Source organism: Bacillus sp. FSL W8-0920 (assembly GCF_038593215.1).
Taxonomy (GTDB): Bacteria; Bacillota; Bacilli; order Bacillales; family Bacillaceae; genus Bacillus; species Bacillus pumilus.
Genome location: NZ_CP151974.1, coordinates 3164146 through 3219551, shown reverse-complemented (window position 1 = coordinate 3219551; position 55406 = coordinate 3164146). Strand labels below are relative to the sequence as shown.

At 44.6% G+C, this 55406-nt stretch carries 72 protein-coding genes, 1 tRNA gene and 1 pseudogene (1 of these 74 running past the window's edge); 67 read left to right on the top strand and 7 right to left on the bottom strand.

The window, feature by feature from the left end; translation table 11 throughout:
- Positions 1-131 precede the first annotated feature (131 nt).
- The 7 genes from hprK to NSS78_RS16605 all read left to right on the top strand — a co-directional run bounded on the left by hprK (position 132) and on the right by NSS78_RS16605 (position 5256).
- Positions 132-1064 (top strand): HPr(Ser) kinase/phosphatase, encoded by a 933-nt coding sequence (hprK, locus tag NSS78_RS16635; protein ID WP_003212943.1) that lies wholly within the window; start codon positions 132-134, stop codon positions 1062-1064.
- A gap of 11 nt (positions 1065-1075) precedes the next feature.
- Positions 1076-1900, top strand: coding sequence for a prolipoprotein diacylglyceryl transferase (gene lgt, locus NSS78_RS16630; protein ID WP_050944287.1), 825 nt, complete (start codon positions 1076-1078; stop codon positions 1898-1900).
- A gap of 19 nt (positions 1901-1919) precedes the next feature.
- A complete protein-coding gene (locus NSS78_RS16625; protein WP_212045573.1) occupies positions 1920-2864 on the top strand; it encodes a nucleoside recognition domain-containing protein in 945 nt (314 codons plus the stop codon).
- Positions 2861-3511 carry a pyrophosphatase PpaX gene (gene ppaX, locus NSS78_RS16620; protein ID WP_212045572.1) on the top strand — a complete coding sequence of 217 codons (651 nt, stop codon included), beginning with the start codon at positions 2861-2863 and terminating at the stop codon, positions 3509-3511. The genes NSS78_RS16625 and ppaX overlap by 4 nt, the downstream gene beginning before the upstream one ends.
- A gap of 1 nt (position 3512) precedes the next feature.
- Positions 3513-4031, top strand: coding sequence for an acyltransferase (locus NSS78_RS16615; RefSeq protein WP_327839629.1), 519 nt, complete (start codon positions 3513-3515; stop codon positions 4029-4031).
- A 69-nt stretch (positions 4032-4100) separates the two neighbouring features.
- Positions 4101-4529, top strand: a complete 429-nt coding sequence (locus NSS78_RS16610; protein WP_003213266.1) for an Rrf2 family transcriptional regulator — start codon at positions 4101-4103, stop codon at positions 4527-4529.
- 85 nt (positions 4530-4614) lie between these two features.
- Positions 4615-5256, top strand: coding sequence for an NAD(P)-dependent oxidoreductase (locus tag NSS78_RS16605; RefSeq protein WP_212045570.1), 642 nt, complete (start codon positions 4615-4617; stop codon positions 5254-5256).
- Positions 5257-5472: 216 nt separating this feature from the next.
- Here the strand turns inward: NSS78_RS16605 and NSS78_RS16600 are convergent, their stop codons facing one another.
- Positions 5473-6267, bottom strand: a complete 795-nt coding sequence (locus tag NSS78_RS16600) for a C39 family peptidase (RefSeq protein WP_050944278.1) — start codon at positions 6265-6267, stop codon at positions 5473-5475.
- Between the two features lie 233 nt (positions 6268-6500).
- Between NSS78_RS16600 and NSS78_RS16595 the strand changes: the two genes are divergently transcribed.
- From NSS78_RS16595 to NSS78_RS16515, 17 genes are all read left to right on the top strand, one after another.
- Complete coding sequence (locus NSS78_RS16595) at positions 6501-7676, top strand: ATP phosphoribosyltransferase regulatory subunit (RefSeq protein ID WP_106029371.1); 1176 nt, start codon at positions 6501-6503, stop codon at positions 7674-7676.
- Complete coding sequence (hisG, locus tag NSS78_RS16590; RefSeq protein ID WP_003213329.1) at positions 7669-8310, top strand: ATP phosphoribosyltransferase; 642 nt, start codon at positions 7669-7671, stop codon at positions 8308-8310. The genes NSS78_RS16595 and hisG overlap by 8 nt, the downstream gene beginning before the upstream one ends.
- Positions 8307-9596, top strand: a complete 1290-nt coding sequence (hisD, locus tag NSS78_RS16585) for a histidinol dehydrogenase (RefSeq protein ID WP_309215989.1) — start codon at positions 8307-8309, stop codon at positions 9594-9596. Before hisG ends, hisD begins: the two co-directional genes overlap by 4 nt.
- Positions 9593-10177, top strand: a complete 585-nt coding sequence (hisB, locus tag NSS78_RS16580) for an imidazoleglycerol-phosphate dehydratase HisB (protein WP_113387401.1) — start codon at positions 9593-9595, stop codon at positions 10175-10177. Before hisD ends, hisB begins: the two co-directional genes overlap by 4 nt.
- Positions 10177-10815, top strand: coding sequence for an imidazole glycerol phosphate synthase subunit HisH (hisH, locus tag NSS78_RS16575; RefSeq protein ID WP_212045568.1), 639 nt, complete (start codon positions 10177-10179; stop codon positions 10813-10815). Before hisB ends, hisH begins: the two co-directional genes overlap by 1 nt.
- A complete protein-coding gene (hisA, locus tag NSS78_RS16570) occupies positions 10812-11549 on the top strand; it encodes a 1-(5-phosphoribosyl)-5-[(5-phosphoribosylamino)methylideneamino]imidazole-4-carboxamide isomerase (protein ID WP_050944269.1) in 738 nt (245 codons plus the stop codon). Before hisH ends, hisA begins: the two co-directional genes overlap by 4 nt.
- On the top strand, positions 11546-12304 hold the full coding sequence (gene hisF / locus NSS78_RS16565; protein ID WP_212045567.1) for an imidazole glycerol phosphate synthase subunit HisF: 759 nt from the start codon (positions 11546-11548) through the stop codon (positions 12302-12304). The genes hisA and hisF overlap by 4 nt, the downstream gene beginning before the upstream one ends.
- On the top strand, positions 12301-12930 hold the full coding sequence (gene hisIE / locus NSS78_RS16560) for a bifunctional phosphoribosyl-AMP cyclohydrolase/phosphoribosyl-ATP diphosphatase HisIE (RefSeq protein ID WP_212045566.1): 630 nt from the start codon (positions 12301-12303) through the stop codon (positions 12928-12930). The genes hisF and hisIE overlap by 4 nt, the downstream gene beginning before the upstream one ends.
- Positions 12931-13061: 131 nt before the next feature.
- On the top strand, positions 13062-14519 hold the full coding sequence (locus NSS78_RS16555) for a tetratricopeptide repeat protein (protein WP_050944263.1): 1458 nt from the start codon (positions 13062-13064) through the stop codon (positions 14517-14519).
- Between the two features lie 363 nt (positions 14520-14882).
- The gene (locus NSS78_RS16550) at positions 14883-16268 is read left to right on the top strand and encodes a C40 family peptidase (RefSeq protein ID WP_137054366.1); all 1386 of its coding nucleotides are present in this window, start codon (positions 14883-14885) and stop codon (positions 16266-16268) included.
- Between the two features lie 233 nt (positions 16269-16501).
- Entirely contained in the window at positions 16502-17452 is a 951-nt protein-coding gene (trxB, locus tag NSS78_RS16545) for a thioredoxin-disulfide reductase (RefSeq protein WP_034620189.1), read from the top strand.
- Between the two features lie 357 nt (positions 17453-17809).
- Positions 17810-18274: an 8-oxo-dGTP diphosphatase gene (locus NSS78_RS16540; protein WP_003213484.1), complete on the top strand. Its 465-nt coding sequence runs from the start codon at positions 17810-17812 to the stop codon at positions 18272-18274.
- 39 nt (positions 18275-18313) lie between these two features.
- A complete protein-coding gene (gene rapZ, locus NSS78_RS16535) occupies positions 18314-19201 on the top strand; it encodes an RNase adapter RapZ (protein ID WP_034620188.1) in 888 nt (295 codons plus the stop codon).
- Positions 19202-20161 carry a YvcK family protein gene (locus tag NSS78_RS16530; protein WP_012011357.1) on the top strand — a complete coding sequence of 320 codons (960 nt, stop codon included), beginning with the start codon at positions 19202-19204 and terminating at the stop codon, positions 20159-20161.
- 17 nt (positions 20162-20178) lie between these two features.
- Complete coding sequence (gene whiA, locus NSS78_RS16525; protein ID WP_003213321.1) at positions 20179-21129, top strand: DNA-binding protein WhiA; 951 nt, start codon at positions 20179-20181, stop codon at positions 21127-21129.
- A 26-nt stretch (positions 21130-21155) separates the two neighbouring features.
- A complete protein-coding gene (locus NSS78_RS16520; RefSeq protein WP_003212821.1) occupies positions 21156-21413 on the top strand; it encodes an HPr family phosphocarrier protein in 258 nt (85 codons plus the stop codon).
- 39 nt (positions 21414-21452) lie between these two features.
- Positions 21453-22196 carry an arylamine N-acetyltransferase gene (locus NSS78_RS16515; RefSeq protein WP_050944257.1) on the top strand — a complete coding sequence of 248 codons (744 nt, stop codon included), beginning with the start codon at positions 21453-21455 and terminating at the stop codon, positions 22194-22196.
- Positions 22197-22246: 50 nt separating this feature from the next.
- Here NSS78_RS16515 and NSS78_RS16510 read toward each other — a convergent pair.
- A pseudogene (locus tag NSS78_RS16510) lies at positions 22247-22585 on the bottom strand (ribonuclease); the annotation flags it as partial.
- A gap of 334 nt (positions 22586-22919) precedes the next feature.
- Positions 22920-23897 carry a D-glycerate dehydrogenase gene (locus NSS78_RS16505; RefSeq protein ID WP_342468230.1) on the bottom strand — a complete coding sequence of 326 codons (978 nt, stop codon included), beginning with the start codon at positions 23895-23897 and terminating at the stop codon, positions 22920-22922.
- A gap of 553 nt (positions 23898-24450) precedes the next feature.
- On the opposite strand from NSS78_RS16505, the gene NSS78_RS16500 reads away from it, so the two are divergent.
- Together NSS78_RS16500 and NSS78_RS16495 are read left to right on the top strand one after the other, a co-directional pair.
- Positions 24451-25032, top strand: a complete 582-nt coding sequence (locus NSS78_RS16500) for a carbonic anhydrase (protein ID WP_003213318.1) — start codon at positions 24451-24453, stop codon at positions 25030-25032.
- A 37-nt stretch (positions 25033-25069) separates the two neighbouring features.
- Positions 25070-26692, top strand: a complete 1623-nt coding sequence (locus NSS78_RS16495; RefSeq protein ID WP_327839644.1) for a SulP family inorganic anion transporter — start codon at positions 25070-25072, stop codon at positions 26690-26692.
- A gap of 28 nt (positions 26693-26720) precedes the next feature.
- Here the strand turns inward: NSS78_RS16495 and NSS78_RS16490 are convergent, their stop codons facing one another.
- Positions 26721-27050, bottom strand: coding sequence for a MazG-like family protein (locus NSS78_RS16490; protein WP_003213115.1), 330 nt, complete (start codon positions 27048-27050; stop codon positions 26721-26723).
- A 136-nt stretch (positions 27051-27186) separates the two neighbouring features.
- On the opposite strand from NSS78_RS16490, the gene NSS78_RS16485 reads away from it, so the two are divergent.
- Positions 27187-27765 (top strand): TIGR00730 family Rossman fold protein, encoded by a 579-nt coding sequence (locus tag NSS78_RS16485; protein ID WP_327839646.1) that lies wholly within the window; start codon positions 27187-27189, stop codon positions 27763-27765.
- A gap of 64 nt (positions 27766-27829) precedes the next feature.
- Here NSS78_RS16485 and clpP read toward each other — a convergent pair whose 3' ends face one another.
- Positions 27830-28426, bottom strand: a complete 597-nt coding sequence (clpP, locus tag NSS78_RS16480) for an ATP-dependent Clp endopeptidase proteolytic subunit ClpP (protein ID WP_024719872.1) — start codon at positions 28424-28426, stop codon at positions 27830-27832.
- A gap of 227 nt (positions 28427-28653) precedes the next feature.
- Between clpP and NSS78_RS16475 the strand changes: the two genes are divergently transcribed.
- The 18 genes from NSS78_RS16475 to NSS78_RS16390 all read left to right on the top strand — a co-directional run bounded on the left by NSS78_RS16475 (position 28654) and on the right by NSS78_RS16390 (position 38591).
- Entirely contained in the window at positions 28654-28959 is a 306-nt protein-coding gene (locus NSS78_RS16475) for a TM2 domain-containing protein (protein WP_050944247.1), read from the top strand.
- Between the two features lie 118 nt (positions 28960-29077).
- Positions 29078-29153 (top strand) — tRNA-Arg (locus NSS78_RS16470).
- Positions 29154-29336: 183 nt separating this feature from the next.
- Positions 29337-30323 carry a tyrosine-type recombinase/integrase gene (locus NSS78_RS16465; protein ID WP_342468229.1) on the top strand — a complete coding sequence of 329 codons (987 nt, stop codon included), beginning with the start codon at positions 29337-29339 and terminating at the stop codon, positions 30321-30323.
- A 143-nt stretch (positions 30324-30466) separates the two neighbouring features.
- The gene (locus NSS78_RS16460; RefSeq protein WP_341033523.1) at positions 30467-30814 is read left to right on the top strand and encodes a helix-turn-helix domain-containing protein; all 348 of its coding nucleotides are present in this window, start codon (positions 30467-30469) and stop codon (positions 30812-30814) included.
- Positions 30815-31177: 363 nt separating this feature from the next.
- Entirely contained in the window at positions 31178-31402 is a 225-nt protein-coding gene (locus NSS78_RS16455) for a hypothetical protein (RefSeq protein ID WP_342468228.1), read from the top strand.
- The gene (locus NSS78_RS16450; RefSeq protein ID WP_342468227.1) at positions 31392-31727 is read left to right on the top strand and encodes a hypothetical protein; all 336 of its coding nucleotides are present in this window, start codon (positions 31392-31394) and stop codon (positions 31725-31727) included. Before NSS78_RS16455 ends, NSS78_RS16450 begins: the two co-directional genes overlap by 11 nt.
- 23 nt (positions 31728-31750) lie before the next feature.
- Complete coding sequence (locus NSS78_RS16445; protein WP_342468226.1) at positions 31751-31978, top strand: hypothetical protein; 228 nt, start codon at positions 31751-31753, stop codon at positions 31976-31978.
- Positions 31975-32316 (top strand): hypothetical protein, encoded by a 342-nt coding sequence (locus NSS78_RS16440; protein WP_003213512.1) that lies wholly within the window; start codon positions 31975-31977, stop codon positions 32314-32316. The genes NSS78_RS16445 and NSS78_RS16440 overlap by 4 nt, the downstream gene beginning before the upstream one ends.
- Positions 32316-32513: a hypothetical protein gene (locus NSS78_RS16435; protein ID WP_050782668.1), complete on the top strand. Its 198-nt coding sequence runs from the start codon at positions 32316-32318 to the stop codon at positions 32511-32513. The genes NSS78_RS16440 and NSS78_RS16435 overlap by 1 nt, the downstream gene beginning before the upstream one ends.
- Positions 32514-32525: 12 nt before the next feature.
- Positions 32526-32888, top strand: a complete 363-nt coding sequence (locus NSS78_RS16430) for a hypothetical protein (RefSeq protein WP_342468225.1) — start codon at positions 32526-32528, stop codon at positions 32886-32888.
- A 1-nt stretch (position 32889) separates the two neighbouring features.
- Positions 32890-33276: a hypothetical protein gene (locus tag NSS78_RS16425; RefSeq protein WP_342468224.1), complete on the top strand. Its 387-nt coding sequence runs from the start codon at positions 32890-32892 to the stop codon at positions 33274-33276.
- The gene (locus tag NSS78_RS16420; RefSeq protein WP_342468223.1) at positions 33263-34072 is read left to right on the top strand and encodes a hypothetical protein; all 810 of its coding nucleotides are present in this window, start codon (positions 33263-33265) and stop codon (positions 34070-34072) included. Before NSS78_RS16425 ends, NSS78_RS16420 begins: the two co-directional genes overlap by 14 nt.
- 227 nt (positions 34073-34299) lie before the next feature.
- The gene (locus NSS78_RS16415) at positions 34300-34482 is read left to right on the top strand and encodes a hypothetical protein (RefSeq protein WP_342468222.1); all 183 of its coding nucleotides are present in this window, start codon (positions 34300-34302) and stop codon (positions 34480-34482) included.
- Positions 34472-35233, top strand: a complete 762-nt coding sequence (locus NSS78_RS16410) for an ATP-binding protein (RefSeq protein ID WP_342468221.1) — start codon at positions 34472-34474, stop codon at positions 35231-35233. Before NSS78_RS16415 ends, NSS78_RS16410 begins: the two co-directional genes overlap by 11 nt.
- Positions 35234-35878, top strand: coding sequence for a hypothetical protein (locus NSS78_RS16405; RefSeq protein WP_342468220.1), 645 nt, complete (start codon positions 35234-35236; stop codon positions 35876-35878).
- The gene (locus tag NSS78_RS16400; protein ID WP_342468219.1) at positions 35875-36069 is read left to right on the top strand and encodes a hypothetical protein; all 195 of its coding nucleotides are present in this window, start codon (positions 35875-35877) and stop codon (positions 36067-36069) included. The genes NSS78_RS16405 and NSS78_RS16400 overlap by 4 nt, the downstream gene beginning before the upstream one ends.
- A 17-nt stretch (positions 36070-36086) precedes the next feature.
- On the top strand, positions 36087-37478 hold the full coding sequence (locus tag NSS78_RS16395; protein WP_342468218.1) for a DnaB-like helicase C-terminal domain-containing protein: 1392 nt from the start codon (positions 36087-36089) through the stop codon (positions 37476-37478).
- A gap of 111 nt (positions 37479-37589) precedes the next feature.
- A complete protein-coding gene (locus NSS78_RS16390; protein ID WP_342468217.1) occupies positions 37590-38591 on the top strand; it encodes a toprim domain-containing protein in 1002 nt (333 codons plus the stop codon).
- Here NSS78_RS16390 and NSS78_RS16385 read toward each other — a convergent pair.
- A complete protein-coding gene (locus NSS78_RS16385; protein ID WP_081375104.1) occupies positions 38588-38830 on the bottom strand; it encodes a helix-turn-helix transcriptional regulator in 243 nt (80 codons plus the stop codon). The two genes, NSS78_RS16390 and NSS78_RS16385, sit on opposite strands and share 4 nt — an antisense overlap.
- A gap of 415 nt (positions 38831-39245) precedes the next feature.
- On the opposite strand from NSS78_RS16385, the gene NSS78_RS16380 reads away from it, so the two are divergent.
- The 10 genes from NSS78_RS16380 (at position 39246) to NSS78_RS16335 (ending at position 47259) form a co-directional block, all read left to right on the top strand.
- Positions 39246-40433 carry an AimR family lysis-lysogeny pheromone receptor gene (locus tag NSS78_RS16380; RefSeq protein ID WP_342468216.1) on the top strand — a complete coding sequence of 396 codons (1188 nt, stop codon included), beginning with the start codon at positions 39246-39248 and terminating at the stop codon, positions 40431-40433.
- Between the two features lie 280 nt (positions 40434-40713).
- Positions 40714-41244 (top strand): hypothetical protein, encoded by a 531-nt coding sequence (locus NSS78_RS16375; protein WP_342468215.1) that lies wholly within the window; start codon positions 40714-40716, stop codon positions 41242-41244.
- A gap of 134 nt (positions 41245-41378) precedes the next feature.
- A complete protein-coding gene (locus NSS78_RS16370; RefSeq protein ID WP_186316925.1) occupies positions 41379-41522 on the top strand; it encodes a hypothetical protein in 144 nt (47 codons plus the stop codon).
- Positions 41519-42058: a hypothetical protein gene (locus NSS78_RS16365; protein WP_342468214.1), complete on the top strand. Its 540-nt coding sequence runs from the start codon at positions 41519-41521 to the stop codon at positions 42056-42058. Before NSS78_RS16370 ends, NSS78_RS16365 begins: the two co-directional genes overlap by 4 nt.
- Before the next feature lie 249 nt (positions 42059-42307).
- Positions 42308-43087: a hypothetical protein gene (locus NSS78_RS16360; RefSeq protein ID WP_342468213.1), complete on the top strand. Its 780-nt coding sequence runs from the start codon at positions 42308-42310 to the stop codon at positions 43085-43087.
- A gap of 13 nt (positions 43088-43100) precedes the next feature.
- A complete protein-coding gene (locus NSS78_RS16355; RefSeq protein WP_342468212.1) occupies positions 43101-43361 on the top strand; it encodes a hypothetical protein in 261 nt (86 codons plus the stop codon).
- Positions 43362-43796, top strand: coding sequence for a hypothetical protein (locus tag NSS78_RS16350; RefSeq protein ID WP_342468211.1), 435 nt, complete (start codon positions 43362-43364; stop codon positions 43794-43796). It begins immediately after the preceding gene.
- A gap of 207 nt (positions 43797-44003) precedes the next feature.
- Positions 44004-44747: a hypothetical protein gene (locus NSS78_RS16345; protein ID WP_342468210.1), complete on the top strand. Its 744-nt coding sequence runs from the start codon at positions 44004-44006 to the stop codon at positions 44745-44747.
- A gap of 153 nt (positions 44748-44900) precedes the next feature.
- Complete coding sequence (locus tag NSS78_RS16340) at positions 44901-45062, top strand: hypothetical protein (protein WP_342468209.1); 162 nt, start codon at positions 44901-44903, stop codon at positions 45060-45062.
- Positions 45063-45102: 40 nt separating this feature from the next.
- Positions 45103-47259 (top strand): DNA polymerase, encoded by a 2157-nt coding sequence (locus tag NSS78_RS16335; RefSeq protein ID WP_342468208.1) that lies wholly within the window; start codon positions 45103-45105, stop codon positions 47257-47259.
- A gap of 12 nt (positions 47260-47271) precedes the next feature.
- Here NSS78_RS16335 and NSS78_RS16330 read toward each other — a convergent pair whose 3' ends face one another.
- Positions 47272-47508 carry a hypothetical protein gene (locus NSS78_RS16330; RefSeq protein ID WP_253622164.1) on the bottom strand — a complete coding sequence of 79 codons (237 nt, stop codon included), beginning with the start codon at positions 47506-47508 and terminating at the stop codon, positions 47272-47274.
- A gap of 69 nt (positions 47509-47577) precedes the next feature.
- Here NSS78_RS16330 and NSS78_RS16325 point away from each other — a divergent pair, with 69 nt between their 5' ends.
- The 12 genes from NSS78_RS16325 to nrdF all read left to right on the top strand — a co-directional run.
- Entirely contained in the window at positions 47578-48615 is a 1038-nt protein-coding gene (locus NSS78_RS16325) for a hypothetical protein (RefSeq protein WP_342468207.1), read from the top strand.
- Complete coding sequence (locus NSS78_RS16320; protein ID WP_253622166.1) at positions 48612-48893, top strand: hypothetical protein; 282 nt, start codon at positions 48612-48614, stop codon at positions 48891-48893. Before NSS78_RS16325 ends, NSS78_RS16320 begins: the two co-directional genes overlap by 4 nt.
- A 253-nt stretch (positions 48894-49146) precedes the next feature.
- Positions 49147-49467, top strand: coding sequence for a hypothetical protein (locus NSS78_RS16315; protein WP_342468206.1), 321 nt, complete (start codon positions 49147-49149; stop codon positions 49465-49467).
- Positions 49464-50024 (top strand): hypothetical protein, encoded by a 561-nt coding sequence (locus NSS78_RS16310; RefSeq protein WP_342468381.1) that lies wholly within the window; start codon positions 49464-49466, stop codon positions 50022-50024. The genes NSS78_RS16315 and NSS78_RS16310 overlap by 4 nt, the downstream gene beginning before the upstream one ends.
- Before the next feature lie 315 nt (positions 50025-50339).
- Positions 50340-50849 carry a DUF4811 domain-containing protein gene (locus NSS78_RS16305; RefSeq protein WP_342468205.1) on the top strand — a complete coding sequence of 170 codons (510 nt, stop codon included), beginning with the start codon at positions 50340-50342 and terminating at the stop codon, positions 50847-50849.
- Positions 50850-50854: 5 nt separating this feature from the next.
- Positions 50855-51220: a hypothetical protein gene (locus tag NSS78_RS16300; protein WP_253622169.1), complete on the top strand. Its 366-nt coding sequence runs from the start codon at positions 50855-50857 to the stop codon at positions 51218-51220.
- A 2-nt stretch (positions 51221-51222) separates the two neighbouring features.
- Positions 51223-51426, top strand: coding sequence for a hypothetical protein (locus NSS78_RS16295; protein ID WP_253622170.1), 204 nt, complete (start codon positions 51223-51225; stop codon positions 51424-51426).
- Positions 51423-51764, top strand: a complete 342-nt coding sequence (locus tag NSS78_RS16290; protein WP_253622171.1) for a hypothetical protein — start codon at positions 51423-51425, stop codon at positions 51762-51764. The genes NSS78_RS16295 and NSS78_RS16290 overlap by 4 nt, the downstream gene beginning before the upstream one ends.
- Positions 51761-51925, top strand: a complete 165-nt coding sequence (locus NSS78_RS16285; protein WP_327839700.1) for a hypothetical protein — start codon at positions 51761-51763, stop codon at positions 51923-51925. Before NSS78_RS16290 ends, NSS78_RS16285 begins: the two co-directional genes overlap by 4 nt.
- A complete protein-coding gene (gene nrdI / locus NSS78_RS16280) occupies positions 51922-52278 on the top strand; it encodes a class Ib ribonucleoside-diphosphate reductase assembly flavoprotein NrdI (RefSeq protein WP_342468204.1) in 357 nt (118 codons plus the stop codon). The genes NSS78_RS16285 and nrdI overlap by 4 nt, the downstream gene beginning before the upstream one ends.
- A 29-nt stretch (positions 52279-52307) precedes the next feature.
- Positions 52308-54362 carry a class 1b ribonucleoside-diphosphate reductase subunit alpha gene (gene nrdE, locus NSS78_RS16275; RefSeq protein ID WP_342468380.1) on the top strand — a complete coding sequence of 685 codons (2055 nt, stop codon included), beginning with the start codon at positions 52308-52310 and terminating at the stop codon, positions 54360-54362.
- 281 nt (positions 54363-54643) lie between these two features.
- A protein-coding gene (gene nrdF / locus NSS78_RS16270; RefSeq protein ID WP_342468203.1) for a class 1b ribonucleoside-diphosphate reductase subunit beta crosses the window boundary here: on the top strand, positions 54644-55406 show its 5' portion. Its footprint extends 227 nt past the window's final position; 763 of the gene's 990 nt are visible here — the first part of the coding sequence; it begins with the start codon at positions 54644-54646; its stop codon lies off the right edge, out of view.

The window sequence follows — 55406 nt, the reverse complement described above, 5'->3', positions numbered from 1 at the left end:
TAAGTATAGTTGTCTATACCAGTAAATGTACGGAAACAGGATCAGGATAAAATACTGTTTTGGGATCATCATTGAAAGTGATAAAATAGAGCTGTATTTCTGAATCGCCTGTGATAAAAGGAGGAAGAAGCGTGCCGAAAGTTCGTACGAAGGACATAATGGAACAATTTCATCTTGAACTGGTAAGTGGGGAAGAAGGGATTAATCGTCCCATTACAATCAGTGATCTTTCCAGACCAGGTATTGAAATGGCTGGTTATTTTACATATTACCCAAAAGAAAGAGTTCAACTTTTAGGGAAGACAGAGCTTTCTTTTTTTGAACAGCTCCCAGAACGCGAACGAAAGCAGAGAATGATGTCTCTTTGTACTGATATTACCCCTGCAATTATTTTGTCACGAGATCGTGAAGTACCGAAGGAATTAATTGAAGCTTCAAATGAAAATGGTGTACCTGTGTTACGTTCAAGCCTAAAAACGACAAGACTTTCGAGTCGTTTGACCAACTTTTTAGAAAGCAAGCTTGCACCTACGACCGCGATTCATGGCGTACTTGTTGATGTATATGGTGTAGGTGTATTGTTAATTGGAAAAAGCGGAGTAGGAAAAAGTGAAACAGCCTTAGAATTAGTGAAGAGAGGACACAGGCTGGTCGCAGATGATTGCGTGGAAATCCGTCAAGAGGATCAGGATACGCTAGTCGGAAGCGCACCAGAGCTGATTGAACATCTTTTAGAAATCCGCGGATTAGGCATCATTAATGTGATGACCTTATTTGGAGCTGGGGCTGTCAGAAGCTATAAGAGAATTACGATTGTCATGAACCTTGAGCTTTGGGAACAAGGCAAACAGTACGATCGTTTAGGACTTGAAGAAGAGAAAATGCGAATCATCGATACAGATGTACCGAAGCTGACCATTCCTGTCCGCCCTGGTCGAAACTTAGCGGTTATCATTGAGGTGGCTGCGATGAACTTCAGGTTAAAACGCATGGGACATAATGCGGCGGAACAATTTACAAGTAAACTAGCCGATGTCATTGAAGACAATGGCCAAGATGAATAGGAGTTGTCTATATGAACGAAGCGATTCAGCCAATTGATCCGATTGCTTTTCAGCTCGGACCTCTTTCGGTTCATTGGTATGGTGTGATCATTGGGGTCGGAGCCTTACTAGGACTCTGGCTCGCACTGAGAGAATGTGAGAAAAGAGGAATCAATAAAGATACGTTTATTGATTTAATCTTATTTGCCATTCCAATAGCGATTATTTGTGCACGAATTTATTATGTATCCTTCGAATGGGATTACTATCAGCAGCACCCAAATGAAATCATTAAGATTTGGCATGGCGGAATTGCCATTCATGGCGGGCTGATAGGTGCTGTGCTGACAGCGATCGTCTTCACAAAAGTGAAAAAGGTGTCCTTCTGGAAAATAGCCGATGTAGCAGCACCTAGTATTTTACTAGCGCAGGCCATTGGACGCTGGGGGAACTTTATTAATCAGGAAGCGCATGGTGAGGCTGTTTCAAGAGCCTTTTTAGAGAATTTGCATTTGCCTGAGTTTATCATTAATCAAATGTATATTGATGGGACGTATTATCACCCAACGTTCTTATACGAATCATTATGGAATCTTGCCGGTGTTGTGATCTTGATTTTATTACGTAGAACAGCGATGCGCAGAGGCGAAATCTTCTTGTCTTATTTAATTTGGTATTCAATCGGTCGTTTTTTCATAGAAGGTATGAGAACGGACAGTTTGATGCTGACAGAACATCTTCGAATCGCTCAAATGATTTCGATTGCCATTTTTGTAGTGGCTGTTCTGCTGCTGATCTTTAGAAGAATAAAAGGTCACGCATCGATCCCGTATAAAGAGAACAACTCATCGAATTAAAGCAGGGGGGATCAGAAAGATGCAGGAGACATGGAAAAACGGCTTAAAAGCAGGGCTATCGACAACTTGGACACTTGGAAAAGTCATCTTTCCGGTTACCATTCTCGTCAGTATCTTGCAGCATACGCCTATTATGGATTGGATCATTCAATTCATACGGCCATTTATGGGATTGTTTGGTCTTTCAGGAGAAGCAGCCATTCCGCTTGTGTTAGGAAATGTGCTGAACTTGTATGCGGGCATAGCGGCCATTTTGACTTTAGATCTTCCTGTGAAGGAAGTGTTTATTTTGGCCGTGATGCTGTCCTTTTGTCACAACCTGATCATCGAATCGACTGTGGCAGCAAAGGTTGGACTGAGAGTGTCTGTCATTTTGCTGGTCAGAATCAGTCTTGCTGTTGTTTCGGCTATTGTCATTCATCTCGTTTGGCAGGGAGGCCAGGAGCCGGCACAATATGGACTGCTGACAGCAGCCCAAACGGCTGATGTGCCTTCCAGCTGGTACATGATCGTCCTTGTCGCTTTACAAAAAGCCGTACTCGGTGTGCTCCAGCTCGCCTGTATCGTCATCCCTCTCATGATCATCATTCAATTCATGAGAGATTTAGGATGGCTCCATACGCTGTCTAAGTGGCTGTCTCCATTTACGAGAATGCTTGGAATGAAAGAAAATACGTCGATGACGATGGTCGCTGGGTTAACCATTGGTCTAGCATACGGAGCTGGCGTGATGATGAAGGCAGTGGAAGAGGACGGCGTGAGTAAAAAGGATTTAACCCTTGCTTTCATTTTCCTTGTTGCCTGCCATGCAGTAGTCGAAGACACGCTGATATTTATTCCACTTGGGATTCCTGTGTGGCCGCTTCTTGTCATCCGTCTGATATCTGCTATTTTATTAACAGCTGCCATTAGCTATATTTGGCGAAAGCGCGAGCTCGCAGTTGTTAGAAAGGAAGCCATATGAACGAATCAACTGTTAACACCGTGCTATTTGATTTAGATGGCACATTAATCAATACTAATGAATTAATTATTGCTTCATTTCAACATACGCTTGATCATTATTACCCTGATCAGTACAGCCGTGAAGAGATCCTCCATTTCATTGGTCCGTCATTATTTGATACATTCTCTGCGATGGACCCTAATCTAACGGATGACATGATTCAGATGTACCGTACGTTTAATCATGAACAGCATGATCTGCTCGTGACTGAATATGAGACTGTTATAGATACATTGAAGGTTTTGCAGGATCGAGGATTTAAGCTTGGAATTGTCACAACAAAGATACGTGACACAGTGTTAATGGGATTGAAGCTGACCGGTTTAGAGCCATTCTTTGAAGTGATTGTGACGCTCGATGATGTCCAAAATGAGAAGCCGCATCCGGAGCCAGTCCAGCTGGCATTATCCAAGCTTGGCAGTGATCCACATGAAGCGGTGATGGTCGGCGATAATTATCACGATATTTTGTCTGGTCAAGCGGCAGGGACAAAAACAGCAGGTGTTGCTTGGTCAATTAAGGGAGAAGAGGCCCTTTTAAAGCATCGCCCTGATTTTATGCTAAAGAAAATGAGTGATCTTCTGGCGATTGTTGGAGCTGATTGAGTTGAGAAAAACAGATCGATATCCTGTAAAAGGGGTCAATTCGTTACGACAAGTCTATCAGACGGTCCCCTTTTTCAAAGTGGTGAAAAACTTTATTTTCATTCAAATCGCACGGTACACGCCTTTTATGGGAATAAAAAATTGGATATACCGAACCTTTCTTCGTATGAAGGTTGGCGAAGATACAGCGTTTGCCTTAATGGTCATGGTGGATCTCATGTTTCCTGAGAAAATCACGGTCGGTCGAAATTCGGTGATTGGCTATAACACAACCATTTTGACCCATGAGTATTTGATTAAAGAATACAGACTTGGGGAAGTCTATATTGGGGATGAAGTCTTAATTGGAGCCAATTCCACCATTTTACCTGGTGTGACCATTGGGGATGGGGCGATCGTGTCGGCTGGTACACTTGTTCATAAGGATGTTCCAGCAGGCTCATTTGTTGGAGGAAATCCAATGCGCATGATTTATACGAAAGAAGAAATGAATGCACGTCAATCTACGTCTGCTGAGTAGCTCGGCAGACTTTTTTGTTGACAATATGTTATGGTGTAACTATAATGATTACAACAGAGGTGAGAAAACATGAAAATCAGCAGCAGATTTACTGTCGCTGTCCATATTCTGGCCTTGCTATCACTTGAAAAAGGATCATTACAGACATCGGAGGATATCGCGGGAAGTGTGAATACAAACCCAGTGGTCATCCGCCGTATTATGAGTAAATTAAAAAAAGCAGGCCTAATCTCAACGAGTCTTGGCAAAGGCGGTTCTCAGCTGAACCGCAGTGAAGACGATATCACGCTGCTTGATGTGTATAAAGCGGTTGAGGTGGTGGATGAGGGCGAATTGTTTCAAATCCATGAAAGCCCAAATCCTGACTGTCCGATCGGTGCAAATATCCAGGCTGTGCTTGAGTTAATCTTGTGCCGCGCTCAAAGTGCGATGGAGCAAGTGCTTGCTGAGATCAAATTAAGTGAACTAACGCAGGTGTTAATCAAAAAAATTGGATGATCTATTCAATTTTTTTTACCTCTGTTGTAACTAAATCGGTTACACCTTTATTTATTAAATAAAATCATTTACAGGAGGAATTCATATGAAAATCGGCATTATTGGCGCTACAGGTAAAGCAGGACAGGAAATTGTAAAAGAGGCTCAATCAAGAGGACATGAGGTAACAGCCATCGTTCGAGATGCGAAAAAAGTGACAGATTCATCCGTAGCTGTTATTGAGAAGGATGTGTTTCATTTACAAGCAGAAGACATCAAAGGCCTTGATGTCATCGTCAATGCATTTGGCGCACCTGCTGGACAAGAGCACCTTCACGTAGAGGCAGGGAAAAAGCTGATTGATATTTTGAAAGAGGTACCCGGTACCCGTTTAATCGTTGTGGGCGGAGCGGGCAGTCTTTTTGTTGATGAAGCCAAAACAACAAGACTTGTTGATACACCGGAATTTCCAAAGGAGTATGTGCCTACTGCTTCACAGCAAGGTGAAAACTTAAAAGACCTTCAACAAACCGAAGGATTAAAATGGACTTTCCTCAGCCCTGCTGCATTCTTTGATCCAGCTGGCAAACGCACAGGTTCTTATGTGAAAGGGAAAGACCAACTGATTGTCAATTCTAAAGGTGACAGCTATGTGAGCTATGCCGACTACGCCATTGCGCTTGTCGATGAAATTGAGCAGGCTGCCCATGTTGGAGAACGTTTTACGGTTGTATCTGAAGCAGAATAAGCAATTCGTTGCCGCTAAAAACGATGAGTGAGGAGTTTAACGATCAAGAATTATCTCTCATTTTTATTAAAAAAGGTTGTATGCTTCAGTGTAGGCGGAGGAGTAATGACAGCTGAAAAGCTTGAGAACAGTCTGAAGGAAATACTATCATCATGAAAAAACCCATCCTCTATTCGGATAGAGGATGGGTTTTCATGTTTTCAAAGAGAAATTGTTCTATGCTTTAATGATAATCGCCTGCCTGCCCATCTGTTCCCAAGAATCTTCAAACTGGTCGCGATCGACTTTTTGATTCTTTTCTCCGTATGGGTTATTTAAGTAGACATGCTCCTTGTCATAGCCTGTGATGACCACGCTATGCATATTAAAGCTTACATCTATTTTGCCATTTGGTGTATTCCATGTTTCGATGTTATCTATTTTGTCAAAGGTGGATGTGGTAATCACCCAAACAGGATACCCTTTTTCAAGTGATTGATAGATGGCCTTTTTGACAGGTTTTCCGCTTAAATCGACGACTTGAGCGCCCGCATATTTTTTCGCAAGCTGATAAATAGGTTCATGGTATACACCAAGACCTGGTCCATTCTCCATATCGCCTACAAATCCGTCATGGGGGTCTCCTTTTAAGCCATTTTCATAATTGAGTGGAACACGTTTAATTTCATTTGCCAATGCGTCTTTCGTCACTTGCTCGTAGCCGCTGTAATGAAGAAGCATCGCTAAGCTTGTAACTTCGCATCCATTATAAAGCTTTGGGGCATCCATTTGATTGTAAAGGATGACGTCCATGGCTTTTTTGCTTCCTTTTAAGGAAGAGTAGGTGGTGTCTGTTTTTTTCGTTGATCGTGTTTCTTCAGCTGCGAGTGCTGTATCGTTTTCTTTTTCTTTGGCTGCTTCGTGTGGTGAAGCTGTCTTTTTGACTTGGTCGATTTGTGTCACGTATATAAAGCCGAAATAAACAAGGCATGCGCACAACAAAGTTAAGATTAATGTCTGGATGAACTTCACTGTAATCTCCTGTTTTATTCAATATTTTTATGTATTATAGCACGTTCTTTCATCGAACATATAGAAAAGGGACAGGTGTCACTTGAATGTAATAATTCCACTAATTTTTCATGAAAATAGAGAGAAAATAAAAATGATTGATTTAATTACTTTATTTTGTTAGCATATTATCATATTAGCGAACTAAAGGATTCGGAATTTTTTGTTTTAATGTGTTGGAGGTGCAGAAGAACATGTTTATGTTTGAGAAACCATATGGTATGCGGGATTCATTACCAGGATTGTATGAGACGAAGAAAAAAGTGAGACATTCCTTAACAGAGGTCATGAACGGTTGGGGTTACCGGTTGATGGAGACACCAACGCTTGAATTTTACGATACAGTCGGTGTTCAATCGGCGATTACAGATACACAGCTCTTTAAGCTTTTAGATCAGAACGGGCAAACCCTTGTACTCAGACCTGATATGACGGGACCTATTGCGAGAGTGGCAGCATCAAAGCTTCATGAACAGGCGTATCCGCTTCGCGTTGGGTATGCGGCCAATGTGTTCCGGGCACAGGAAAGAGAAGGCGGAAGACCATCAGAATTTGAGCAGGTCGGAATTGAGTTAATTGGAGACGGTTCGATTAGTGCAGATGCTGAAGTGATCGCGCTTGTCGTATTCGCATTAAAAAATGCTGGGCTCAAATCCTTCAAAATCGCGATTGGGCATGTCGCTTTAGCAGAGACGTTATTTGTAGATGTACTGGGAAATACAGAGCGTGCAAACGTTCTTCGCCGATTCTTATATGAAAAGAATTATGTAGGGTACCGTCAGCATGTGAAGCAATTGCCACTCTCCTCCATCGATAAAACGAGGCTGTTACAGCTTTTAGAATTAAGAGGCGGCCAGGAAGTCACAGAGCGGGCAGAGGAAATCGTCGTTTCACAAGAAGGAAAAGAGGTGCTTACGCAGTTAAAGTCGCTTTGGGAGACACTTGAAGATTACGGCTGTACAGAATATATCCGTCTAGATTTAAGCATGGTGAGTCATATGAGCTACTACACGGGTATTTTGTTTGAAGTATTTGCAGATCATGTTGGGTCAGTCATCGGAAGTGGCGGCAGATATGACCAATTGCTTGCTCATTTTGATGCACCTGCGCCAGCTACAGGATTCGGACTTCGATTAGATCGTCTGCTTGAAGCACTTGATGCAAAAGAAATCAATGAACCGCAGGAGGCAGTGATTTTTAGTAAAGAACAACGGCTGGAGGCTTTTGCTTTTGCAGAAAAGGAGCGGTCAAAAGGGAAAAAGATCGTCTTGCAAGACTTAGCAGGGATTGAAAATATTGACGCGATGACCAAGGCATTTGAGCAGGTGACTTATTTTATCGGCGCTAGAAAGGGAGAACAAAATGGGTAAAGTATTGACGATGGCGATGCCAAAGGGCCGAATATTTGAAGAAGCCGCAGGGCTGTTAAGGCAGGCAGGATATCAACTGCCAGAGGAATTCGAGGATTCAAGAAAGTTAATCATCGATGTACCGGAAGAAAACCTCCGCTTTATTTTAGCGAAGCCAATGGATGTGACGACTTATGTAGAGCACGGTGTAGCAGATGTTGGCATTGCAGGAAAGGATGTCATGCTCGAAGAAGCTCGTGATGTGTACGAGGTGCTTGATTTAAACATCAGTAAATGCCATTTAGCGGTTGCCGGATTGCCGGGAGCTAGCTGGGGCGGTGTCGCACCGCGTGTGGCAACAAAGTACCCAAATGTTGCATCTTCCTATTTTAGAGAGCAAGGGGAGCAGGTGGAGATCATTAAGCTGAATGGTTCCATTGAATTAGCACCGCTCATCGGACTCGCCGATCGTATTGTAGACATTGTCTCTACAGGTCAAACACTCAAGGAAAACGGACTTGTTGAAACGGAGCATATTTGTGATATTACATCACGGTTTATTGTCAATCCTGTGAGCTATCGGATGAAGGATGCGGTGATCGATGAAATGGCGCAGCGCCTTGCAAGAATCATTGAAGGGGAGGAAACATCATGAACATCACCTATATACAAGAAGGTGAGACAGAGACACTCTCGCTCAAACGGACTTTAGATACAGGCACGGAAGAGCAGCGCCTGGCTGTTCAGCGGATTATACAAGAAGTGAGGCTAAATGGTGATCAAGCGGTACAGTCTTTTACAAAGCAATTTGATGGGGTGCTGCTTGAAGATCCGCTTGTCACAGATGAGGAAATGACAAAAGCCTCCGAACGTTTGGACCCAGCCATGATTCATGTGATCCAAACGGCTATCCATCATATTCGCACATACCATGAGCGTCAGCTGACATCCTCTTGGTTTTATCACCAGCAGGATGGCTCGATGCTCGGACAAAAGGTGACACCACTTGAGGCAGTTGGTGTGTATGTCCCCGGCGGAACAGCTGCTTATCCATCATCTGTTTTGATGAATGTGATTCCCGCGCTTGTCGCTGGTGTTCAGCGAATTGTCCTTGTGACACCCCCAGGGAAAAACGGCTACCTCTCTGACGCTGTACTCGTTGCTGCGAAGGAGCTCGGCATTACAGAGATGTATAAAATGGGCGGTGCACAGGCGATTGCGGCACTTGCCTATGGAACAGAAAGCATCCAGCCTGTTGATAAAATCACAGGTCCAGGCAACATCTATGTCGCACTGGCAAAGCGGGAAGTATTTGGTCAGGTAGACATTGATATGATTGCCGGTCCTAGTGAAATTGCGGTTCTAGCAGATGACACGGCCATAGCATATGAGGTGGCGGCCGATCTACTTTCTCAGGCAGAGCATGATGCGCTAGCATCTAGTATTTTGGTGACCCCGTCTAAGACACTTGCTGAAAATGTGCGAGCTGAGGTGCAAGCGCAGCTGGACACCTTGCCAAGAAAATCAATCGCTGCACAATCCATACAACATCATGGCCGTATATACGTGACAGATTCCATGGATCGTGCAGTAGACGTCGTCAATCAGTTAGCGCCAGAGCATTTAGAGGTGCTGACAGCATATCCAGAATCATTTCTTGGTCAAATCAAGCATGCAGGGGCGATTTTTTTAGGGCGTTATAGCCCTGAGCCGGTGGGCGATTATTTTGCAGGACCGAATCACGTGCTGCCAACCAACGGAACAGCCAGATTTTCTAGCCCGCTTGGTGTGACCGATTTTCAAAAGAAAACAAGCATTATTTCATATAGTCAAGAAGCCTTTGAGACACACAGGGATAGCATTGCGGCTTTTGCTAGGTTAGAGGGGCTCGAAGCACATGCAAGGTCGATTGAATCGAGAAAGCGGGGGGAATCGTCATGAGACAGGCGGAAACAGCGAGACAAACAAATGAAACGAATATTTCGTTATCGTTAGAGATTGATGGGGAAGGAAAAGCGGATATTCAAACAGATGTCCCTTTTATGACACACATGCTCGATCTATTTACGAAGCATGGACACTTTAATTTGACCGTCGATGCGAAAGGAGATACAGATGTTGATGATCACCACACAACAGAAGATATCGGCATCGTGCTTGGGCAAATGTTTAAGGAAGCGTTAGGTGATAAAAAGGGAATCAAGCGATATGGCTCCAGTTTTGTTCCAATGGATGAAACGCTTGCTCAGGTCGTGGTCGATTTAAGCAATCGTCCTCATTTAGAAATGAGAGCGGCCTTTCCAAGTCAAAAGGTCGGTACCTTTGATACAGAGCTCGTACATGAGTTTCTTTGGAAGTTTGCGTTAGAAGCTCGTATAAATCTTCATGTAATTGTTCACTATGGAACCAATACACACCATATAATTGAAGCTATTTTTAAAGCAATGGCACGTGCTTTAGATGAAGCAACAACCATTGATCCACGTGTGAAAGGGATTCCTTCAACAAAGGGGATGCTCTAATGATCGGAGTCATTGATTACGGAATGGGAAATTTGTTCAGCGTATCAAAAGCACTGGAACGAGCAGGTGCCCGTTATATCGTCTCCTCTGATGTGGAGGAGCTCAAAAAGGCAGATGCTTATATTTTGCCTGGGGTCGGTTCGTTTCGAGATGCGATGCAGCTGTTAAAACAGACAGGGCTTGAGGCGTTTATCCACCAAGTAGTGCAGGAAGGAAAGCTGCTATTTGGCATTTGTCTTGGGATGCAGCTGTTATTTGAAGAAAGTGAAGAGGCAGGGCGTACGAAAGGTTTGGGGCTGCTAAAAGGGCGTGTCGTTCTTCTAAAGGATCGTGACCAGGGTGGGCAAAGGCTGAAGGTGCCTCATATGGGGTGGAATGAGCTCACATTTCATCAGCCCTCCCCATTGTTTGACGGGGTACCGGAAGGATTTGCGTACTTTGTTCACTCTTATTATGTGAGGGATATGAATCCAGAAGAGCAATTAGCAAGCGCAGACTATGGCGTTCAAGTACCAGCAGTTGTTGGTAAGGGAAATGTGCTAGGCGCACAGTTTCACCCTGAAAAAAGCAGTACAACGGGCATGGCGCTGCTCAAACAATTTATTCAATTAGCAAACGAACAGAGGGTGAACAAATGAGTGAATTTACATTGTATCCAGCGATTGATATGAGAAATGGCAAATGTGTACGGCTCGTGCAAGGAGATTATGATCAAGAAACCATTTATGGAGATTCGCCGCTCGATATGGCGACGCGATTTGCAAATGAAGGAGCAAAGTGGATTCATCTCGTTGACCTAGATGGTGCGAAAGCGGGGAATCGCGTGAATCATGAGCATGTGCTGGCGATTGCTTCATCCTTAGATGTAAATGTACAAATTGGCGGCGGCATTCGGACAGAAGAAGACGTTGCCTTTTATATAAACAATGGTGTAGCTAGAGTCATCCTTGGCAGCTCGGCTGTTTCTAACCCTGCCTTTGTGAAAAAAATGCTTGCGCAATATGGGGAGAAAATAGCGATTGGCATCGATGCGCGAAATGGCTTTGTATCGACTGAGGGGTGGCTTGAAACGTCGAAAGTGAAGGCGGAGGATCTCGGCAAAGAATTGGCAAAGGAAGGCGCGGAGGTCTTTATTTTCACAGATATTCAAATGGACGGCATGCTGGCTGGTCCTAATGTAGAAAGTACAGTTCGCTTAGCAGAAGCTACTGGCAAACAAGTCATTGCCTCAGGCGGTATCAGTTCGGTAGCCGATCTCCAAAAGCTGTCATCACAAAAACAGTCAGGCGTTTCTGGTGCGATCATTGGAAAGGCACTTTATACGGAGCGGTTTACTTTAGCTGAAGCAATTGAAGGGCTTGACCGCGTATGATGACAAAACGAATCATCCCATGTCTCGATGTGAAGGAAGGTCGTGTGGTCAAAGGGGTGCAATTCCTCGGCTTAAAGGATGCTGGTGATCCGGTAGAATTAGCGCAGATATATGATGAGGAAGGGGCGGATGAACTCGTCTTTCTTGATATCTCTGCCTCTCATGAAGGCCGGAAAACGATGGTGGATGTGGTCAAGCAAGTGGCGTCCACTCTTGCCATCCCTTTTACGGTAGGCGGCGGAATTAACCACCTTGATGACATGAAGCGCATATTAAGAGCGGGTGCAGACAAAGTATCTGTGAATACAGCGGCAGTTTTAAGACCAGAACTCATTTCAGAAGGCGCCGATTTTTTTGGTTCCCAGTGCATTGTCGTCGCAATAGATGCAAAGTACGATGAAGAGAAAAAAGCGTACATGGTTTATACACACGGAGGGCGTCGTCAAACGGATATAGAGGTTAGCGATTGGGCAAAAGAAGCCGTGCTGAAGGGGGCAGGAGAGATTTTGCTGACAAGTATGGATGCCGACGGTGAGAAAAAGGGCTTTGATCATCAATTAACAAAGCTTGTGTCAGAAGCTGTCACCGTACCTGTCATTGCTTCAGGAGGCGCTGGCAATGCTCAGCATATGCTGGAGGCATTTACAAAAGGAGAAGCGGATGCAGCTTTAGCGGCTTCCATTTTTCATTATAAAGAGACTTCAATTCAAGAGGTAAAGACATACTTGAGAGAACACGGGGTGAAGGTCAGATGAAACAGGCAAACGAATTATCCTTTAATGAGGCAGGCCTGATACCTGCGATTGTACAGGATGCTCAAAGTAAGGAAGTATTGACATTGGCGTATATGAATCAAGAATCCTATGAAAAAACACTAGAAACAGGAGAAACATGGTTTTACAGCCGGTCAAGAAACGAGCTTTGGCACAAAGGCGCCACATCTGGACATACTCAGCGAGTCACATCCATTCGATATGACTGCGACAAGGATGCTCTGCTTATTCTTGTCACACCAAGTGGACCAGCGTGCCACACTGGCAGCTATAGCTGCTTTTCGGAAGAAGGCGTGAAGCGTCAAACGGAAGAGCAGGATCGTTTTGCCATTTTAAATGGACTTGAACAGGTGATTGCGAAACGTCAGGCAGAAATGCCAGAAGGCGCTTATACAACCTATCTATTTGAAAAAGGGGTCGATAAAATCCTGAAAAAGGTAGGGGAAGAAGCGTCAGAGGTCATCATTGCGGCGAAAAACCGGGATCAAGAAGAATTGAAATGGGAAACAGCTGATCTTCTGTATCACCTGCTTGTGTTATTACGTGAACAGCAATTGCCGCTTGATGATGTATTAAAAGTATTAAAAAAACGTCATCAAAGTGAGTGAAAAGCCGGGGGCACCTCCGGCTTTTTATTTCCCAAGTGAAAAACAAATCCTTCCTTTTCTTTTGTTCTATGTGACGACTCTTGAAGTATGTTATACTACACACGGTACACTGTTCGAAATGGAGGGTATCAGTGAGTAAATACACTTCTCAAAATAATCACACACAAGTCGTCCAGCTATTCCAAGATGGGCATTACTTTTTTCATAAAGGTCTAAAAGCTTATAGAGAAAGAAATCTATCTAAAGCGAGTAAGCTCATACAGCGGGCTATCGTACTGGAGCCTGAAAATGTAGAAATGCTGTCACAGCTTGCTATTATTTATACTGAAATGGGTCATTTCCAACAATCAAATGAACTGCTTGATTTCATCCTTGAACATATTGATGAAAATATGTCTGAGTGTCACTATTTTAAAGCCAATAATTATGCGAATCTAGGACTCTTTCAAGAGGCATATAAGTCAGCGACTGCCTATGCTTCATTAGAAGAGAACGGGGAATTTGCAGATGAAAATGATGACCTTCTCGACCTGCTCGATATGAGTGACGAAGAGGACGAAGATTTTCCTTACGATCAGGATGACCTGATTGTGAAGCAGGATCAAGCAAATCACTTACTGGAAAGCGGCAGGCTTGATGAAGCCATTGAGATGCTGGAACAGATGATTGTTGAGTATCCAGAATTTTGGTCAGCGTATAATAATCTCGCATTGGCCTATTTTTATTCTGGTCAAATCCATCAGGCAAAAGAGATGCTGAACCGGGTTCTACATGAAAATCCGGGTAATCTGCATGCCCTTTGCAACCAGCTAGTCTTCTATCATTATGAAAAAGAAGAAGAGAAGGTCAATACGTTAGCAAAGCAATTAACGCACGTGTATCCAATATTAAGTGAACAGCGTTATAAGCTTGGCGCAACATTTGCCCTAGTTGGAGAATTTGAATGGGCCTTTAAATGGCTTTATTCTTTGTACAAAACAGGCTTTCAAGGAGATAGTACATTTTTATACTGGCTCGCAAGCGCAGCTTATTATACAGGTCACAAAACGCTTGCACAGACGGTTTGGGATAAGATGGTCGAAGAAGATATCGATGCAGATGAAATCAAGCCGTGGCAGGATAAACCTGAGGAGACTGAGCCAATGGTCTCCATTGAGGAGCGGCTGACGGCGTACTATGTAAGCAAACAAAAAGGGGAACGTGACGTTCTTCAATCTGTCCTTGATGCACGCGCAGCGAAAACAGCTTTTGAACAGCAATTCATTGAACTGCTCTTATACGAAGATGAAATGGAAGAACGGTCTTTTTCAGAAGATGCGGTTTTCGCAAAACAGGCGGCATCCAGCTTGGAAGAAGCTGTTCAGCCTGACAGCCATATGCCTTATTTTTGGTTATTCCATATTATTCAGCAGGCACGTGCTTCTGGCGTAGATAAGAAAAATGCGCCTGCATGGGCAGCAGCATCCTATTATTTATGGATGCAGGAGCAAGAAGAATCTATGAGCAAAAAAGAGATTGCAGCCTCTTTTCAAATCAGTGTTCAAACACTGTCTAAATATGAACAAGTCATTTGTACATTAATTGATTAAATAGGTAAATAGATTTAGAAGATTGCAGCATGGCCGAAAAGGTCATGCTTTTTTCTTGGATAAAAAGGTGTGATTTGCAAGGATTTGGCGAAGTATGACAATCACGACATGTTTTTGAAACATAAATGTAATAAAAATATTAGCTCATTTTGTCGATGTCTCATGTATAATGAAAATCGTGGATTAAAACAAAGACATATATTTAGATATTTTACTATACATAATGAAACACCTAGTGATAGAAACAATCTGGTCAACATCTGACTGATCAATCAGGAAGAAAGACATAGATAGCACAGATTGGTCGCAGAGAATTTGCTGCTTTCTCATGTCGCTTGGAAATTGTCAAAGGAGGAACTATTCGTGAAAAAGTTTATTACTTTCGGTTTAGCTTCGGTCATCGGAGCGAGCAGTTTATTTATCCCATTTACTCATGAAGCAAACGCACAGAACTTTGAACAAAAGAAACAAGAGCTGGACAGCAAGCAATCTGAGGTCAACAAAAACCTTCAAAAGAAAAAAGATGAGCTTTCAAAGCTTGAAGCAAAACAAGAGGCACTTGCACTAAAGCTAAAAGAAATTGACGAGAAAGCTTTAAAAACAAGTGATCAAATCGAAGAAAAACAAAAAGAAAATGAACAAACGAAAAAAGAAATCAATGCACTGAAAAAAGACATTGCTGATACTGAAAAACGTATTGAAGATCGAAACAAATTCTTGAAAAAGCGTGTACGTGCGCTTCAAGAAAGCGGCGGTTCTACGAAATACATAGATGTATTACTAGGAGCGAAAAGCTTTAGCGATTTCATCAGCCGTGCAGGTGCAGTATCTACACTCATCAACGCAGACAGCGAAATCATTAAAGAGCAAGAAAAAGACAAAGCTGAGCTCCAAAAGTCTGAAAACGAATTAAACACAAAGCTTGAAGATGTTCAAAAGACACTTACAAAGCTTGAAACACTTCAAACAGACTTGAATAAACAGCTTGATGAAAAAGACAAGCTATTCAAGCAAGTGAAAAAGCAAAAAGGAAGTGCTTCTTCTCAAATTAGCGAGTTAAACAGTGAGGCTAACAGCATTGCATCTGAAAAAGACGCAACAATCACTGCTCAAAAACAAGCTGAAAAGGAAGCAAGAGAAGCAGCTCAAAAAGCAAAAGAAGAAAAAGTACAAAGACAACAGCAGCGTCAAGCTAGTGTTCAAGCAGAAGACAACAGCTCAACGAACGACAGCAGCTCGTCTTCAAATAACAGTAACAGTGGATCTTCAAACAACAATAATAACAACAGCAGTTCACCAAGTAAGAAGCCATCTACTGGCGGTGGATCACCTGTCAGCAGTAACGTAGGCGGAATCGAAGGTGCAATCAGCACAGGTTCTTCCATTGTTGGACAATCTCCATATAAATGGGCTGGTGGCAGATCACAAGCTGATATTGACGCACGTCGTTTTGACTGTTCTTCATTCGTTCGCTGGGCATTTGCATCAGCAGGCATCAACCTTGGACCAGTTGGCGGTACAACAACAGATACGCTTGTAGGTAAAGGAAGAGCTGTAAGTGCATCTGACATGAAACGCGGAGACCTTGTGTTCTTTGATACGTATAAAGTAAATGGACACGTTGGTATTTACTTAGGAAACGGTACATTCTTGAACGATAACAGCTCTCGCGGTGTTTCAGTTGACTCTATGAGCAATGTTTACTGGAAAAAAGCATTCAATGGCGTTGTAAGAAGAGTCGTTGAATAAATCATTACTTACTATATAACCGTAAACAGGCTTCCTTAAACAGCAGTTTAAGGAAGCTTTTTCTTTTTTTGAACATATGAGCAAATGATTCGCTTATTATCCGCAGATTTAATAGGATATGGGTAAGGAATAAAAATAAGAGTGGAATGGATGCTTTCTGTCATGAATGGAAGCATCACCCAAGGGCATTCTAATAAGAAATGCTAGCAGCAATTGAAGAGGGAGTGACAGTTGTGTCAGAAGAAAAAATCTACGATACGATCATCATTGGAGCGGGACCTGCCGGAATGACAGCCGCTGTTTATACATCTCGTGGAAATCTTTCAACATTGATGATTGAAAGAGGGATTCCAGGCGGTCAAATGGCTAATACGGAAGATGTCGAGAACTATCCTGGCTTTGAAAGCATTTTAGGGCCAGAACTTTCAAATAAAATGTTTGACCATGCGAAGAAATTCGGTGCTGAGTATGCATATGGCGATATCAAAGAAATCGTAGACGGTGAAGAGTACAAAATCGTCAAAGCCGGTTCAAAAGAATACAAAGGACGCTCTGTCATTATTGCAGCAGGTGCGGAATACAAAAAAATCGGTGCACCAGGTGAAAAAGAACTTGGTGGTCGAGGCGTCTCTTACTGTGCAGTATGTGACGGTGCTTTCTTTAAAAACAAAGAGCTCGTCGTCATTGGTGGAGGAGACTCTGCGGTAGAAGAGGGTGTGTACCTCACACGCTTTGCGTCAAAAGTAACGATCGTTCATAGACGCGACAAGCTTCGTGCCCAAAGCATTTTACAAGCACGTGCTTTTGATAATGAAAAAATCGACTTCATGTGGAACAAAACCGTTAAACAAATTAATGAAGAAAACGGTAAAGTCGGCAGTGTGACTTTGATTGATACGGTGACTGGTGAAGAAGAAGACTTTAAAACAGATGGCGCCTTTATCTATATCGGAATGCTGCCACTGTCTAAACCATTTGAAAATCTCGGCATTACAAATAAAGAAGGCTACATCGAAACAAACGAAAGAATGGAAACGAGAGTGGAAGGCATTTTCGCCGCTGGTGATATTCGTGAAAAAACACTCCGTCAAATTGTGACAGCAACAGGTGACGGAAGTATTGCCGCACAAAGCGCACAGCATTATGTAGAAGAGCTTGCTGAAAAACTTAAAGCAACGAAATAAAAGGCTGTCGTAAATCCTTAATATAGCGTCATGGGCTTTTAACTGGAATGTAACACGGGTGAAACAATTTTCCGTTATGATAAAACTAGTAATTGACCCCCTTTTATAAGGAATACATGTTTGGCACGGATGAGAATCCGTGTCCTTTTTTTTGCTTAAAATCAGAAATTCATGAGATGTTCACAAATGACGCATGGAGAACCATTGGTTGCTGTAAAATAAAGAGTAGAGAAATTGCCCGCCACTCCTTTCAGACGAAATTCGGTCTGTTTTCGGTGAAGAAGGGGCATGTTCATTGTGGACGTCAGGATGAACCTGTATAATAAGTTAAAGACATAAAAGAGTAGGTGACAGCTGATGCAACGAGTAACCAATTGTGTGCTGCATCACGAAGATCAAGTTCTCTTGCTGCAAAAGCCAAGACGAGGCTGGTGGGTAGCGCCGGGCGGAAAAATGGAAAGCGGAGAATCGGTCAAGGATTCAGTCGTGCGAGAGTATAGAGAAGAAACAGGAATTTATATTTTAAATCCACAGTTAAAAGGTGTTTTTACCTTTATCATAAAAGAAGGCGATCAAATCGTTCAAGAGTGGATGATGTTCACCTTTATGGCAGATTCATTTACTGGAAAAAACGTGACAGAGTCAGAGGAAGGCATTTTAAAGTGGCATGAAGTAAAGGATGTGCCGCATTTACCGATGGCACCAGGGGATTCCCATATTCTTGATTTCATGCTAAAGGGAAAAGGACTTCTTCACGGTACTTTTACGTATACACCTGATTTTGAATTGATTGCTTATCGGTTAGATCCTCAAGGAGACTAATACATGAACCGTTTTTATAAAGAAGGAGAGGAAGCAGGCATGAATACGCACAAACAAGAAGATATTCAGCTTGTGATTATTACAGGAATGTCAGGTGCGGGGAAAACCGTTGCCATTCAAAGCTTTGAAGATTTAGGTTACTTCTGTGTAGATAACTTGCCGCCATCACTTTTACCAAAGTTCCTAGAACTCATGAAGGAATCGAATTCGAAGATGAGTAAGGTTGCCCTTGTGATGGATTTGCGCGGACGAGAATTCTTTGACAGCTTGATTGCAGCCTTAGATGAAATGAGTGATCTTGGCTGGATCACACCAAGAATATTATTTCTAGATGCAAACGATAAGGTGCTTGTCTCAAGATACAAAGAAACGAGACGTTCGCATCCTCTTGCGACTACAGGTTTGCCGCTCGAAGGAATCGCAATGGAACGCGATCTGTTAGAAGAGTTAAAAGGTCGGGCTCAAATGATTTTTGATACATCGGATTTAAAACCAAAACAGCTTCGAGAAAAAATTGTCGCGCACTTTGCCACGACCCAAGGGCAGGTGTTTACAGTGAATGTGATGTCTTTCGGTTTTAAATACGGTCTGCCGATTGATGCTGATCTTGTATTTGATGTGAGATTTCTGCCGAATCCTTACTATATTGAGAGCATGCGTCCACAGACTGGAAACGATGAAGAAGTGCGCTCCTATGTAATGAAATGGAGCGAGACACAAAAATTCACAGAGAAATTAATTGACCTTCTCAGCTTTATGCTTCCGTCCTATAAACGAGAAGGAAAAAGCCAGCTTGTGATCGCTATTGGCTGTACAGGCGGGCAGCACCGATCAGTGACGCTAGCGAACTACTTATCGGAGTATTTTAAAAATGACTACTACACTCATGTCACTCACCGGGACATTGAAAAGAGAAGCAGAAAATAGATGACGACACTTCCAAAGGTGGTCATTCTTGGCGGGGGCACTGGCTTATCTGTTTTGCTCAGAGGGCTAAAAACAAAGCCAGTGGACATTACCGCTATTGTAACGGTTGCTGATGACGGAGGCAGCTCAGGCAGACTGCGGCATGATTTGAATATTCCGCCTCCAGGCGATATTCGAAATGTCCTTGCAGCTCTCTCTGATGTTGAACCGCTTGTAGAAGACTTATTTCAGCACCGTTTTAACAAAGGGAATGACTTAACAGGCCACTCTCTTGGCAACCTCATTCTTGCGGCCATGACAAATATAACCGGTGATTTTTTTCATGCCGTCACAGAAATGAGCAAGGTCTTAAATGTGAGAGGAAAAGTCTTGCCAGCAGCGAATTCAAGTGTTGTTCTACATGCTGAATTAGAAAATGGGCAAGTGGTAACAGGAGAATCAAAAATCCCAACATACGGTGAGCGAATTAAACGAGTGTTCCTCACACCTGATACGATTGAGCCGCTCCCAGAATCGATTCAAGTCATTCGTGAAGCCGATTTGATCGTCATTGGACCTGGCAGCTTGTATACAAGTATCTTGCCAAACTTGCTTGTACCGCATATTGGCGAAGAAGTGATTCGTTCTAAGGCGAAAAAAGTGTATATTTGCAATGTCATGACGCAGCCAGGGGAAACGCTTTCCTACAGTGCAGCTGATCATGTGCAGGCATTAAACGATCATATGGTTCGTCCATTTATTGATACCATTTTTGTAAACAATAAAGAAATTCCAGAAGAGATCAAAGCAAAATATGCAGAAGAACAGGCACAGCCTGTACAGTTCGACACAGATGTACTCAAGGCAATGGGACTGGAAGTCATCCCTGGGGAAATCATTACATACGACCAGCATGTGATTCGTCACGACACGCTGAAAGTAGCCGCGCTGCTTGTCGACCTGCTGCATAAGAAAAAATAGGAATGGGGGTGGCAAGGATGTCATTTGCATCCGAAACAAAAAAAGAGCTGACTAATCTGGACGTGAAGGACTGCTGCACAAAAGCAGAGCTTTCTGCCCTCATCCGTATGAACGGTTCATTATCTTTCTCTAATCGAAAATTAATTCTAGATATACAAACAGAGAACGCAGCCATCGCAAGACGGATTTATACGCTGCTAAAAAAGAAATATGATGTCACAGTCGAGCTGCTCGTTCGTAAGAAAATGAGATTAAAAAAGAATAATGTGTATATTGTCAGACTGGTAGAACGAGCGAAAACCATTTTAGAGGATTTGAAAATATTAGGTGAGCAATTTGTATTTGAGCGTAACATTTCAGAAGAGCTTGTAAAGAAAAGATGCTGTAAGCGCTCCTATATGAGAGGTGCTTTTTTAGCAGGCGGTTCTGTAAATAATCCAGAAACGTCTTCCTATCACCTTGAGATTTTTTCACTATATAAAGAACACAATGATGCCCTTTGTGAGCTGATGAACCAATTTCATCTCAACAGTAAAACACTTGAGCGTAAAAAAGGCTACATCACATATATGAAAGAAGCCGAAAAAATCACCGAATTCTTAAGTGTTGTAGGTGCGCATAATTCACTTCTTCGCTTTGAAGACGTTCGAATCGTCCGTGATATGCGGAATTCCGTGAACCGGCTCGTCAATTGTGAAACAGCAAACTTGAATAAAACGATTGGTGCATCCCTGCGCCAGGTCGAGAACATTCAATTCATTGATGAAAAAATTGGACTTGATGCCCTGCCAGATAAGCTGCGAGAAATTGCAAAGCTGCGAGTCGACTATCAAGAGGTCACGCTAAAGGAATTGGGAGAAATGGTGGAAAGCGGCAAGATCAGCAAATCAGGCATTAATCACCGCTTAAGAAAGCTAGATCAAATTGCAGAACAATTACGAAACGGACAAGCTGTTACACTTAAATAGGAGAATGAAAAAGGGAGGCAGATCATATGGTGGAAAAAACGGTCACCATCCAGTTGAAAACAGGCTTGCAGGCACGTCCCGCTGCTTTGTTCGTACAGGAAGCGAATCGCTTTGGGGCTGAAATTTTTCTAGAGAAGGACGGAAAAAGAGTCAATGCGAAGAGCATTATGGGTCTCATGAGCCTTGCGATCAGCTCTGGGATCACTGTCAAACTGATAGCAGATGGTGCGGATGAACAAGAAGCCATTGATGCGTTAACTGATTTTATCAATCAAGAAAACTGAGTCTCTTCACAGACTCAGTTTTTTTAGAAGGGAATGAACATGATGCAATCAGCATTTTTACAGAAGATCGGATACGAAGGACAGTCCATCACCTTTGATGACCTGCCTGCATTATTAAAAAAGATGGCCTACACCTTTCCATTTGAAAATAGATCTGTGCTGAACAAACAATCCTATGCCTTGAATCAAGAAGGATTGAAGCAGCACCTTCTTGAAGGAGGCAGAGGAGGTCTTTGTTACGATCTCAATCCTCTTTTATATTATGTGTTAAAAGAGGCAGGACTCGCTGTACAGCTCGTTCAAGGGACCGTGTATAACAAGGAAGCGGGCACATGGGCAATCGATGGCACGCACGTAGCCATGACGTTGAATCATCACAACGAACGGTATCTGATTGATGCGGGTTTTGGTGTGAATTTACCTCTTCAGCCTGTACCCTTTACTGAAGAATGGGTCGAAGGAGCGTCTATTCGGTTTCGAGTCAAAGAAGAGAAAACCGAAAAAGGTACGCATCTTGTCCAATTAGATAGAGGAGAAGGCGCTGAGACAGGCTATGCATTTACATTGGAAGAGGTGAGTGAGCCTACATTGGTCCAAATGAGAAAGCAGATTTATGAAAATGAAGCCTCTCCTTTTAACAAAAGACCGCTTGCTTCAAAGCTCACACCAACAGGACGTGTAATCGTCACCGAGGATCATGTCACCATACATGAACATGAAGAAGTGTCGAAAAAACCGCTGCCTCTGCCTTTTGAGGAATACGTGAAAACCCTGCTGCCATAAGTAGCATCAAAAAAACAGCCCTGCGTCAAATGGGGCTGTTTTTTGATTGATTATCGAATACGTGTGAATGTAGCGTAATGGTCTGTTGTTTTGTAAATGAGCCAGTCGCTTGAATACAAGAGGCGGTCAGCATTGCGGAAGCCTGAGACGTAGTTGATATCTGCCTCACGCCATGTGCGGCCGCTTGCTGAAGGAAGACGTCCCTCCCGGTTAGAGAAAACATCTCCACCGATGCTTTTGCCTGGGGCAACCTCTGCTAGATTTCCCTTTGATGCCACCCATCCAAGAGCACTTGCTTGTGATTTTGTGATGTAGTTATCAGGCAGTCGTTTGTAGCGAATCAAATAATCGGCTACACCATCAAACGTATTAATGACGGCAAGGGTATGAACATCTGATGTCAGTTGAACAGAAGCTGTTTCATTTGTGGCGGTCGGTGTAAGTGGTGTTTCGGCATAGGCTTGCTGCGGAATAAAACCAGAAAACAGAATAGCAGCGATCAGAGCAAACATAGTAAAAACCGAACTGATTTTTTTCATCTTCATCCTCCTATTAAGGAAATCGGAAGCTGTCCTCTTGATGCTTGTCTACCTCATATTATAGCACCCGAATATGAAGGAAATGTAAAGAAACAGGATCTTTGCTAAAATGAGGCTTTTTTCCTGATATCCTTCTATTGAAATAAATAAAAAGACGCAGCTCTGAATCCTGCGTCTTTTCCGATTAAGATGAAGCAAGCTCCTTCACAATATCTACAGGGGCTTTGCCATCAATTCCATGAATCACAGTATGAATGGCTCGTTTCAGCATAAGATCCCGTGTTGTTTCAGTAGCGGAACCGATGTGGGGAACAAGGGTGACATTGTTCATTTCTTTGAAAGGATGATTCTCCTGAAGCGGTTCCTGTTCAAACACATCAAGACCTGCGCCTTTGATCCATCCCTCTTGAAGCGCTTGAATGAGGCTTTTTTCGTCCACTGTTTTCCCGCGGGAGATGTTTACAAATAAAGCCGTTTGCTTCATTAACTTCAATTCTCGTTCGCCAATCATATGATACGTTTCATCGGTCAGCGGTGTAATCAACACAATGATATCAGCTTGCTTTAGCAGGTCATCAAGTGTGCAATATAAAGCGCCATATGCTGATTCAGCCTTTTCATTCCGGCTGCGGTTATGATACAGAACATTCATATCAAAACCATGTGCAGCTCGTTTGGCAACTTGCTCTCCGATTCGTCCCATGCCAATAATGCCAAGCGTTTGATGATGGACATCGATGCCAAAGATATCCTCTTCCTGTACAAATTTCGTCCATTTCCCCTCACGGATCAAACGATCAAGCTCGGCAATTCTTCGCGCAGAGGAAAGAATGAGTGAAAATGCAAGGTCAGCCACAGTATGGTCGAGTGTATGAGGCGTGTGCGTACCAATTACGCCTCTTTGCCTCATCAATTCTATATCGAAATTGTCATAGCCGACAGAGTTATTGCTCACTACTTTGAGTTTTGGTGCGTGATCTAATAGCTCTTGATCGATTTTCGTCCCAGACGTTAAAAGACCATCAGCATGCTGCAGTTTTTGAAACAAAATATCTTTTGGAATGGGGTCCTTGGATTGCCACACCTCGTATGTACAATGTTCCTTTAGTATTTCCTCAAATGAAGCAGGTAATGGTTTGGCGACAAAAATGTGTGGTTTCATTGTCAACTCGCTCCTTTCACATGATCATCTTGCTCCTTTTATTATAAAGCAACCATTTCGGCTGAACACGTTTGAAGGTTATCTGCTCAATATTTAATATACTAAAATAACGGAAAAGAGAGACATTTTCTTAGTGAAAAAGGGTATTCATATGCCATCTGATGCATTTTTTACTTAGATGAAAATCAGCTAATAGGAGTTGTGACATATGAAAAAGCCGGTTTTTCTGAGAGATTATCTGACAAACTGGAAAATAGATCGAGATTTTTTGATAGAAAAATGATTATATTTGAAACATATTAAACGGGAAGGTCGTTTTCTACTAAACCATTTCATCGTCTTTTGGCGAGTAGAGAACGATAGATTGAAAGGAAGACCGCGTCCCCCTTGCGATGAAGCGTAAATGAGAGAAAATGATCACATTTCTTCTCATCGTTTTCTCATTTTTTTCTTTTTTTTCTATCATTTTTCATCTTTATGCTTGAGAACACACGAAAGAAAAGGAGGACAGGCATGAGCTTACGTGACTTATAAAAAGATGGGAGATGGCAGGATGGGATCAAAATTAGAACAGATTCTTCAGCACAATTCAAAGTTCGTACAAGAGAGACATTATGAGCCTTACAAAGCGGGGAAATTTCCTGAAAAGAAACTCGTCATATTAACTTGTATGGATACACGTCTTTTGGAATTATTGCCGCAATCCATGGGGCTGCGCAACGGTGATGCGAAGATCATTAAAAATGCGGGCGCCATCGTCACACATCCTTTTGGCAGTGTGATGCGGAGTATTCTGCTAGCAATCTATGAGCTAAAGGCAGAAGAGGTATGCATTGTAGGACATCATGAATGCGGAATGGCAGGTCTTGCGGCAGATCCTTTACTTGAAAAGGCGAAAGCACGTGGCATTGAAGAGAAATGTTTGAGCATTGTGAAAAACTCAGGAGTTGATTTAAAGGGATGGCTGACAGGCTTTGATTCGGTTGAAGAGAGCGTGTCCCAAAGTGTGAAATTGGTTAAAGAGCATCCATTGATGCCAAGTGATGTGGCTGTTCATGGACTTGTCATTCATCCAGCAACGGGAAAGCTGGATGTCGTTGTGAAAGATAATCAGATTGATGCGCAGTATACCTAAATCATCTACACATACTTGAAGGAGGCCAACACATACCATGCGTTTTTATGGAAGATTTGAAGGATATGATTCATCAAAATTTAGACGTGATTTAATCGCTGGGCTTGTCGTGGGCGTTGTGGCAATTCCTTTAGGCATGGCTTTTGCCATTGCATCTGGTGTCGGACCAGAATATGGATTATACACAGTCATCGTTGCCGGCATTTTGATTTCATTGTTTGGTGGTTCAAAGTATCAGATCGGCGGGCCGACTGGGGCGTTTGTTCCGATTTTATTTGGTATCGTCAGCCAATATGGTATCGAAAACTTACTCATTGCCGGTTTTATGGCAGGGTGTATGCTTGTATTATTCGGGATATTCAAACTAGGGAAGCTCATGAAATTTATTCCTCGTCCGGTTATCATCGGCTTTACTGCTGGCATTGCTGTCATTATTTTTTCAGGACAGATTGCCAATTTCCTCGGATTAAAGGGTGTTGAAAAGCATGAAAGCTTTTTCCTCAATATGAGAGAAATTGTGGTCCATCGCGGTACCGCAAACAGTCTTGCCATCATCACAGCTGTTATTGGGCTTATCGTGATTTTGGCAGCACAAAAATACATTCCCAAAATACCTGGTGCTCTATTAGGTCTATTGGCTTCAACGTTTCTAGCTGTTCTCTTTTTCCAAGGACAAGTTGAAACGATCGGCTCGGCATATGGGGAAATTCCTCGTCAGCTGCCAAGCTTTGCTTTTCCTGAATTAACGATTGAAAAAATGATCTACCTCCTCCCTCCAGCGATTGTCATTGCGCTTTTAGGCGGAGTAGAATCGATCTTGTCCGCAATGGTTGCTGATAATATGAAAGGCTCTAAGCATGATAGCAACAAGGAGCTTGTCGGACAAGGGATCGCCAATATGGCGGCACCGCTGTTCGGAGGAATTCCGGCGACTGGGGCGATTGCCCGTACGGCAACAAACATCAAAAATGGCGGAGCAAGCCCGATTTCAGGTGTTGTGCATGGCGTCGTCGTGCTGCTCATCTTAATGCTCTTTGCGCCATATGCGTCGATGATTCCACTTGCTGCGATGGCACCGATTTTAATGTTTGTGGCTTGGAATATGAGTGAGAAAAAAGAGTTTATCAATATTGTAAAAGTGAAAAATGCGGATTCCCTTGTACTTGTTGTGACCTTCCTGCTGACGGTCATCGGTGATTTGATTATTGGCGTCACCGCAGGTCTCATTTTAGCCTTTATCGCTTTCATCAAAAAAATGAGCCAGACGACCAGCATTCATCCAAACGTTGCGGTTCCCCAGATGGAAACAGCAGCTGCTTTAGAAAAACAGACAGACCAGCAAGGCATCAGTATGTACGCCATTGAAGGGCCGCTGTTTTTCGGAACAACAGATTCACTCGAAAATTCGATTCTTGACCATGTTCAGACAAAGCCGAAAACGCTCATTCTGCTCATGAATAAAGTCAACTATATGGACACATCAGCAGAAGCGGTGCTGATGAATATCTCCAATCGGTTAAAGCATCATAATGGCAAGCTGATGATTGTCGGACTTCAATCACAGCCGAAAGAGCTTTTGCACAGAACAGGTCTTTTCCATCATATTGGAAAACAGCATTTCTTTGAACGAACAGATGATATCTCACCACAGCAGCTATAAAGGTGGAAAAAAGCACGTGACGATGTGGTCACGTGCTTTTCAGTTCTGAAAAACGCTTTGTGAGTTTCTGTTGATGAGAGGAGAAAATCTCTTCTACTGTGACATCATAGAGATCGGCTAAAATAAGTAGATTCGCTAACACATCTCCCATTTCTTCAACGAGTTCTTTCTTCAACTCAGATGATTTTTGTTTTTGCTCGTCAGGCCGGTCACGTCCGATCTCGATGGCTCTAACAGCGCGAGCGAGTTCTCCTGTTTCTTCCATCAGGAACCCTAACCGGATAAACGGTCCGTATTCTGTCCAATTTCTCTTTTTGTAAAAATCCTTGATCCATTTCTCCATCTCATTTGTTTGCATTCTCTTTATACAGCTCCTTATATGGTGTGTACCTTTTGATTTTACACTATATATAGATGAAGCGGCTGTTTTTTTAAAAACAATTATAGTAGAATGAGTGGGTGAAGAAATCATAGAGAGAGATGGAGCTGTTTTGATGAAAACGATTTGTGTGTTTGCTGGTTCGAATCCAGGCGTGAAGGACGTCTACAAAGAAAAGGCTGTAGAGCTGGGGACTTTTATGGCAGAGCATGACATCCGTCTTGTATACGGCGGTTCACGAATTGGATTGATGGGTGCCATTGCAGATGAGGTCTTAAGACATGGCGGGCAAGTCATTGGAGTTATGCCTAAGGGGCTTTTTAGAGGAGAAGTTGTACATCAAGAGCTGACAGAGTTAATTGAGGTAACGGGAATGCATGAACGAAAAGCGAAAATGAGTGAGCTGGCTGATGGATTTATTGCGATGCCAGGCGGCTTTGGTACATATGAAGAATTATTTGAGGTGCTATGCTGGGCACAAATCGGCATTCACCAAAAGCCAATCGGCTTGTATCAAGTGAATGACTATTTCAATCCGCTCATTGACATGGTGAAGTTTAGTGTACAGGAAGGTTTCTCGAATGAATCACACCTCCAATTGTTACATGCCTCCAGCGAACCGGAGGAATTAATCACGCAGATGGCTTCTTATCAAACACCATCTCTTCAGCAGAAATGGACGGAGCTGTCTTAAAGTAAAGCGTATTTCAACCACAAAAAACCGTCTGTTCAAGGAGCAGACGGTTTGTTTTGTCATATTATTTTTGTTCTTCTGAATTACGGGTCAAGACTTTGTCAATGAGTCCGTATTGAAGTGCTTCTTCTGCTGTTTTGAAGTTGTCACGATCTGTATCGCGCTCAATGACTTCGATTGGCTGACCAGTACGTTCAGCAAGTACTTGGTTCAGTTTATCGCGTAAAGAAAGGATTCGTTTTGCCGCAATTTCAATTTCTGTTGCTTGACCTTGGGCACCACCTAGTGGTTGGTGAATCATGACTTCACTGTTTGGAAGAGCATAACGCTTACCTTTTTCACCAGCAGCAAGCAGGAACGCACCCATAGATGCAGCCATACCAATACAAATGGTTGATACCTTTGGTTTAATAAATTGCATCGTATCGTAAATGGCCATACCAGCTGTGATTGAACCGCCAGGGCTGTTAATGTAGATAGAAATATCTTTTTCTGGATCTTCAGCTTCTAAGAAAAGCAGCTGTGACACGATGGAGTTGGCAACATTGTCATCGATCGCAGAACCAAGCATGATAATACGGTCTTTTAAAAGACGAGAATAAATGTCGTAAGCTCTTTCCCCACGATTTGTTTGTTCAATGACTGTAGGTATTAAATTCATAATGTTCCTCCTTCACCTTTTAGGTAAGTATGTAATTCAATGATACATTTTTGGTCAATAAAGGTCAAACAAAACGCAATCAAAAAATTCGACAGCCACATGTTATTTTTCCCAAAATTTATTTTTCTTAAACCATGGAAAAGTTTTAAAAAATATGGTAAAACTTTCTGTTATGAGGTAATATTACCTATGTTGTTATTATATATAGTCAGAAAGAAGGAAGAATAGTGGATAATCTTTTGGAGAAAAGTAGTTTGACTGATCAACAGCGTATTGTTGTATCAACTGAACTTCAAGCCAAAAAAAAGTCGAAATTAGTTGTATTTATTTTGTGGTGGTTCCTTGGAGCTATTGCCGTTCATCGTTTTTATCTTGATGAAAAGAAAGGCTATGCAGTGACCATGCTTCTACTAGGATGGTTGACATTGTTCATTTGGCCATTTATTGATGGGATCATTTGTCTTGTCAAAACAGTGGATGAAGTAAATGAAAACATGGAACGAAAAATTATTGCATCTGTTAAAAGTGCATAAGTCGACATGTCTGCATCTTTTCGGTGCAGGCTTCTTCTTTGAAGTCATCAGAATATCATTGCTTTCTTGCAGCATTTCCCTTATAATTTGATATGCTGACGTTCAAAAAACATATCGTGCGCTCGTAGCTCAGTTGGATAGAGCGGTGGTTTCCGGTACCACGTCTGCCGGGGGTTCGAATCCCTCCGAGCGCGTTACAACGTTTTAACGCCGTTATATCAACGTTTTCCAACGGTCCGTTAATGCGATAAGTGTACGGAAGGGCGCGATCTAGGAAGAAACGGACATTCGTTTTTATCCGATTTCGTGTCTTAGCGGACAAACTAGACCGATTCTCTACGAAGCCTTGCGGAATAATTTCCGGGAGGCTTTTTATTATGGCGATTATAAGAAGACGGCAAGGTGTGCGGAATAGGCGCGATGTAAGTAATGATCGAGTTCGGTCCTCATTTACGACAATACAAGACGCATTAGATGCGGTAGTTACCGTTATGACCGCGCAGAACTTTAGGGAAAGAACTATCGGAGACTATTGCGCCCATTTCGGCGAATTTTTAGACGTGGTCGCGTTAGATCCTGCGATGCCAATTACGGCAGCCACCGAAGATCACTTTCATACTTATATTACGATAATGTTAAAAAAGCGAGGGCTGTCGCCAGTAACGATTAACATTCGTTTAGGCGGTATTAAATCGTTATTCAGTAAGATGGTAGAACGCGGCCTTATCAACGAGAGTCCTTGCGGTCGTGTGACGAAGCTACGTACCGATCAGACCGTCGTTAAAAGTCTTACTGATTCGCAGGTAAAGCGTTTCTTCAGCGTCATCGATAAGGATACTTTTGCGGGATTCAGAGACTACGTGGCGTTTTACCTTTCGTTGAAATGCGGACTTCGGTCGAATGAACTAGAGGGCCTAGAACCATCCGACGTTGATTTCGATAATAAAGTGCTTATGTTGCCAGGCGCAATCAACAAGAATCGTAAAAATCGTATGGTTCCGATGACCGAAAAAGTTGCCGATAATCTCCACCAGCTTCTATTAGAAACGGAAGACTATTTCGGAGAGGCGAAAAAGGTATTCGTAAATCAGTACGGTGATGAAATGGCGAAGGAACATTTGCGGAAGCGTGCTGCTAAATACGCTGGATTGGCGAACCTTAAAGGAGAATGTCGCGCGAGTATTCACAGCCTGCGTCATACATTTGCGATCAATTATCTGCGTAACGGCGGCGATATCCGATCGCTGCAAAAGATACTCGGCCACGCCGACTTAGAATCTACGCAAGTATATCTCGACTATGTTGACGATGTAGTCGTGGAGCAGTTCAACAAAGCGAATAAAAACGACACTCTCGAAGTGTAAAAGAAAACCTCGTCTAAACAGGCGGGGTTATTTTTTTTGTTTTTAATGTCCCGATTTCCGATGGGCATATGCGACTGTACTTATGAAAGCGAAATTGATTCGCAAAATAGACGCTGGCACTACTGTAACGGAGGTGATCGAATATGAGCGAACAGACAGGCGTTTTAGATCTACGTGAACATAAATTTACACAAGTCGCAAGTAGCGTGCTGGCTGACGGTAATATTCTCGATAAGAGTGCGCAAAAGCTAGTATACACGATGCTCTCGATGCACGCAGATAATCATAGTAAGCAGTCGTTTCCTTCCGTTAAAACTTTGGCAGCGGAGTGCCTGTGTTCGGAAAATACGGTAAGGAAGGCGCTGACAAAACTGAAGGATGTCGGCTTGATCGATATCCGAGAGCGGAAAAGTAAGGAGAGCGGTCAGTTATCGAATTTGTACGTATTGCTTCCCATACCGACTTCATTCGATGAAGGCAGGGGTTCATGAGGTGAAGCCGTCCCTTGCTCAAACGACAGACGAACTATACTCATTTACTATATTCATTATCTATAATCAATTAAATAATAGCGCTCAATCAAAACCTCTCGCGCAAATAACTACTTAAAAGATATATCTATCGCGATAAGGTTATATGCAAAGAGTGAGCGTAAGCGAACGAATTGCTACGGTTTTCAATAATAAACGGAAAGAGGTGCGTTATGTTTACGAAACATGAACTCGTTACTATATACGAAGCACTTACCGAACTACACCCGAGCACTCAGGCGCAATTTAAAGACGGCGTAAAATTAAAGGTAGCTGATTTAAGCGACAAAGTATTGCGACTAATAAACGAAAAGGAGTGATCGTATGTCATACGTAGTCTTAAAGAAATCCGAAATAGATCGGTACGCAACAGACGAACAAAAGCGTCATTTATACGACATGCAAGTCGAAATTATGCTTAATAGGACGATTCAAGGAAAACGTCCAGTAAATGATTACGTAGTTATTAATCGTGATGAGCCGTATTTTTCGGACGTAATGCAATTAGTCGAATCTAACGAAAAGGAGTCCGATAATCATGACGATTAATATTCCGTTATCACCCGACTACCGCCTTACATCAGACGCCCACAATATCATCGTCAACGAGCGCTATTTCACCGACCCGACCAAAGCGCCGGGCTGGGCGAAGAAACTGGCCGAGAACCCTGACGCCGACCCGACGCCCGTCGAACGCTGGCGAGAAGTTTCGTATCACCCTACGATTGATCGCGCCATCTTGGACGTTATGAATCGTCGGATCAAAACATCGGATGCGGCATCTCTAGCCGAGATCGCGCAAATGGTACGGGAGTTTCGCACGGAATTAGCGGAGGCACTGACGATCGAGGGCGCTACTACTACGGTCAAATAAAACGGCTAGGAGGCGGTTAAATCGTGGCTAAAACGAAGGATCAAGAAATCGCAGAATTACGTCAGGCATTGGCGGCGCTGATTGCGGAGAATGAAAAATACGTAGATCACCTCGCTCGTATACGAGATATGATGCCGGAGGAATTTGATGACCGGAATGCGACCGAACATTTACTCGCGATCGGTTCGCCGGAGCACGTTAAGGATTACGTTAGATTCGTATTAAACCGAATGAAGGAGGCGTTAAAATGAAGCCGGAAATCACGAAAGAGCAGGCGAAGGCTATATCATATTTAAGAGGACTCGGTAGGGATGACGAATATATTTTGAGTCACTTTGGCGTATATGTCAGGCATTGCGCAGTACTGAACGATTTAAGTCGCGTTTCATTAGCGGCTGCGTTAATCAACGGATATGAAGTCACAAAGTCGCCGGAACAAAAGGTACGAGATTACTACGAAGCTAATTACGCCAAACACGAAAGGTCGAAGCCGTTTAGTGATGACGATTATTACACGGCGGGCGTTTCAAACGGAATCAAACAAACGCTCGACCATCTTGGCATCAAAATCGAAGGGGTGAATGCGTAATGAAAATGACGTACGTACTTACGGATATAAAGCGCCTTATTGACAATGATTTATCGAAATTTGGTCAGCGCGTTAAATCAATTGCGTACAGCGTCTATACGTATAATGGGAGCGTTGATATAGCTGGTAATGATCACGATTATTCAGAGAAGCGTATAAACGGAATAACCGTAGAGACGGAATCAATCGAAGATTAGGAGGCGATATTCATGAACGAAAAGCCTATCGGAAAATGGACGGCACGCGACTTCATCGTTTATCTGCACGACCGCCACCCCGAAGTCTACGGCATCAAATACGTCGCAAACAACCGCGGCATGGAAGCGCGGAACCTAAAGACGATGATCGACGAATATGGGGCGGTTATCGTACGTGACTTCATTGACGCTTGCTTTGCGGCTAAGAAGCCGACGGCTCAATGGCCCGGCTGCAACTTCGGCTTTATGTTTTCGTATATGCGAGACCGGCACCTGCCGCCGTTGCTTGCGAAACAAAAATCGGTTAAACAGACGGAAGAAGACGATCAGAGGGCGGCGGCACAGACGCAAATAAACTACGGGGAGTTGTTTTAGTATGACGTGTAGACTTTGCGAAGAACGCGGAAAGACATGGACGGGCGACGATCCGGTATGTGCGTTTGAGGGCGGGACTTTCTCGGCGGACAATTGGGCATGCGCGACAATGAGTAAATTGCGAGAGATAGCGCGTGAGCAAGACGTCGTTACTCGGTGTGATATGTCTGCGGGAACATTCGGATATGTGCGAGTTGATAATGATTATGCTCCGGAAACTTACGATGGTACAGGCGGCTATATTGCGATGGCTTGGTATAAGGAAAGAGGTCGCGTTGGAAATGCCGTATTCATGGACGACGAAAAAACGAAGCCACTTACGCTTGAACACGCAGAAATTGCGATTAAAACATACGAAAAGGAGCTGGAACAGGATGACGCAATATAAGACGGAGAAACGTAAGGCACGAGTAGGCGAGCGAATTTTGATTACGGATGTAGATGTTAATGAGAAGCGATATGGAAATGGTGCTGTGCTAGATGTTATAGACTCTCGCGGAAAGATAGTACACGACGAACATGGCCGACTTATCTACGACCATGAATACGAAGTCATCGTCAAAGAACACACGCCAACCCCGAACCTAGACGAAATGAACTTCGATGAATTAGTGTCACTTAGTTTTGACGTAATGGATGCAATTAGAGCACGAACCTATAAGAATGGATACGATCAAGGACGTTTCGATGCGGAAATTGAGGAGGCGCACGGTACGGGTGAGAAATCGAATCAGCAGAAACGGGATGAGATCGTAGCGCAGGCAAAGAGAGACGTATCAGCGTTGATCAGACGAAACTTCACATCTAGAACCGACTTTATCGTTAATACTGAAAAAAGAACCGTTGTTGCTTTACGAAAGTCGTATAGACTCGGTTACGTTAACGAGAGGGGAATCGGTAAATGCGCACCTAACGATTGCTTCAACGCCCACATCGGCAAGGCTATTGCGTTAAGACGTGCGTTAGGACTCGAAGTGCCTGCGGAGTATTTAAACGTGCCGCAGCCGACAGAAGTTCGTGAAGGAGATTACGTAGCTCGTAACGGAGGGACTGAGCGTATGGTCGTTTCCAGCGAAGACAAATTTCCGCCATATGATAAACCGTTTATAGGATTAGATTTCGTAAACCGACATAGCGACATGTTTAAAATCATTGACGATTCGAGAGTAGGTGAGGGCGAATGAAGACGGTTAATGTAACATACTTCAGAACGAGAGGTAAGTACTACCTCGACGAAACGATAGAAATTTCGGAAGAGTTAAACGGCTATGATGCGCTATTTCATGAGATTCCGAAGCATCATCGAATAAAAAACATGATAATGTCGGTGTCGGATAGTGGCGACGGAAAAGAACCGTACATCGTTCCGCATCTATTCTTTCCTAAAAATTAACGCAAAGGAGGCGCTTAATTGACGCTTCATCGCTGTCTTAAAACGCAGACTTTTAAGGACTTTAGCGGATACGACTTTACTCGCGACGGTATGTATCCGAAACCGCGCGTTAAAGGCGAAGATAAAAAGATGCGCTCGAAGAAAGAACGAACTTTACGTAAACGAATCGACCGAAAGGAGGCGGCTATGAATGACGAATGAATCACGATGCCTCCTCGCAAGCAAATGCGCCCAAGCTGGCGGCGGCCATTGTACGAATCACTGCGAACTATACCTCGGCTTGCACGGCTTAGATGGCGCAGGCGGACGGTCGGGTGCGGCTGGACTGGCGGAGGACTATCGCTTAGTGACGCTCAAGAATTCGCCGGCACGCGCTGATCAACCCGGAGCTTACAAGGCGGCGGATGCTTATGCGCAGACCTTCGACCGTCAATTTGACGCAGAAGCTGACCGTATTAAATCGCTGTATTTATATAGCGCGAAATCAGGTACCGGTAAGACAACAACGGCCGCGGCTTTACTAAACGCCTATCTAACCGCCCATTACATCGGCGCGCTAAAACGCGAGCTACAGCCGCAACAGCGACCGGCTTACTTTCTCGACGTCAATTCGTGGCAAAACGAATACAACGAGTTTAATAGACCGCGTGTACCCGACGCAATCGCAGAGCCGGCAGCCAAACGATATTACGCCGCACTAGAAGCGGCAAAACGGGCGTCTTTCGCAGTGCTGGACGATATAGGCGTAAGAGACGTAACGGAGGGATTTCGCGGCGATTTGCATACGATAATCAACTATCGCGTGACTAACCGAATGCCTACCGTTTACACGTCGAATATCCGAATGGCAGACTTACCGGCCGTATTCGGAGAGGCACGACTGGCGGACCGTATCGCCGATCAATGTAGAGAGGTCGTATTTGGCGGAGAATCGAAAAGGAGGCGTCTGTAAATGAGCGGCTTATCATTAACGGAAATTCAGTATTTACGCGACCTACTCGTTGCGGATTCGTTGGTTAACGGGGACGGTGCAGCCAAACTCGCCATTTTCGATAAACTAGATGCGCTTGAATTTGCGGATCATACACCGGTCTATAAAACTGGCGACCTAGTATCCGTCGAAGGCTATAAAGGACGCGTCTTCTACGTTGACTGTGCCCGATACATCGAGGAAACGTCGAAAGAGGCCGTCTTTAATTATATTGAATACGACTTATACGACGCGATTAACGGCGAATGGTTAGAAGCGTTCGAATCCGATATGGCGTTAGTGGCTAGCGCGCTTGTTGCGGAAGATTTCTTGGCGGACTTCAACCTCGAAGACTATCCGCCTGCTAGAAGTACCGTTTATCTAATAAACTATGAAACGGAGGCGGCTGATATGGCGGCAAAAGAACAACCGAAAACGCCGAGACAACTTAGCGCGATTGAGGCGGAGAAACGTAAACAGGAACGTAAAGAAGCAGCGGAAAGAGTCGACATTCTTCTCGATACTTACAACAGTTATAAAGCTAGTTTTGAAATGGCGGGAGATGAGTCGCTTAAGACGAAAATGGACGACGTCTTGGCGAAATTGAAAGGTGTTGAGGCATTGTGAAAATCGGCCATTTAACGTTTGGAACACCGGAATACGTTCGTGTGACTAAGATGGCAGAGCGAGACGCAAAAGAATCAGACGCAATACAGGCGTGGGATGAGTGGTTTTATGGACTAGGCGATAGATTAACGACAGCCGAACGGTCTATCTTGGGAACCATCCACGAAGAGATCGAGAGCAAACTATATTAGAAAGGAGCTGAACGCTGATGAGCTTCGGCACTAGTCTATTATCGAAAGTAATCGAAGCGAACGATCCGTCGGCTTTATTGCGATACGGACTAACCCGCAACGATTTTCAAACCGACGGCGAACGGGCTGCCTTCGAATATATCAGCGACTACGCGGAAAAGAACGGAAACCAAGCGCCGACAGCCGAGATGGTAGCGACTGAAGTTCCGACCTTCCAGCCGGAATTTAGTATTGACGCGACATTTGAATACTTAGCGAAGAAGGCAAAGGAAGCTGCGGTGATGAACGATTTCGCTTCGAAATTTAACGATAAATACGGAGCGAATGGCGTCAAGACGGCAGACTCGGAATTTGTACAACGGTTCAATCGCGTCCAAGAAGGTGGGAACCCACAGGAATTTTTTGATTGGTTGCAAACCGTAGCAGAACAGAGTAAAATAAGAACAAGCGTTCGTAAAACAGTGGGAACAAACGTCGTGAAAGACGTCGATAAGTTCCGAGCCGAATACGAAAAACGCAAGGCTGGCGAGTCTTTCCGCATTTGGAACAGCAAATTTCCGGCGCTTAATAAGGCGATCGGTGGCTACGTCAGTTCGAACATGTACGTCGTGTATGGAAAATCAGGGCGAGGTAAGTCGGCGATCACGCTTGAAGAATCGATAAATTGCGCAGTTCAAGGCGCTAACGTGCTTATATGGTCGATGGAGATGGGGTGGTTCGAGGTACTCGTGCGTATCTACGTTTCACTTTCCGGCGATCAAGGCGTCGCATTAACTGAAATCGACGGTCAACAAATGGAGGCCGGCTTTGATTCGAGATCAGTTCGCCAGGGCAAGTTATCGGAGGAATTCGAGGCGGCTTTTATGGACTTTATCGAGACGTTAAATACGATTATCGACGGTTCTATTACAGTGCGTGCAGTTGACGACAAAGACTTCGATTCTCGTTCGCTAAAAGACCTCAAAGCGGACATTGAACAAACGAACGCAGACGTAGTTATGATCGATCCTTTCTATTACTTAGACTACGAATCCAACTCGAATAAGACGACGGGCGGCGCTGCTGCTGATACGTCTAAAAAGATGCGTCGTTTAGCCGGAACAATGGACGTTGTCATTTTCGCAATTACCCAAGCCGGAGAGGACGACGCGACCGAAGATGAAGATGGTAATCGAGAAATTAAGTTGCCGAAGCGTAAGGACGTCATGAAAACGTCTGCCCTACTTCAAGACGCAGCGGTACTAATACCGGTTGATACGAACGTACGGGAAGGACGTGGCTTGGTTGGCGTCAACAAGGGTCGCGATGGCGGCGAAGATGAAGTCGTAGAGATCGTTTATTTGCCACAAGTCGGCCTAATTAAGCAAGTAGCGGCCGGAGAAAGGGATCTAGAAGCTTTCGGATTCTAAAAAATGGAATCACTACCATGAATTGAAATAAATAATTCTGAATATTTTCGACAAATTACGACGGAAAAACACATAAGAATAGTGTAATATAACGAAAGGAGTCGTATATACATGTCGATTCTAACGATCAATGGCGTCCCAACAGACGTAGATATTCGAGAAGAATTAGAGCAATACGAATGGGATCGTCCAACGTGGCACGCTGACCGTTTAACGGCGGCAAGCCCATTTCGCGACGACCGAACACCTAGCTTTTACGTATATTACGAAGACACAGCGACCGCCAAAGCCGGCTATTTCGGAGACAGTGGCACGGGCGAACGCGGCGGCTTCATTAAATTGCTTGCGTTTCTGCGCGAAGAAACCGAAGAAGAAACGGCTTATTACCTCGCGGAGACTTATGGTACTGGCGAAGGTGGAGAACGCCTAAAACTCCGCATTCCACGTTTAAAAATCGTTGAGCCTAGACAACCACTAGCCGAGGCTTTATTGGCGGACGTTAAAATCGGTCCGAATATATATCTGTCTCACCGCGGCATAAGCGAAGAAGTCCAGCGCAAAGCAGGCGTAGGCATGATTGGACAAACTGTAGTGATACCGTGGCGGCTGCCCAACAAGCGCCTGGCAAACGTAAAATACCGATCTACCCGTAATAAAGTTTTTTGGTACGCAAAAGGAGGCTTTCCGATCCGTGAATTAATCTACGGAATCGAAACCGTTTATGCCGATCGCGCCAAAGTAGCGGTGTTATCCGAGGCCGAAATCGATGCGCTTTCGTGGCGTACGGCAGGCTATTGCGGCATTGCGACAGGCGGCAGTAAATTTTCCGCAGAGAAGGCGGACATAATTGCGCAGTCGTCCATCGAATATTTAATAGTAATAACGGACAATGACGAAGCCGGTAAAAAACTTCGGAAGGAGGTCGAGCTAAAGATGCGCGGCAAAGTCAGGCTTGCGCACGGTTATATAACGGAAGGGTACAAAGATGCGAATGAATTATTGATGGCGAAAGGTGAGGGCGCTCTTAAGCGAGTTGTTAGTCGTGCGGAGGCGGTAAGTATTAACGTGAGGTTCGGGAATATCCGAACTTTCGGTCGGCGGAGGTTGTCTTAACCCTCCGTGTTGCTACCGGATAAAGGACGCCAATTATATAATGCTTCGACCGGGCAGTCGAGGCAACGCGCAATAGAATATGCCATTTCAACGTTAGGGACGTTTCTAAGCGCTATGTAATCGGAAAGCTGCGTTTTTGAGATACCGACCATTTCTGCGAGTTGGATAAGCGTATAACCACGTTTATAACACAGTTCCTTTATCCGGCAATTGACGACCGAATACTGCGAGATAAACACCTCCGCAAAGCAAAATGACGCGCTTTACGAAGGAAATTATACCACATAACCGCGCCGATTCCATCGTCATTCGGGCGGATTTGGAAGAATACGGACAACCTTTTCGATAGGCACATCCAATTCGAGACAGAGCTTTTCAATTACGCGGAATTCTAGATTAGCTCCATTTATCGCAGGCTCTTTCGTAAACTTCGCCTGAGTGGACGACGACATAAAATTACGCAAATAACTTTTTGATTTACCCTGTTCTTTCAGAGTGTCAAAAAGAGGAGAGAAATCGACCAATTTGAACACCTCCATAAATTATTGGAAAAATATTAAAAATATATGTTTACGTACGCGAACATATATTGTATACTTCAATTATACTCAACCCATATAAAAAGACAAGAATAAACGAAGGGGGTCAGAGCTTTTGGAATCGATTAGAAGAGAATTATGTAGTTTGATTGAGGACAATGATTTGAAGTATAACGAAATCGCAAAAATCATTCGCGCAGATAAATCAACCATGACGCACTTCCGGAATAATGGAACTATTAGTTTTAGAGCACTTGTAATCCTCGCACATTTCCTTTTTCCGAACAACTCAAACAAAAAAATTTCCGAATGGTGTTTGTCGATTCAAAAGACTGATAACAATGATTACTTAAAACAAATGATGGAGTACGCAGCAGTTACGAGGAATACAAAGTTATTAAACTCGTTAATCGATGTTCACAAAAAGACATTCGGTTTAGAAGATCATGTTCAAATCTACAGAACTATCCTAAACTACATTAATGCGGAAATTAGTATTGATGATATGATCGAAACAATGGGACTTTTCTCAAAGAGTAAGCATAAAGAATTACGAATATTATCTTCAATCTATATGTGTTATGGTTATTATGGAAAGGGTCAGATACACTCGATCCTAGAAATGGCGCCTTCAATTGGTGACAACATCAAGTCATTAGGCGATAAAAAGAAGCTATTCATCAAAGAGTGCTACGTTCATCGATTTGCTGAGCTGATGTCGCCTGTATACTTACGTTTAAATAATCTTGGCGCAGCCAAGCACTACGCAACCATAATAAAGAATGGAAACATATCAAATAAATCCGTTTCCGACGCGAACTATATATTAGGCATGATCGCGATGTCAAAAGGTAAAAAAGACGCGATGGCTATATTTGAAGAAAGTTATATGTACGCCTATAAAACGGGTGTTGATTTCGTTATTACAAACGCAAAAAACAACTTTCTACTCGCAGAAGCGTATATTAACAGAAAAGACTCCGATAAACTGTCGGCATTACTCGATCAATTAAAGGAGGTGATATACGAAGAGAGAAAAGACGACTTTTACATATACCTCGAAAAATATAAAAAGGGTAGTGTTGAAGGGTTATTCGAATGCCATCGTCAATTTCTTTTCAATTCAGACTTTTTCTTTTCAGCGTTGGTAATGAGAGATTTTAAAGACGCTGGGGTACCTAAGTACCTAATAGATACGTTTACAACCTACAACTACACAAAAAAGGGGATGCTTTATTTTGAAGAAGATTTTATTGAGTGTTTTATTGATTTCAGCAATCGCGGTATCAACTGTACAGCTTAACAAAGGGACAGACGGCGCGCTAGAAGCGGAGCAACCGTACAAAACAGCAGACATACGTCCAGGAGGATAACGAGGCCATTAGGCTTCTTTTTTTTGTCTAAATTTAGAATCTAGTTTAAAATCAAAATCTTTTTTAAGTTTTTCAACTTTCAAATATTACATAGTTGTTTTTGGTACTATATGGACATGGAAGAAAAATTATAAAAAACTTTATATCAAATGTCCCAATAGTAATCACTCATATGCGACTGTATAAGTGTAAGGGACGGGAGGGGATCACTTGGAAAAAGAAAAATTTAATAGACTTCAGATGGCCGCAGATTACGGAGCGATTCCGTATGTACAAAGAGAATCGCAACGAATCGCACACTTAGTTCCCGACCAAACGTCGTTCGAGCAGCGGACCTTACTAGCGATAGGTTACTGGCTTCAGCGCTACGAAGGGAATGGTCGCGATAAGAAAGCGTTGATCCAGCGCATTATCGTAAGGGAACGAAATAAGTATCTGAAGGCTTCACGAAAAGAAGCGGCTTTATCTATAGAAGGAATGCGAGATGACGGTAATGTCTCGTGGGAGCCTCAAGACGTTTTGACGGACGTCGAAGGCGAAGTTTTACTAAAAGAAAAGACCGCCCTGTTGACGCAAGGCGATCTTCGCAAAGAATTAATACTTAGATGTTGGAGCGAAGGATGTACGAATATGACCGAAATCTCCACGTTGTTGACGCAACGTTTAGGAGGAAATTTCGAAGCACACCGCAAGTTCATCCGTCGTTTCCGTTTACACTGCCAGCGCGAACTAACAGCATAATCACGTATCTAGGCACGAGGGCTTCGCTACGTACTTCAATGATAATCGCTTGAGAAGCGAAATTCAAGCGAACACTATGCGAACAACCCTCCGTCTAGTACGTTATACCTAAAAATTAAGGAGGCTAACGTACTATGAAACAACCTACAAACGATTTCCCACCCGCAATTAATATCCAAAAATTAACGGAACTACAATACGAAGGTGCGCTTTACCGCGAAGATGATCCAGCCGACTTTTATCGTCCAACTACGATTAAGGCGGTGCGCGTCGGATGAAACAATACCGAGTATCTAAGCACGCAGAAGATCGCGCCGTTGAACGTTTAGAATATGAACGACATAACGCTAAATCACGCCTACAACAACTAATGCAGACGGCTGTACACGTTGGCACGACGAAAAATAAGCAAGGGAAAAACTGCGAAGTACGCGATCATATTAAATCACGCACTCGTATGATTTTGGACGGCGACCTTATCGTGACCGTTTACGCGATGTCTGAGCCATTGACTACGAGTCAAACGGAGCTACTGCCGGAAGAGCTTAAAGACGCAATTAAACGTAAATCAAACACGATCATCAAAAACAAAAACCGTTCGCTGCGTGCGCTGAAGATTGCGGTCGCGGAGAAGAATCTAGAAATCGCGCATCTAAAAGTCAATCTCGCAAAGGCAAAGGCGCCGAAGACGATAGACGCGATCAACGAAAAACTAAGCGCTGAAGAAGTCGAGTACGCAGCACTTAGATCACGCGAAGAAAAATTGGAATCCGACATTAAGGAAATTTCAAAGTTCGGTGCTCTATATGCTTGACGACTTCCTAATGTATCTCACATTCGTAGGAATCCCCGCAACTTTCATTATTGGCGGCATGTATTGGTCGATAGTGAGCGAAGAGAGACGGAATAAAGGCGGCAACTGACCGCCGACGCTCGGAGAATACCGGGGCGTTCGTTAAGTAAAACTGTCGCGTCACTATGCCGTGCGCTGGCGGCGTCTCGGGCGCAGATACCGGTGTTTTGCGAGGGTCAAACCCTAATACAAAATAACGGAGGTAATCGGATGACAAAGTACACTAGCGGAGCTGACGCTCTAAACGCATTGAACGCAACAAATGAAGGTAATGGCGGTAATAGCGCTGAGTTTGCGAGCTTTAAGACGGGCACGGTTTATAAGGTACGCGTAATGAGTGCGTTCGATTTGATTCGCTTCTTCTCATACGGAATCTATAAGAAGGTAAATTCGTTCTCGGCGGCTAATCCATGCACGCTAAATAAGAACGGCTTTCCTGAGTCGAACCTAACGTCATGGGATCGCGCATGGAAGTATTATCAAGACCAAAAGAAAGCGGCTGCCGATCGCGGAGATGCCAAAGCGGAAGAGGCGGCTAAGCAAGAAGCAGCCAAGTACCGCGTAAAAGAACGTTATGCGCTAGGATTTATCAACCTCGAAACTGGCGAGCCAATCATCGTCGATCTTTCTAAGCCGCAGGCTACGACTGTTCATGCGGTCATTAAGAAACAAGAGAAGAAGCTCGGTCGTATCGCGTTTGAGTTAGAGAAGTCCGGGTCAGGAACGAGTACGGTCGTTTCGCTAACGCCTCTTATCGATATGGAAGAGGATTTGACGGAAGTGGAACGCAAGTATTTCGCAGCGCAAGACGGCAAAGAGTTCGACATGTCTTTATTTGACGGCTTAATTTACGAAGCTGACGAAAAGGAAATGCTCGAAAATCTAGTCGTGGCAGGCTTTGACCTAGCGTTAATTGGTGAATCGCTTGGCGGCGGGTCGCAGACGGCAGCAGACGACGAACTACCAGCCGAAGAAAACTTCGGATTCTAAGGAGGGCGCATAGATGCGAGAAATTAAAACGGAATCGCAGACGATAGATTTATCGAAGAAGATCACCGTAGAAGTTTCATTGGCGGAGTTGATCGTAATTTCCGCTTCACTATATGAATGCGCACAAGACGATGTGGAGGAGGCTATCGCAACGTGCGACCCCTATAACCGCGTAGCCGATCTAATTGCGGGGAATATTCCGAGAACCCATGTTTTAATGGATAATGCAGACGGTATTTTATGTAAGTATCTTCTGCTGAAGGAGGACGAATAGATGGCGCATAAAGAAGAAACGATCGGCAAGTTCGCCGAAATGATCGCCCGAGCTGCCTTAATGGCGGCCGGTTGGTCAGGCGTCAGCAAGCCGGAAACCGAAGAACCGTATGATATTCTCGCAGCCGAGCCGATCAGTGGCGAAATCAAGCGCATCCAAGTAAAGACGATTCGTGATCGTATGGACTCCCGCGGCTACCTGACGGTTAGCGGACGCAAAAATACGGGGCTGGCGTACACTAAAGCCGACACGGACTACTTTATCGGAGTGCTAATCGAAGCCGACGTAACCAAAGCGTACATGTTCGAGTGTCGCGGCATTACGGACTATTGGATGCCGAAACGTAACGAAGGCAAGCGCGAATGGGTCGAACTTAAACTTAATTTAGACCGCGATTTCTTGGCGGCGATTGAAAACGAAGCGGAGGCGGTATAGATGGGATACGTTGTTAGAATACATGTAGGTAATAATCATAAAACTGAGGTTTTAACTAGACCGATATTGGCAGGTCGGCCGGAACAAGAGCCGTGGGTTTTCGATTTTCGTGACGATGCCGCGATGACGGCTCGTAAATTGCGCGAGAGAAGTTCTATTAACGTTTGGTGTTCGGTCGAAGAGTATGATGATACGGAGGCGGTATAGATGGCGGCATTAGAAGACGTAAAGACGCTCGATATGGTCGGCGGAGAAATCACGAAAGTTGCGTATGAAGGCGCGGAATATGAGCGCGTTGAGGGAGAGGCGAAAGTTGGCGATCTAGTTTTGATTACGGATCACAGTTGGTGCGATGCTACCAAAGGGTCGTTTTACTTATCTATCGGTATTAGCGATGAAGATCCCGTAATAGTTGACGATATCGATGAAAAAGATAGCTACTATAGCGATGGGTACGCACTATTCCGCAAGAAGCATACACGCCTAAAAGTCGGTGATTATGCGAGGGTGGTCGAGGATTCAGGTCATGACGCGGTTACTAAGGGGGATTTCGTTAAAATAACGGGGGACGACGAAACTGGAATTCCTTTTAAATGCGACGTTGTTACCGGAAAAAGCGAAGGCGGCTATATTTGGGCGAGAGAATCCGATCTAGTCCTCGCAACAGAAGCGGAAGTCGCAGCCGCCAAAGAAGCCGAAGCAAAACGCTCTATCGAAGCGAAATGGACGAAGATCGGTCGCAAAGTTGACGAGTATCGGAAAGACGATATTGTTGCGTATGATGATCCAGAGTGGTTTGCGAATAAGGGGTTCGGGAAAGTTGGCGAGGACAAAGGCGGATTAGTACGTGTGGCGGCGGTTGATAAGGGCGGGTTTAATAACGTGTTTTATTTAGGGAAAGATCGAATCACGCTAGTCACTCCGGTCGAGGCACGTTTTGACCGCAGCTAAATGTGCCGCCTGCCAATCGCCCATTAACGAAGGCCATCGCGCCGTTTACGACTCGTTATACGATGTGTATTGTTGCGATGCGGGGTGCTGGTCGGACTTTTATGCGGACATTGAGACGGTTCATAGACGGAAATGGGCGGAGGAGGTTGATTTATGAATAACAAAGCATTTGAGACGTTGATGTACGGATTATTAAAGGAAGCATCAAGACGGAGTTTTTCCGAATTCCTTGAAGTGTGGGATATTTCCGAAGAAGAATACGCTGAAATTAAGAAACACTTACAGGAAACCTACGGAATTAAGTTATATCTTTAGCGTTTGAAATCGACTTTTAACGAAGAAAGGAGGACGCGACGTGGAAATCAAGCCGTTAAGACTAAGCGTAAATGCACGTAAGACAGCGGCGCCGGCGGCCGACGTTGCCAAACGTAAGCAAGCGGCCAACGCCGTCGAGCCAATCGAGGATGCATGGCGTCGCATCTACGCGAGTAAACTTAGCGATTCAGACCGGCAGAAATTAGACGAAGTTAAGGCGGCTATGGAGGACGGCCGGTTGGCGCGCGATCCTTCTGACTGCGTTAACAAAGCCGGCAAGCCGAAGAAGTTCAGCAAGGCGGAAGCGCTGCGTCTATGGAAAACGGTGCAGGCGCAGAACCGCGAGGAAAAGCTACGCAAGATGGTCGAGGAGACGCCGGACAATTACTGGCTGATCACGGATGAAAAGCGGCTGGCCGAGTTTGTTTCGCTACTTGAAAACGAAGAGGAAATCGTTTTTGACGTAGAGACGACCGGCGTAGACGTATGGAACGATTATATTGTCGGCCATGTCATCACCGCGATCAAAGCGGATGTGCACGCTTATATTCCAACGCGTCATAAAACGATCCTACCGCAATTAAGCCGAGACCTAGTGAACGAAACTCTACGACCTTTTTACGAAGACCCGACCGTCGGCAAGCTCGCCCATAACGCTAAGTTCGATATTCATATGCTTGATCGTGAAGGCATTAAGCTGCGCGGTCTAGCGTGGGATACGCAAGAGGCTATGCGACTTCTAAACGAAAACGAGCCGTCATTTGCGCTAAAGAACCTCGTCACAAAGTACCTGCGCATCGAATCGAGCACTTACGGTGACTTATTTGGAAAGATCGGCTTTGACGAAGTAGACGATTTAGAAGTCGCGCTTGCTTATGCGGCAAAAGACGGGGATGTGACGCTTAAACTACGAAACTTCCAACGAGCGCACCTCGAAAAAATGCCGGAAGCACTTCGATATTACGAAACGGTAGAAGTTCCGTTGATCGGCGTTGTTCAGCAGATGGAAACGACCGGATTCGATATTGATTTAGATTATGCCGAGGAATATGGTCGCGAATTAAAAAGCGGCTTAGACCGTTTATATGATGAATTAATCGCAGAATTAGGCGACGTCAACATTAACTCTCCGGCGCAGCTAAAGCCAGCCCTTGAACGAGTGACAGGCGAATCACTTGCGTCAACTGATGCAAAGAAAGTCCTGAAACCACTCGCGAAAAAGTATCCGGTAGTTAAGAAGCTACTCGAATATAAAGACAGTTTTAAGCTTTATTCAACGTATATCAACGCATTGCCCGAGCTGATCGATAAGAAGACCGGCAAGCTATACACGAACTTCAATCCGAATGGCGCGAAGACGGGTCGATTCAGTTCCGGCGGAACAGGCGTTAACCTACAGAACCAGCCGAAGAAGGCTCGTAAATTATTCGTTGCGCCCAAAGGCTACGCCATTCTAGGCGGTGACTGGAGCCAACAAGAATACCGATGCCTAGCGTACTTTACACAAGATCCGAAGCTGGTCGATAACTATTTCCGCGGCGATGACTTGTACGCATCTATTGCGGCAGAAGTATTCGGCAAGCCGATCGAAGAATGCGGAGACGGGTCGGTCTATCGTAAACAGGCGAAGGTAATTATGCTTGCGGTTGCTTACGGAGGCGGCGCGAACATGCTGAAAGACGCGATCGGCGTTGAAAAGTACGAGGCGCAGAAGTTCCTCGACAGCTTCTTCGAGAGATTTCCGGTCGTTAAAGAATGGGTCGAATCGAATCAGAAGTTCGTCAAAAAACACGGCTTCGTTTGGATGGACCATTTGCAGCGAAAACGACGCCTGCCTGACGCAAAAGATCGGAGCGCAAAAGGCCATTACTCGGCGGTATTTACGCAGTCAACGAATGCACGCGTCCAAGGATCTGCCGCGATTCAAACAAAGGCGACAATGATTGCGCTGCAAGAGTTATGCGATAGAAAAACGGCTGAAAGACGCGGAGAATGGCGCTTATGGTGCGTGGTTCATGACGAGGCGCTTTTATTAGTGCCGGATACACTTACGGAGCAAGACGTGAAAGACTTCGAGGACGTCATGGTCAATACGTACGTTTTCGGAAACATACCTAATAAGACGGACATCGAGATTAGCCGGAGATGGGGCGAGGGTTTGAAGGTAGAGGAATGGTTTATGAAAAAAGAGGCTTAAGTAGCCTCTCGTTTATCTTAACCTTAATAGCTCTTCGGCAGAGTCTTCTCCACCGTACCATTTATCGATCATCTCTTCTGTAGTTAGGGTGTAAAGGTCGTATATGAATTGACTTTCAACGACATCAGAGTTTGGGTTCATATAATCTTTAACTGATTTCATCCATTTATGATTCAGTTTGTGGCTACCTAAAGGAACTCTCATAATCATTTCTCCGAGTTTTTTAGGATCTAGTTCTTGAATTTTCAAATAAAGTCCTCCAATTTTATTAGCTTTTTCTAAATTATAACACATTTTAGGTAAAAAGGACGTGATTAATTGACGGCAGACAAACGAAAATTAGCGGCTCAATTACTTAGTAACGGCGGTTCTTCCGAGCCATCATTTGCGCAGTCAATCGCAGATGAACTCGTATCGTATCTTAACGAATGGCACTCGCTGCCCGAGACGTGGGATAACCAGCTAGATACGGATATTCACCGATGGTATGCGAACGCACCAAACGTATTTCCGAAGCGCCCGTACTTTTCGCCATCGGCAGCAAACGCATGTCCACGCGAACTTTATCACAAGGCGCTGAACGATCCGAAAGACGTCGAATCAAAGCCGCCATATCAAGGACGATGGACGCGCTTGGGAACGGCGATCGGTGACATGATCCAGCGAGATATTCTATTCATGGCGAAGCACTTCGGTAAAAAGACAGGCCGTGTCTGTCCGTTTGACTTCGAACGCAACGAAGACGGAACGCCGGTGTTCGAAGACTTTGCCAAACGTAATCACAAGATCCAGCGCGGCGGGCAGACGTTCTACTTATACGGGACTTGCGACGGCATAATGCGATATGTGACGGCAGACGGCGAAATCCTACGCGTTGGACTCGAAATCAAGTCGAAGCAGACTTCCGCGGCTAGGACGTCATTACACTCGATGCGAGAGCCGGACCCGAAACACGTAGCACAATGCGTGACTTACGGACCGATGTACGGCGTTGATTACTACGTAATTCTATACGTCAATGCGTCTAAGAAATCGTGGGTATATCCGGAAGGCGAGTTCGAAAAGACGCCCGACATCCGAGCGTTCGGCATCGAAATCAAGCCGCATGACATTGACGCGATTCTTGATAGATTCGTAGATATCCGTAATGCGGTCGATGCGGGCGAGCCACCTGAACTAGACCTCGGAGCATGGACGTTTAACAACTTTAAGACTGCGATTGCAAAGTCGTTAACGGACGACGAAATGACGGTGATTCGCGGTAAGGTGGCGCAGATGCGTAAATCGGGTGCCTACGCAAGTACGAAGCAGCAGTACGCAGAGGCCCTCGCATTTATCGAGGGGGTGCGTGCATGATCCAAAAATACACAAGGGAAAACATCGAGAGACTTAAAAAAGAGATTCTAGAAATTGAAGAACATTTAACTAAGTATGAAAAGGCTGAAAAAGAGGTTAAAGTAGGTGCTTATATATTTGATAAAGACGCAAAGAAAATAGCGGTGGTTACACAACTGAAAAAAGGGTGTACAGATTTCTCAGCCGACTACCTTGACGGAAGTTATTCGAGGGGATATTTCTATACCGTTCCTAATTGGGAACTTATCGAGAGAGTACGAGAAGGGGAGGCGGTTTGATGTCGTTTAAACTTATCCGAGTTCGAAATATAAAAAACAAAGAGGTACCGGAGTGGAAGAAAAGCCTTACGGGAGAATTATGCCGTATCGGAATCGTTCGTTTGGGGGAACGTCTAGTAGTCAATTTTCCAGACGTAGATTCACACCTTGTCACTACCGAAATAGTCGCATACAACTCCGACTGGAGGGCGAGTAACAGTTTAATCGTGCAAACCCAAAATACAGTTTACGTGTTCGCGAAGGAGGCGGTTTAATGGCAGGGAAAATCAAGATCCATTATTGTAGCGAATGTGATATCGAGGTTAAAAACCCATACTTTAGACACCACCATTGCGGGAATGCCCTCGAATTGATCGAACGCGATAAAAAACGAGAGACCGGAAATTTTAAAGTCGTCGATTGGTTCTCTACGCGATCAAGTGCCGGACTTGTTATCGAAGATGAGTCGCAGAATATACGACGGGAGATATTCATGAGCGATTTATTTAAGTTCTTAAAAGGCGTGGATCTCGGCAAAATTACCTTAGAAGAAGTGAAAAAGGGGTCCGCCTATTCTTGGAAGGTAGTAAATTGACCGCCGCCAAGCCTATCCGATGCCTTGCGTTTGACACGTCGATGACCTGTCCGGGCGTCGCGATCATAGAGGTACGTAAAGGTAAGCCGACCATCAAGGCGCTAAGTCACGTCAAGCCGAATACGAGCCGATCACATGCGCACCGTGCAGAAGTCATCGAAGGATGGGCGATGTTGTTTCTCGATAAGCACGTCGGCAACGCCGGCTTTGACTACGTAGTGCGCGAAGACTTTGCCGGCAAGACGTCCCGGTCGAACTATCCGGTACTTAGCGCTTGGAATGCGTGTGAAAGAGCGACGTCGCGCTTCGGGCTGACCTTCGATAAATATAAGAAGCCGGGCAAGAAAACGGAAGACCTCGGAATATCAGCGACGCGCGTCAAGTCGCTAGTCGCCGGATCAGGCAACGCAGAAAAGGACGAAGTAGAGGCGGGGGTAAGACGGATGACCGGCTACGACGGCGCCTTCGCAAACTTTGATGAATCGGATGCGGCTGCGATTGGGCTTGCGTGGCTGATCGATGAAGGCGTAATTGAAAAACCGAAAGGGGCGAATTAAATGGTGCGCCTTGAAGTTAATATCACATTCAGAAACGGTCGTAGGTGGCTTGACGATGATCATTACGTTGATATGTCGTGCCCCACAACGGAATGGACCACTACGCTCAACTTCTCCGTATGGAAAAAGGGCGAGGCGGCTTCTATCGGTTTCTACGACCGCACGTACTTTTCGTGGCAGCGTGTGCTTCCGTATAAGATCGCCTGGAAGATTGCGCAGAGACAATTACGGAGTCATGTACGGAATTTGAATCGCGAGTTAAAGAAACGCGGCTATGACCTTACGCTAGAAATGAAAATATAGGAGGCGGAGTAGATGGGGATCATTACATTGTCGTTACTTGTTGCCGTGATCGTTGCAATTGCGGTGATTACGGATTCGTACGGATATATTGAATTTTTCGACATTCTATTCGGTGTTTTTATCGGGATCTTCTGCGGTGTCCTTGTGTTTATAATTGCGGCTGTGCCATCGTTTTTTCTCGAAACGAAAACAGTTGATCCACATAAAACGGAGATTTACTCGATTAAAGATAACGCTAAAACGAGCGGAAGTTTCGTACTAGGTTCCGGAACAATTGACGAGCATCAGTATTTGTATTTCGTAGAGGAGAAAGCCGGATTTAAGACGGTTAGCAAAGCGTCAGTTGAAGATTCGAAGATGAAGGAAGGTTCTTACGCAAAGCCTTACGTCCTTACCTATGACGTCCAGTATAAATCGCCTATCGCACGATTCTTCTACGGCAAAAGCACGGGTAAAAACACTTACGAATTTTACTTGCCGGAAAACACGATTACGACCGACTATAAAATCGATATGGAGTGATTCGGATGGATAAAGCGATGGCTTATATCGACAAATTAGCCGCAAAGCTCGGAGTGGCGGCGGAACATGTTTACGGGGTGCTCGTTAAGCAGGCAGTGGTTGGTGGAGTAATTTCTACGATTATGATGATATCCGCCATAATTGTTGCGGTGTTATTAACGAAATCACTCGCGAAGAAGAGTCGTGAGCACCAAAAACATGTCGGGACTTACGATCTCAATCCGTACCAAGTAATTCATTGGTGTACGGTGTTTGCTTTAGCGGTACTTTGTATAGCGGCGTTAACTAACGGACCTGATATGGTCGGTAAAATCCTCAATCCGGAATACTACGCAATCAAAGAAATCCTCGACACGATCGGAGGTAAATAACGATGGAATACGGAGACATTTTCGTTGCGCCAATCGCTAATTTACTCGACATGAAGCGGAGGCTCGAATCGGACTTGGGCGACCACAACTACGCACTCATGCGGCTAGAACTAAAGCGTACCGAGACGGAAATCGAACGTGATCGGACGGCTGCTAGAATTGCGGAATTAGAGGAGGAAATTGAACGGAGAGGAGAGCGCGGATGACTGAGATTAACGACTCTATTTTTGCGAAGGCGATGGAGGAGGCGTCGAAAGTTCTCGGAGCAGATCCGGCATACTTTGGCGAAGAAGGCAGCGCAGAAGTTGATCGGCAGCTAAAGAAGCTAGGACGAAGCCTAGACGAGATTAAAAAGAAAGGGTGGCTGCGGATGAGAACACGAGAAGAGATTGAAGCGAAGCTATTCGAAATTTACGAAATGATCGAAGTCGGAAAAAGCGAAATTGAAGACTTAGAAAGAGAGGTTAGTCACGCGTATGAGAAGATGTTTGAACTAGAAGCCGAACTTTCTGCGCTAGATCAATCGGAAGGTGAGGGAGAATGATTACGTACGTTGCGCTATTCAGCCTCGCAATCCTTATCATTTTTGTAGGCGGCACAAAGGCGAAGACATTCGAAGAAATCACGACGAAAATCTCCGGCCTCGTCCTGCTAATCATTCCAACTGCGGTGTTGTTAGCGTACGCGACCGGAGTTCAACCGTGAACGTGTATTTCTACTCGTTGACGGGCAATGTACGGCGGTTCATCGCTAAGACCGGTTTGGGCGGGCAGGCACGCGAAATCAAGACGGGCGAGGTCGTTGAGGAACCGTTCGTGCTGGTCACGCCGACCTACGACTTCGGACAGCCGCCCGCGACGGTAAGCGAATGGCTTAAGGATAATGGCGATCTAATGGCCGGAGTGGCATCGTCGGGAAATAGAGCTTGGGGCGACGGATTTGGCGCGGCTGCCGACGTTATTGCGTCACTTTACAACGTGCCGGTGATCGGTAAATTCGAATTAGCAGGGACGGAAGAGGACGTTCAATTATTCACGGAAAGGGTGAAGGCGCTTTGAAGCGACACATCGAGTTAAATAACGAAATTATGATTCAAAAAGACGGGCGGTTTCAATTCGAGAAAGACGAAGAGGCCGTCCGTGCTTATTTTATAGACTACGTAAATCAAAACACCGTATTTTTCCACGACCTACGCGAGAAGCTCGACTATCTGCGCGACAACGATTACTACGAAACCGAATTCCTAGACGCTTATACTTTCGAGGAAATCAAAGCGGTCTATAAAACGGCCTATGCCGCTAAGTTCCGATTCCCTTCGTTCATGAGCGCATTCAAATTCTATAACGACTACGCACTGAAGACGAACGATCGCAAGAAAATACTCGAACGCTACGAAGATCGCATCGCTTGCTGTGCGCTGTACTTCGGAAAAGGTGACGGCGCCAAAGCGATCGAGTTTGCGAAACTAATGATTCGCCAAGAGTATCAGCCGGCGACGCCTACGTTCTTAAATGCCGGGCGCAAACGTAGAGGTGAGATGGTATCGTGCTTCCTGCTCGAGGTAGGCGATTCACTAAACGATATCTCACGCGCTATCGACATTTCGATGCAGCTATCGAAGGTTGGCGGAGGCGTGTCGCTTAACTTATCTAAACTGCGCGCAAAAGGAGAGGCGATTAAGGACGTTGAGGGCGTAACAAAAGGCGCTGTCGGCGTTATGAAACTGCTCGATAACGCGTTCCGATATGCGGATCAGATGGGCCAGCGTCAAGGTTCGGGCGCGGCGTATCTAAACGTATTCCACGCGGACATAAACGATTTCCTAGATACGAAGAAAATCTCGGCTGATGAAGACGTAAGGGTCAAGACGCTGTCAATCGGCGTCGTTGTTCCGGATAAATTCATTGAATTAGCGCGAGAAGATCGTCCAGCTTACGTTTTCTATCCGCACACGGTCTACAAAGCGTATGGCAAGCATCTAGACGAAATGGATATCGGCGCAATGTACGATGATCTCGTAAATAATCCGGCGGTGCGTAAAGAGCGTATCAATCCGCGTCAGCTACTCGAAAAGATGGCCGTGCTACGATCCGAGTCGGGCTATCCGTACATGATGTTTCAAGACAACGTTAACCGAGAGCATGCGCTTAATCATATCAGCCACGTTAAATTCTCAAATCTATGTTCGGAGGTGCTTCAGGCGTCAACCGTCTCGGAATACACCGACTACGGCGAACCTGACAACATCGGCTTAGATATTTCGTGCAATCTCGGCTCTCTTAATATCGCGAATGTAATGGCGGGCGGCTCGATCGAAAACGCCGTCAAGTTAGCCGTCGATGCGCTTACGGTTGTCTCGGAATCTACGAATATCAAAAACGCGCCGGCCGTCGCAAAGGCTAACCGTGAGATGCGTTCTATCGGACTAGGTGCGATGAACTTACACGGCTATCTAGCGCAGAATGGCGTCGCATATGAATCGGAAGAAGCGCGCGACTTTGCTAACGTGTTTTTCGCGACGGTTAACTATTGGACGTTGGTACGTTCGAATGAATTGGCGCAGGAAACGGGTACGACGTTTGAAGGATACGAGGGATCTACGTATGCGAGCGGAGAGTATTTCGAGAAGTATTTCGAAGGTGATTACCGACCAAAAACGGATAAAGTACGGGCGCTATTTAAAGACATCGTAATTCCGACACCTCTCGAGTGGGAAGTCCTCCGCGATAACGTAAATATGCACGGCCTTTACCACGCATATAGACTTGCGATTGCGCCTAACGGATCTATTTCGTATGTGCAGTCGGCGACGGCTTCGGTCATGCCGATTATGGAACGGATTGAGGAGCGGACTTATGGAAACTCGAAGACGTACTACCCAATGCCAGGTCTATCACCGCAAAACTGGTTTTTATATAAGGAAGCGTACGATATGGATATGTTTAAAGTGGTCGATATGATCGCAACGATTCAGCAGCACGTCGACCAAGGCATCTCATTTACACTATTCCTGAAAGATACGATGACGACGCGTGATCTGAATCGGATTGATTTGTACGCGCACCACAAGGGGATCAAGACGCTGTATTATGCGCGGACAAAAGATACGGGGCAAGAAGGTTGCTTAAGTTGCGCTGTCTGACAAGAATCTTTTCTTTAAATACCAAAAAACAAGTTTGATAGACACAGTAAAAAGTATCTCTAACATAAAAATCATAAAGTCATCATTTGTGAGGGTAGACCCCACTACATCAATAACCAACCCTTCTAATATCTCAAAAATCATTTTCTTTCTCAATTTTAATCACTCCTACAGTTTTTTGAAGCGTGATTAGCGCCTCTGACTATAAGGGCGTCTAGAGGGGTGATTTTACAGTGTCCGAATCAAACTTTTTTAAAAAAATATTGTCAGGAGGATTAATAATGGCGGAACCTATCGAAAATGAAATATACACAGCGGCCAACTGGTCGCAATCAGACGATAATTTCACGGCTATGTTTTACGATCAGAACGTCAAGCAGTTTTGGCTACCGGAGGAGATTTCGCTTAACGGCGATCTTCTCGTGTGGAAAGACCTTGCGCCAGCCGAACGCGATACTTATATGAAAGTACTAGCCGGCCTAACGCTGCTAGATACGGAGCAAGGCAATACCGGCATGCCCGCCATCATGGCGCACGTAGACGGACACCAACGAAAGGCCGTCCTTAATTTCATGGCGATGATGGAGAACGCGGTGCACGCGAAGTCCTATTCGAATATCTTTCTAACGCTGGCGCCTTCGGAGACCATTACGGCCGTCTTCGAATGGGTTAAAGAGAACCGGTATTTGCAGCGTAAAGCGAAGCTGATCACCGACCTTTATCGCGGCATTAAGGAAGGCGACGACATTTCGCTATACAAAGCGATGGTTGCCTCCGTGTATCTCGAAAGTTTCCTATTCTACAGCGGCTTTTATTATCCGTTGTATTTCTACGGACAGGGGCGCATGATGCAGAGCGGCGAAATTATCAACCTTATTATTCGCGATGAGGCGATCCACGGGGTCTATGTCGGTCTGTTGGCGCAGGAAATTTACAACCGTCAAACGGACGACGTTAAGACGGAGCTGCACGAATGGGCGGTCGGGTTATTAGCGGACTTGTACGAGAACGAAGTCGCATATACGGACGATGTATATGGCGCGG

Bases quoted from the DNA above. Each gene is read 5' to 3' on its own strand.
- lgt (WP_050944287.1), top strand. From the start codon at position 1,076: ATGAACGAAGCGATTCAGCCAATTGATCCGATTGCTTTTCAGCTCGGA.
- NSS78_RS16625 (WP_212045573.1), top strand. From the start codon at position 1,920: ATGCAGGAGACATGGAAAAACGGCTTAAAAGCAGGGCTATCGACAACT.
- ppaX (WP_212045572.1), top strand. From the start codon at position 2,861: ATGAACGAATCAACTGTTAACACCGTGCTATTTGATTTAGATGGCACA.
- NSS78_RS16610 (WP_003213266.1), top strand. From the start codon at position 4,101: ATGAAAATCAGCAGCAGATTTACTGTCGCTGTCCATATTCTGGCCTTG.
- NSS78_RS16605 (WP_212045570.1), top strand. From the start codon at position 4,615: ATGAAAATCGGCATTATTGGCGCTACAGGTAAAGCAGGACAGGAAATT.
- NSS78_RS16595 (WP_106029371.1), top strand. From the start codon at position 6,501: ATGTTTATGTTTGAGAAACCATATGGTATGCGGGATTCATTACCAGGA.
- hisG (WP_003213329.1), top strand. From the start codon at position 7,669: ATGGGTAAAGTATTGACGATGGCGATGCCAAAGGGCCGAATATTTGAA.
- hisD (WP_309215989.1), top strand. From the start codon at position 8,307: ATGAACATCACCTATATACAAGAAGGTGAGACAGAGACACTCTCGCTC.
- hisB (WP_113387401.1), top strand. From the start codon at position 9,593: ATGAGACAGGCGGAAACAGCGAGACAAACAAATGAAACGAATATTTCG.
- hisH (WP_212045568.1), top strand. From the start codon at position 10,177: ATGATCGGAGTCATTGATTACGGAATGGGAAATTTGTTCAGCGTATCA.
- hisA (WP_050944269.1), top strand. From the start codon at position 10,812: ATGAGTGAATTTACATTGTATCCAGCGATTGATATGAGAAATGGCAAA.
- hisF (WP_212045567.1), top strand. From the start codon at position 11,546: ATGATGACAAAACGAATCATCCCATGTCTCGATGTGAAGGAAGGTCGT.
- hisIE (WP_212045566.1), top strand. From the start codon at position 12,301: ATGAAACAGGCAAACGAATTATCCTTTAATGAGGCAGGCCTGATACCT.
- NSS78_RS16540 (WP_003213484.1), top strand. From the start codon at position 17,810: ATGCAACGAGTAACCAATTGTGTGCTGCATCACGAAGATCAAGTTCTC.
- rapZ (WP_034620188.1), top strand. From the start codon at position 18,314: ATGAATACGCACAAACAAGAAGATATTCAGCTTGTGATTATTACAGGA.
- NSS78_RS16530 (WP_012011357.1), top strand. From the start codon at position 19,202: ATGACGACACTTCCAAAGGTGGTCATTCTTGGCGGGGGCACTGGCTTA.
- whiA (WP_003213321.1), top strand. From the start codon at position 20,179: ATGTCATTTGCATCCGAAACAAAAAAAGAGCTGACTAATCTGGACGTG.
- NSS78_RS16520 (WP_003212821.1), top strand. From the start codon at position 21,156: ATGGTGGAAAAAACGGTCACCATCCAGTTGAAAACAGGCTTGCAGGCA.
- NSS78_RS16515 (WP_050944257.1), top strand. From the start codon at position 21,453: ATGATGCAATCAGCATTTTTACAGAAGATCGGATACGAAGGACAGTCC.
- NSS78_RS16505 (WP_342468230.1), bottom strand. From the start codon at position 23,897: ATGAAACCACACATTTTTGTCGCCAAACCATTACCTGCTTCATTTGAG.
- NSS78_RS16500 (WP_003213318.1), top strand. From the start codon at position 24,451: ATGGGATCAAAATTAGAACAGATTCTTCAGCACAATTCAAAGTTCGTA.
- NSS78_RS16495 (WP_327839644.1), top strand. From the start codon at position 25,070: ATGCGTTTTTATGGAAGATTTGAAGGATATGATTCATCAAAATTTAGA.
- NSS78_RS16490 (WP_003213115.1), bottom strand. From the start codon at position 27,050: ATGCAAACAAATGAGATGGAGAAATGGATCAAGGATTTTTACAAAAAG.
- NSS78_RS16485 (WP_327839646.1), top strand. From the start codon at position 27,187: ATGAAAACGATTTGTGTGTTTGCTGGTTCGAATCCAGGCGTGAAGGAC.
- clpP (WP_024719872.1), bottom strand. From the start codon at position 28,426: ATGAATTTAATACCTACAGTCATTGAACAAACAAATCGTGGGGAAAGA.
- NSS78_RS16465 (WP_342468229.1), top strand. From the start codon at position 29,337: ATGGCGATTATAAGAAGACGGCAAGGTGTGCGGAATAGGCGCGATGTA.
- NSS78_RS16460 (WP_341033523.1), top strand. From the start codon at position 30,467: ATGAGCGAACAGACAGGCGTTTTAGATCTACGTGAACATAAATTTACA.
- NSS78_RS16455 (WP_342468228.1), top strand. From the start codon at position 31,178: ATGTCATACGTAGTCTTAAAGAAATCCGAAATAGATCGGTACGCAACA.
- NSS78_RS16450 (WP_342468227.1), top strand. From the start codon at position 31,392: ATGACGATTAATATTCCGTTATCACCCGACTACCGCCTTACATCAGAC.
- NSS78_RS16440 (WP_003213512.1), top strand. From the start codon at position 31,975: ATGAAGCCGGAAATCACGAAAGAGCAGGCGAAGGCTATATCATATTTA.
- NSS78_RS16435 (WP_050782668.1), top strand. From the start codon at position 32,316: ATGAAAATGACGTACGTACTTACGGATATAAAGCGCCTTATTGACAAT.
- NSS78_RS16430 (WP_342468225.1), top strand. From the start codon at position 32,526: ATGAACGAAAAGCCTATCGGAAAATGGACGGCACGCGACTTCATCGTT.
- NSS78_RS16425 (WP_342468224.1), top strand. From the start codon at position 32,890: ATGACGTGTAGACTTTGCGAAGAACGCGGAAAGACATGGACGGGCGAC.
- NSS78_RS16420 (WP_342468223.1), top strand. From the start codon at position 33,263: ATGACGCAATATAAGACGGAGAAACGTAAGGCACGAGTAGGCGAGCGA.
- NSS78_RS16410 (WP_342468221.1), top strand. From the start codon at position 34,472: ATGACGAATGAATCACGATGCCTCCTCGCAAGCAAATGCGCCCAAGCT.
- NSS78_RS16405 (WP_342468220.1), top strand. From the start codon at position 35,234: ATGAGCGGCTTATCATTAACGGAAATTCAGTATTTACGCGACCTACTC.
- NSS78_RS16395 (WP_342468218.1), top strand. From the start codon at position 36,087: ATGAGCTTCGGCACTAGTCTATTATCGAAAGTAATCGAAGCGAACGAT.
- NSS78_RS16390 (WP_342468217.1), top strand. From the start codon at position 37,590: ATGTCGATTCTAACGATCAATGGCGTCCCAACAGACGTAGATATTCGA.
- NSS78_RS16370 (WP_186316925.1), top strand. From the start codon at position 41,379: ATGAAACAACCTACAAACGATTTCCCACCCGCAATTAATATCCAAAAA.
- NSS78_RS16365 (WP_342468214.1), top strand. From the start codon at position 41,519: ATGAAACAATACCGAGTATCTAAGCACGCAGAAGATCGCGCCGTTGAA.
- NSS78_RS16360 (WP_342468213.1), top strand. From the start codon at position 42,308: ATGACAAAGTACACTAGCGGAGCTGACGCTCTAAACGCATTGAACGCA.
- NSS78_RS16355 (WP_342468212.1), top strand. From the start codon at position 43,101: ATGCGAGAAATTAAAACGGAATCGCAGACGATAGATTTATCGAAGAAG.
- NSS78_RS16350 (WP_342468211.1), top strand. From the start codon at position 43,362: ATGGCGCATAAAGAAGAAACGATCGGCAAGTTCGCCGAAATGATCGCC.
- NSS78_RS16345 (WP_342468210.1), top strand. From the start codon at position 44,004: ATGGCGGCATTAGAAGACGTAAAGACGCTCGATATGGTCGGCGGAGAA.
- NSS78_RS16340 (WP_342468209.1), top strand. From the start codon at position 44,901: ATGAATAACAAAGCATTTGAGACGTTGATGTACGGATTATTAAAGGAA.
- NSS78_RS16320 (WP_253622166.1), top strand. From the start codon at position 48,612: ATGATCCAAAAATACACAAGGGAAAACATCGAGAGACTTAAAAAAGAG.
- NSS78_RS16315 (WP_342468206.1), top strand. From the start codon at position 49,147: ATGGCAGGGAAAATCAAGATCCATTATTGTAGCGAATGTGATATCGAG.
- NSS78_RS16305 (WP_342468205.1), top strand. From the start codon at position 50,340: ATGGGGATCATTACATTGTCGTTACTTGTTGCCGTGATCGTTGCAATT.
- NSS78_RS16300 (WP_253622169.1), top strand. From the start codon at position 50,855: ATGGATAAAGCGATGGCTTATATCGACAAATTAGCCGCAAAGCTCGGA.
- NSS78_RS16295 (WP_253622170.1), top strand. From the start codon at position 51,223: ATGGAATACGGAGACATTTTCGTTGCGCCAATCGCTAATTTACTCGAC.
- NSS78_RS16290 (WP_253622171.1), top strand. From the start codon at position 51,423: ATGACTGAGATTAACGACTCTATTTTTGCGAAGGCGATGGAGGAGGCG.
- NSS78_RS16285 (WP_327839700.1), top strand. From the start codon at position 51,761: ATGATTACGTACGTTGCGCTATTCAGCCTCGCAATCCTTATCATTTTT.
- nrdE (WP_342468380.1), top strand. From the start codon at position 52,308: ATGATTCAAAAAGACGGGCGGTTTCAATTCGAGAAAGACGAAGAGGCC.